Genomic DNA, 57,671 nt, shown 5'->3' on the forward strand with positions numbered 1-57,671 from the left:
GTCACCGTACGACGATGAACATCCAAACCTAAGTACCACATCGAGCAGCCTCCTTGAATGAAGTGGTTTTACCTTTACAATAAACACTTCGCTTCCCCGCTGCTCTCGTGGGGCTTATAGTATCAGTCCCTATTTTTCTGCACGTCGAAAACTTACCCTTGTAACTTAATATAATGCACGACATAAAAATTGCCCCGCCGTTGCGGCGGGGTGATAGAGGGGGGGGGTATTGAAACATAAGGAGTGAATGAGACATAGTTTAAAACATGATCCTGCGTCTCATTATTCCCATTCAGCCACCCTTGACGTTTCTGATCGCACAACCCTACAATGAAGGCACAAGCGCTGATGGAGGTGATTCTGATGGAACGATTTAATCGAAACGGCATGATGATCTTTCCCGATCCCGACAGGCAAATGTATCGACAACCCGAGAAAGTTCTTATCGTAACCGCATGTACCTGCCATAATGGGCATTCCCTCCTATCCAGACGGGTATCCTTCCAGGGACACCCCGGTATCCTCTTCCATGTCAGCGGGAAAACAGGTTCCGGGCTGGTGGCTCTGAGCCCCGTGTACGGCCAGAAAATACGAGTCTCCCTGGAACTTGACCTGGTTACGGATGAACTGATGGTGTTCTCCTGCCCCAAATGCAGCGAACCCCTCCCGGTCTACGGCCCCTGTCCCTGCGGGGGTGAACTCATCGCCTTTTTCACTGGAGATCCTGGGGATTACTCGTCCTGTCTCGGCATCTGTAACCGGGTTGGATGCATCCACGCCGTAGTGAAATCAGGCGGCGAGCTCGTTTCCCTGGCCTCGCTGGAACCAAACAGCCCGTGATAGCATAGGAAGGTATGGTCGCCCGCCGCTATTCCTCCCCTCTCCTCATTCTCGCTGCATTCTTCCCTTTATTCTTGATTTGCTGTTCACGGAATTCCACGGAAACCTATTCCGCGTTTACTTTTTTCACGATGGATACAATGGTTGAAGTCACGTACCGGGGGCAATCCAATTCCCTGGAGCAGTCCATCCAGAGTGAATTCGAGCGGATCTATCAGGCCTATACCCCTTCCTCCAAAGATAATCTCCTCTCGGAGATCAATGCATCGGACGGACAGCCGGTCCCGGTCGATCCCGAGACCGTTCACCTGATCCATGAAGCCATCCAAATTTCCATGTGGACTCAGGGAACCTTTGACATTTCCGTTCAACCTCTCCTCCGGCTATGGGGATTTAATTTTGATCAGAAAAAGGTAACGATTCCAGGGGAAGATGAGCTTCTCAAAGCTCTTTCCTCTGTGGGGTATCAAAAAATCCAACTTTCTGAACATTCCGTCACCCTTCCTGTCGGGGGAGGCATCGATCTGGGAGGGATAGCCAAAGGATATGCCGTAGACCGGGCGGCCGATATTTTTTTTCGCCATGGCGTCGAAGATTTTTTAATCAACGCCGGGGGCGACCTGAGAGCCGGCGGCCTCAATTCCCGGGGAACCGAGTGGGTGATCGGGATTCAGCACCCCCGTTCGGAAGGCCTGATTACGACCACAACTTTGAAAAACCGGGCCCTGGTGACCTCGGGAGATTACCAGCGCTTCGTCGATATCGATGGAGTCCGCTATCATCACATCCTCGATCCACAGACCGGGCTCCCCTTTCGCATCTGGACTTCCATGACCGTGACGGCACCGTCCTGCATGACGGCGGACGCGCTGGCCACGGGACTTTTCGGCATGACGGAAGAAGAGATTCGAAATGTGATCAAAGAACACCATGCCGATGTTACCTTTCTGGGTGTGACACAATCCCTGAATCTGATCTCCGGACCGTGAATATTTCCTTCCGAACCCGCGTAATTCGGCCATGGGGAACGATGCTATAATCCACACAAGTATTGAATGGAGGTTGCCATGGGTACGGTTCTTCTGATTGTCCTCGTTCTTGTCATTGTGATCGTTGGAGGCGGAATGGTGGGCCTCGTAGTCGGAATGTACAACAGCCTGATCCAGGTCCGAAACAATGTTCAAAAGGCATGGAACAATATCGACGTACTCCTCCAGCAGCGTCATGACGAATTGACAAAGCTGATCGATACGGCCATCGCGTACGTTGAGCACGAGCGGGAAACGTTTGACCACATTGTCAAACTCCGAACCGATTACGATGAAGTTCGGACCATCGCCGAAAAGGTTGGGATTGAAAATACGCTTAACGACCGTTTAAAAAAGATTCAAATGGTCTGGGAACAGTACCCTCAGCTTCGCGCCGTGGAAAGCTTTCTCCAGGTCCAGGATAGAGTTTCCTCACTGGAATCTCAGATCTCGGACCGGCGCGAGTTCTTTAATGACAGCGTCAATATCTACAATATCCAGATCGAACGCCTTCCCGAGGTCCTCCTTGCGAAGCTGTTGGGATATCAGCGCTTTGACTACCTCAGGATCCCCACGGAAAAGAAAGAGGACGTGGAAATGAAATTTGAAAAACCGGAGGAAGCATAAGCCTCTGATTTCAGAGGCCTCGCCCCGTCATGACTGAGTGGACCCATACGAGGCGGGACCAGTACATCCGGAACCATATTGATTCCTGGATCAGGGATCAATTATCGGTTGAAGGTACGATAACTCCCCGGATTTCCAGATTACGGCCGGAAGGAGACCGGGTTCATGTCAAAGGACGGGCCGACATTCGGGATGCCGGCACCATACGAAAGATTGAATTTGCATTTGTAATCAAATTTTCAGAAAGCCTGCCTCCCATGGTCCAGGGATCCATGAAACGAAGTCCGCAATCCAGAGAGTGGACTCTCGTCGATGGAGATCGCCCTTTCCTCTTTCGCTCGGCTAAACCCTCAACCACTCTTCTCAGTAACAGAAAAAGGGCCTTTATCCTGGCTGCGTTCCTTACCCTGGTTTCCGTCCCGCTTGCAACACCTCTTGTTCCCCGAATTGCGGAAGGTCTATGGTCCCTCACATGGAAAACCACCACGGGGACATGGAATGACCAGGGCTCCGGGTATATCTTTCCCGGTCCCGACGGGACACCGGTTGCCGGACAGAGATACACCGCCTGGAAGCCTTCCCCTTCGTTTGGCGATTACGATGATCTCTTCAAGGAAGCCGTACCGCCGTTCCACCTCAAAGGGAAGTCGATTCTCATCCATATCCATCCGACGCGACCCGATCAGTCTCTTCTGCATGCCGGCGTTCCCATCCAGGCTGTCCATCTTCTCTTTCTTCTATCGGCTCTTCTTTTTCCTGCTTTTTTCCTCTGGATTCGGGTGTTGAGACGCGACAAGACCGCGGCGCTTTCACAGGAGCAGCCCCGAAATCTCTGGATTGCATTTTCCCTCTTTCTTGGCAGTTTCATCCTTCTTTTCCCGCTTCTGAGCCTGTGGTCTATCGGGTTCCATACCCTCCCGCCCTCCTGGCCCTTTCTGACTCTCTGGCTCTGCCTTTCCTCAGGGATTCTCTATCCCAAACCATGGCTCCGGCTCTATCGAATCCCATTGGTTCAGAGAATCTTATTCTGGACCCTTGTCTGGGCTTTAACACCTCTTCTTCTTGCCGTTATAGGGTTCACCTTTCCCGCGATCGCCATCGCAGTAATGGGAACCCTTCTCGTACTGCTGTTCCTCTATCCCTTTCTCCGCCCGGAGGCCACGACGCCCTTCTCCCTGCTCTTTCTTTCGATCTGGATTCCGACATACATCGCGGGATTAATTTCTCCCTCGCGAGCCTTTTTCTTCTTTCTCTACCAGCACTTTCCCGACATCTCCTATTACTGGTTCCTGCCCGGGACCGATGCTCCCCGGTTCGGGGCCATGGTGGATCTCTACATTGCGATATCCGGGATCGTCTTCTGCATGGTCACAACGATTCTGGACACGATCTGGCGGGCCCGGCAGGCCATGCAGGTTGAGAATCTGCCCACGGCACGGTCCCGTTCCGCCGCACCCGGAATTGCTGAGTTCAAAGGAACCGCCCGCTCCCTGCCCGAGAACAGGGGAAACTCCATCCTCTACTATAATTCCAGCACTCCTTCCGAAGCCAGGATACGGTCCTTCTATCTTGAAGACGAATCGGGCCAAATCCTTGTGGATCCCCGGGGCGCGTATTTTAGGATCGGCCGTGCTTCCAGCCTGGCCGGAAGGGTATGCGAAATCGTTCTCACCCGCAGGGTTCAAAAATCCGATCTTACCCATCCCCATATAATGGAACTCAGGGATGGGGATCCCGTCTACGTCGTTGGAAATGTCCAGGAAAATCCTGATGCAGGAGAGGAGGCCACGGATTCGGATCGGCTGGTCGTGAAACCCCTTGTGGAGCCGGTCCATGTCAATCCTTTGTGGCAGCTGTTGTTTGCAAAGCTTCACACTCCACCCCGCCGGGATATTCAGCATGTCTTCTTCCTTTCCGATACGACGGAAAATCGAGCCGAACGATTAATCCGCAGAGGTATTCTTCATGTTTGGCTTACCTCTCTCTTCTGGATCCTCCCCTGCCTGTGGATGATCGGAGCCCAGGTTCCCAGAGTGGGACAGGATCGATCAGCCTGGACGATAGAAGAAATCATTCAGTTCGCTCCGGAATCGGAACGGATCCCGCTGGTTCGGGAAAGGCTGATCCACCCCGAACCGCGTCAGAGGCGGAAGGCAGTGGAGTACCTTGCCGATACGGCGGGAAGAGAGGATCCTTCGTTTGCTCCAGCACTCATTCCTCTCCTTCTCGATCCTGATCGGGGTGTGCGAAGGACGACAGCCGATGTCCTCTACCGTATCAAGGTGGACCATTCTGCTTCGTTTCGGGTGCCGTTCATTCTGAAGACCCTTCGGACCGGGAGCGTTGAATTGAAACGCCTGGCAGCCTTCCTCCTGCGAAAGACCGGAGGGGACCCCGGCGCCGTGGTACCGGCACTTGCCCGAGCGCTTTCGGATGAAAACCATAATGTCCGGGCCAATGCTGCATGGTCGATCTCCTATATCGGCTGGTACGATAAACCGTCCCTTGAAAAGCTTGTCCAATGCCTCGAGGATCCCGATTCGGAGGTTCGGGAAGCAGCGACCCACGCCATTGTCCAGCTCCCTCTTCCTCCTGATCAGGGTCTTCCCATTGCAAGACAGATGTTTCATTCAGGAGACCCGATCCTTCTCAAAGGAGCCGCCCGATCCATCAAACGTTACGGGGAGGATGGCTCTACATTCCTTCCTGAACTGGCTGATCTTTTGAATCATGATGATTCGGGAGTCCGTCTTCAGGCCGTCGTTGCGATGGGCGCAATCCATAACGTACCCCCCTCTATCGTCCAGAACCTCCTGCCGCTGTTGAACGATCCCGAGACGGGTGTCCGGCAGTTCACCGTTGAGACTCTGGGAAAAATCGGCGTCAAAAGCCGTGAAGTCCTTGATGCCCTGCTGGATACCCTGAATGACAGGGCCACCTGGGTCAGACGCGAAGCCGTCGGGGTTCTCGGCAAACTTGGAACCGGGGATCCAGAAGTCATCCGGAGAATGGGTGATCTTCTGAGGGATTCCGATGAACGTGTACGAATGGATGCCGTGCATAACCTTTCAGGAATCGGGAAGGATGCTTTACCCGCGATGAACGGGCTGACGGCCGCTCTTACCGGCAGTGATGACAGGGTCCGGGAGGAAGCCGCATCGGTCCTGGGTGATATCGGGCCTGCGGCAAGCGAGGCGGCCCCGGTTCTTCTCGCCTGTCTGAAAGATGAAAACACACGGATCCGACAAGCAGCAATTCGAGCCCTTGGAAGGATCCAGCCCAACAATCCCTTAATCCTCAATGAGCTGAAGACGATGCTGGATTCGGCCACCGATCCTTCGATGAAAAATGAGATTCGAATGACCCTTCAGCAGGTTCTGAACACTCCGCAGCGGAGGGCCGCCCTGGCCGTCCTTGCGCGGAAAGGAGTCCATCAACCGGAGGATCTGCCTTCGTTGCTCTTTTTGTTGAGCGATTACGAGGAATCGGTACGGGCCGCATCCGTTTCCGCGATTGGAGATATGGAAGCGATGGGTGCTCCAGCCTATCACGAACTCCGTACCCATCTGAACGATCCCAGCCCGCCGGTACGGGCCAGAACCTGTATTGCCCTTGGTAAAATACCTTCGTTCGCAGGGGATTCTATTGGCGACATAGCAGATCTTCTTTCCGACCCGGACAGTTATGTCCGGCTCTGCGCGGCTCAATCTCTGGCTGCGTTCGGACCGGAGCTTCTCCCTGTCAGGGACAAGATTGCAAAGGCTCTTCGGGATCCGGATCACAGTGTTCATGCCCTCGCGGCTCGAGCCCTCGCATCATCCGGATCGCCGGAAAAATCCTCCCTTTCTTCCATCACCAGGCTGATGAAGGATCAGAATCCTGAATGCCGCCGAAACGCACTTAAGGTCGCAACTTCCATGGGGATCGAAGCCGTGTCTCTGATTCCTGCCATTATCGCCCTTCTGCAGGATCCCGACTACCATGTCCGCCGATACGCTGCGGAAGCCCTGGGCTCGATGGGACCTTCCGGATCTCCAGCCGTTCCCAATCTGATTTTAGCAATAGAGGACAAAGAAATTCAGATCTATGCCATACGGGCACTCGGATCGATCGGCCCTCCCGCCGTGGAGGCAATACCCGTGCTTGAGAACCTAATGAGTACCCATCCCCCACCCTATCTCCAGAACGAAATCCGGGATGCCCTTATTAAAATCAGGCCATAATTCTCACATCCCGTTTATGTGAAATTTAGAACATAAGTCTTGACACTTCCTTTGTAAGGATTATAATAAACGGCTATTCATCTGTCGTACATTCGGGGGCTATATGCGTTCTAAATCGTTTCGAAAGGGAATTCACCCTCCCGATCGCAAAGGTGCATCCAATGCCCTTTCTACCGAGGTATTTCCCCCGGTTGAGCGGGTGGTCATCCCCCTCCATCAGCACACGGGGGCCCCGGCTGAACCTCTTGTGAAAAAAGGTGACAATGTAGCTCGCGGGCAAAAGATCGGAGAGGCCCGGGGTCTCATTTCCGCCTGCATACATGCCTCGATCTCCGGAACCGTGAAGGCCGTCGATCCCATGCTCAGCCCTTCGGGAAAGTCGGTTCTCTCTATTCAGATTGACTCCGACGGAGAGGACACCCTTCACGAATCCGTCTGTCCCCTGAAAGAAGACCTTTCCTCTTACACCCCCGATGAAGTCCGTCAGGTGATCCGGGAAGCCGGGATCGTAGGTTTAGGCGGTGCCGCCTTTCCTACGGCGGTAAAGCTGACTCCTCCCCGTGAGTACCCTGTGGACACGGTGATTCTGAATGGTGCCGAATGCGAGCCCTTCCTGACCACGGACCATCGGGTGATGCTGGAGCGGGCCGACGATCTGATCGCGGGAGCGGACATCCTGAGAACCACGGTCGGCGCCGCAAAGGTCGTGCTGGGAGTCGAAACCAACAAGATGGATGTCATTACCCTCTACGAGTCAAAGCTCCGCGGCCGCCTTGATTTCACCGTTGTACCATTACGAACCAAATATCCCCAGGGCGGGGAAAAGATGCTGATCAAGGCCATCCTTGGCCGCGAAGTCCCTCGCGGAGGACTTCCCTTTCATTGCGGGGTCCTTGTCCAGAATGTGGGTACGACCGTGGCGGTCCTGGATGCCCTCAAAACGGGAATGCCATTGATCGAGCGGGGACTCACCGTCTCAGGAGACGCTGTAACCACGCCGAAAAACCTCCAGGTTCGCATCGGTACCTCCTTTCACGACATCCTCACCCATTGCGGCGGATCGATGGAGGAAATCGGATCTCTGATCATGGGAGGCCCCATGATGGGAGTCTCCCAGTGGACGGACGAAATTCCCGTTGTAAAGGCCACCTCGGGGATTCTGGCTTTCCGGAGACCCGGAGCGGGTCCGGAAAAAGAATATCCCTGCATCCGGTGTAATTCGTGCGCCACCCATTGCCCGATGAACCTGATTCCAACCCGGATCGTCACCTTCGCGAAGCACGGCCGAATCGATGAGGCTCAAAAGTGGGGCCTCATGGATTGCATGGAGTGCGGCACCTGTGCCTATGCATGCCCCGCCCGAATTCCCCTCGTTCAGTGGGTTCGGGTAGGGAAATACGATGTCTTCCAGAGCCGAAAAAGGGCGGAGGCAAGATCATGAGTGAGCCCAACTACCTTTCCCGTACCCTTCTCCTCTCCTCACCCCACGCACGAAGGAAGGACTCCGTTCCCGTCATCATGTACTGGGTCGTCGGAGCCCTTCTTTTTCCCGTTGCCGGTTCGATCTATTACTTCGGGTGGAACGCTACTCGACTTCTGGCGGCCTGCATCCTGGGCTGCGTCATCACTGAAGTTCTCTTTCTTCTGGGCAGGAAAAAGGATCTTTCGGCCTGTTACGACGGTTCGGCCCTGATCACCGGGATCCTCCTTGCCCTTACCCTTCCTCCGGGCCTGAAAACCTCGTATGCTGTCATCGGCGGTATTGTCGCCGTCGGTCTCGGAAAGCAGGTCTTCGGAGGGCTGGGCTTCAATATCTTTAATCCCGCCCTTGTGGGCCGCGCCTTTCTCCAGGCGGCCTTCCCCGTTGCTATGACTACATGGACACCTCCCCGAACCCTTGAGGTTGTGGATGCCGTCTCCTTTGCCACGCCTCTTGGAGGATTCAAGTTTTCGGGCATTCTCACCGATCCCAATTCTCTGCTTTTCGGTTCCATCGGAGGTTCTCTGGGTGAAACCTCCGCCCTCCTGCTCCTGATCGGAGGATTGATTCTCCTCATGAAGGGATATATCGACTGGAAGATTCCTGCAGGTATCTTCGTCACCGTAGCCATATTCACCGGGATTCTGCATTCCGTGAATCCGGATCGCTACGCCGATCCCATATTCCATCTCCTCGCCGGCGGACTCATGCTTGGTGCGATCTTCATGGCCACCGACATGGTGACCTCCCCCCTGACTCCCCGCGGAACCTGGATCTACGCGGTTGGGATCGGGATCCTGATCGTTGTGATTCGAGTTTTCGGCGGTCTGCCGGAGGGTGTCATGTACTCCATCCTGATCATGAACGGGTTCGTTCCCCTGCTGAACAAGCTGACAAGGTCCCGAATTCTCGGGGAAGGAGGAGCGCGATGATCGGCAAACAGGTCCGGATTGTCCTGATCCTCGTGATCGTGTGCCTCGTGATCGGAGGGTCGGTCTCCTACTTTGCCGCCTATACCCAGCCCATGATTGAACGGAATGCCCGGGAAGCGCTCAAGAAGGCCGTCAACGAAGTCCTTCCCGGCGTCGACTCCTTCGAGGAGATTGTACCGGGAGATTCCTTTCGGGTTTACAAAGGAAAAGATGCGGGGGGAAATACCATCGGATATGCGATCTACCGGGTAGGAGTTGGATTTCAGGATAAGATCGCCCTGATCTTCGGCGTGGATCCCGACATGACCAAAATCTTTGCCCTGAACATCCTGGATCAGAAGGAGACCCCCGGCCTGGGTGCCAAGATCACTGACGACAAGGCCTTCCTGGGATTCTGGAAGGAGAAGAGCCTGACGTCCCCGATATCCTATGCCAAACCGCCCCGCCCCGCTGACGCCCTGAGTGACAGCCAGATCAACGCCATTTCCGGAGCGACCATCTCCTCAGATGCCGTGGTGAAGATTGTGAATGCCGCCGTGGAAGAGGCGCGGGGGCGGATTGGAGGTGAATCGTGAGTAAGCAGAACACCCTGAGCCAGGAGTTTCTCAAGGGCCTCTGGAAGGAGAATCCCAACCTTGTCCAGCTCCTCGGCATGTGCCCGATGCTTGCGGTAACCAACGAGGTCGTGAACGCCATCGGAATGGCGGGTGCAGTCACCTTCGTTCTCCTGGCCTCCGCCCTGATCATCTCCCTGATCCGTTCGTGGATCCCGGCCCAGGTCCGGATCCCGACCTTCATCGTCATCATCGCCGGTTTTGTTACGATGGCGGATCGCTATCTTGCTGCCTTCTACCCCGACCTCTCCAAGGCCCTGGGCCCCTTCGTTCCCCTGATCGTCGTCAACTGCGTCATCCTGGGCCGGATGGAGGCCTTTGCCTCCAAGAACAAACCCGGCCGTTCGGTCATCGACGCGCTGGGAATGAGCGTAGGGTTCGGGATTGTCCTTCTGATCATGGGGGCCGTGCGGGAACTGCTCGGGAACGGGACCATTCTCGGTGCCCAGATCCTGAGCCCCAACTGGTACGATCCCATGATGGTCTTTATCCTTCCCGCCGGGGCCTTCCTGACACTGGGCCTCCTGATCGGCGTATCGAACCTCGTCCAGAAAAAGCTGGCGGGCCGCTGAGGAGGGGACATGGAATACATCATTATTCTCGTATCGGCAATCCTGATCAACAACTTCGTTCTGGCCCAGTTCCTGGGAATCTGTCCCTTCCTGGGCGTTTCCAACCGCCTCTCCAGCGCCATCTCGATGGGCGCCGCAGTCACCTTTGTCATGACACTGACCGCCATCGTCACCTGGCCCCTCTTTTACCTCGTCCTTGCTCCGTACAAGCTCGACTTCCTCCAGATCATCACCTTCATCCTCGTCATTGCGAGCCTGGTCCAGTTCGTGGAGATGTTTATCAAGAAATCCTCCCCTCCCCTCTACGACGCGCTGGGTATCTTCCTTCCCCTGATCACAACAAACTGCGCCATCCTGGGGTTTGCTCTTTTTGCGGTGTTAAAAAATTACTCCTACCTGGAGACGATCGTCTTCGGCGTGGGAGCCGGTCTTGGATTCACGCTGGCTCTCGTCATCATGGCCGGAATCCGGGAAGAACTTCAATTTGCTGATGTTCCACAGTCGCTTCGCGGCGCGGGCATCACCCTTCTTGTTGCCGGCATTCTGGCCCTGGCCTTCATGGGCTTTGCCGGTCTCATTCGCTGAGGTGCCGTCATGATCCTGATTGCCATCCTCACACTGGGTTCGGTTGCCCTGGTATTCGGAACCATTCTGGCCATCGCCGACGTCAAGCTTCAGGTCATCGAAAATCCGAAGATTTCCGAAATCAATGAAATCCTGCCCCAGGCCAACTGTGGAGCCTGCGGACTTCCTGGCTGCAAGGGATACGCGGCGGCCATCGTCCATGACGATGTCCCCATTAACAAGTGCGCTCCTGGCGGACAGGACGTGATTGACGCGATCGCCTCGATCATGGGGCTTGAAGCCGTAGAGGCCGTTCGAAACGTGGCCCGGGTCCACTGCCGTGGTGATGAAGAAGCCTCCAGGCGCCGGGCTCAATACACCGGCATTGAAACATGCAAGGCAGCCGCCCTGGTTGGAGGCGGAGACAAGCACTGTGAATGGGGCTGTCTCGGGTATGGAGACTGCGTCACCGTCTGTACTTTCGACGCCATAGCCATGGGGCCCAACGGTCTTCCCACCGTGGATGAAGATGCATGCACAGGCTGTAAGGCCTGTGTCGACGCCTGCCCGAGGGGAATCCTGGAGCTTCATCCCATCACAGAGGATATTCTCGTATTCTGTCGGTCCCACGACGGGCCCAAACAGTCACGATCGGTCTGCTCCAACGCCTGTATCGCCTGCTGGCAGTGTGTGAGAAAATCGCCCCAGGGAGCCGTGGACATGGATGACAACCTGGCCCGCGTTCTCCATGCGGAAGCCGCGGCTGAAGCCTGTGCCCGCGGGGATTTCAAATGTCCAACGAAGGCGATCGGCCTGATGCGGGCCGTGGATGTTCCGCCTCCTCCGCCCCAGCCTCCCGTACAGGAAGCCGTTCAGCCGTGATCGAGCGCGAGGAAGGAACCGTGATGCGGATTGACGGCCCCCATGCATGGGTGGTCCCGGATACGGTATCAGCCTGTGATGAATGCTCCCTCTGCGCGAGGACTTCTACCAACGAAATCCGAATGGCCAATCCTGTCCGTGCCGCGGCAGGAGACCGAGTACGTTTTGCCCTCGATATCGACGCACTGAACCGGCGTTTTATCTTTATTCTTCTTTTTGCCCTCTGCCTGGTAATCGCGGGAGCCTTTGGCGGCCATGCAGCCGCTCCTTCCCTTGGACTCACCCCCGAGATTGCTACGCTGGCGGGTGCAGCATTTGCAGTGATTGCCGCGGTGTTCCTTACCCGTATGTTTCAGCCCGGACCATCCAAAGCTCTTGAGCCCACGATTGTAGAGATCGTGAAGGAGGAACCATGAAACCGACTCGACGTGATCTGTTCACCTTCCTGGGATTAACCGCCCTGGGCGCCGCCCTCCCCCTGAAGGCCGCAGGACGGGGCACATCGGAAGAATTCCTGATCCATACCGGGCAGCCCCTGGATACGGTGCGGACGATCCTGAAACATCTGAATCGGACCCTTTCCACCACTCCGGTTCTGGTGGGTCTTACCCCCAGGGCGGAGCCGATCTCCCGGGCGCTGATCCGGGAAGGGGTGGCCATGGCTCCCGGAACCGATCCGATCTGGCAACGCTGGGGGCTCAGCATCCTGGTTCAGCTCCAGGTCCGTGAAGTAACTCCTGTGAAACCCGGTTTCACACTACTGCGCAAGGGGACAATCGTTGATCCGAGATCCGGAAGCTTCGCCTCTCTGGCCTCGCAGATTTACCGTGAGGAAAGCGCGGGATATGAGGTCATCGTCTCCCTTGACCCTTCTTACATGCCTTCGGGTACGGGAAAAGAACACGAAGCAAAAATTACCGTCGACGGAGCCACCCGGGCCACCCTGGATCTTCGTAAATCCAGTGAAATCCGGGTAGCCGGTCTCATCGGAACAACCCATCTTCGAGCAGAAGGTGGACAGATCTTCGTGGAGAACGCCCCCTGCCGGCACCATATATGCCGCCATCGAGGCCCCATCGCGATGCCGGGACAGAGAATCATCTGCGCTCCTCAGAGAATGGTGATAGAATTGACCGGATTTTCCGGTATCGATGCGATCGCCGGGTAAGGAGAACGACATGGCACCCAATCTGTCCACGACCTACCTCGGTCTTCCCCTCGCCAACCCCCTAATCGTCGGATCCTGCAGCCTGACCGGAAACCTTGACTGGATCCGGAGATTTTCTGATGGCGGAGCGGGTGCCATCGTCCTGAAATCCCTCTTTGAAGAGCAAATCGACACCGACGTCCAGGTTATCGAGAACCATCTCTGGATGCAGGGCCACGCGGAGTCCCACCAGTACGTCCGGAGTATGGGAATGGAACTGGGGGCCAATAGCTACATTCATCTTCTGGAAGAGGCAAAAAAAATAGCCTCCTGTCCGATTATCGCTTCGATCAACTGCGTTACACCAAAATGGTGGTCGGCTTATGCCCGGAAGCTGGCTGATGCCGGAGCCGACGCACTCGAGCTGAACATCTCCATGCTTCCCACCGACCCCGACCGCACCTCTCAGGATGTGGAAGAACGGATCATGGACATCGTCGAATCGGTTAACAGGGATGTATCGATCCCCCTTGCCGTAAAGGTTGGGCCCTTCTTTACGGCTTTCTCACGGATAGCAAATGAACTCGTTCTGAGGGGAGCCTCCGGACTGGTTCTCTTTAACCGCTTTTACCACATGGATCTCGATCCCGATTCCCTTAAGATCCGGGCCCGTAATCCCTTGAGCTCTCCAGAGGAAAGCCATCTTCCTCTCCGCTGGATCGCTCTGCTCTATGATCATATCGAGGCCGATCTCTGCGCGTCGACAGGGATTCATGACGCCATGGCCGCGATCAAGATGATACTGGCCGGTGCCAGCGCGGTCCAGATGTGCTCCGTTCTCTACCATCGCGAGGAGGGGGTACTGCGAGAAATTCAGGAAGGGATGGAAACCTGGATGAAGGAAAAGGGGTATTCTTCTCTTGAAGATTTTCAGGGTCTGGCCTGTCAGTCCCGAAGCCGTCACCCGGAAGCCTATGAACGGCTGCAGTACATCCGGGCCCTCACGGGGATCGAATAATCAGCCTGCGGATTCGTAGTATTCTTGTCCATCAAATTTTGAAAGGAGGCATATCCCATGGGTGAACGGAACAAGAAAGGATGCGGCTGCTGCGGAGGCGGGATTTTTGGAAGTATTGGGTCTGTCCTGGCCGCCCTGCTGAGCTGGAAGGTAAACCACTCGATCCTCTGGGCCCTGCTCCATGCCTTCTTCAGCTGGTTTTACGTGATCTATCACTTCCTGAAGTACGGCGAAATTCTCCCCTGATCACGTCTTCCTTTCATTCACGGCTTCCGAGGCAGGTCTGCGGCCAAACTGCAGATCGTGGTGCAGGTCGGCCCAATGGCGAAGAACCACAAGGGGGGCCAGAAGAACCCAGCCTGAGGGAGAGAGCCCTGCAGCCTGCCGGATGATAACCACCACACCGGCCATGAGGCTGGCACATCCCAGGATCCAGGTTTCCTGGTTGTTGTAGCCCATGTTGACTTCAATAGAAGCTTTAAAATCGATGACGATGGAGCGGGAGAAGAGATCCTGGATGAGGTAGACGACGGCCAGGATCATCGCCCAGGCTATTTCGTCTCCGAAGACTTTCCATGAAAAATCCAGCTCACGCTGCGGGTTGACGTGTGTGAAAACCAGGGCCAGGAAAGAAATCCCTGCGATGAGCACGAGATAGCCTCCAAGGCCCAGGGGAGTCGTAGATCCCTCCGCCTTTAAGACATTGGACTTCTCCCCATGCCAGGGACGGCGGGAGAGGCGCTCCATCAAAAGAGCCATGGGGCCTCCACGGGATACGACATGGACAGCCATCATCAGGTGAACGAGAATCAACTGGCCGAGAAAAGCCAGGATAAAGGCGTAAATCAGGGTCCGGGGATGGACATCGGAAAGGAGAATCGCGCCGACGGTCAGGACCAGCGTGATCAGATTAACTGTGATCACGAAAAGTCTGGAAGGTTTTTTCTGAGGAGCCACGGTCACCGATCGATCATAGCACGACTGAAAATGGGGTACACTACCTGTAGAAGGGTTATGACTATGGAGAGATATCTCAGGTGAACCTGATTCCGACCATTGTCCTCATTGTTGTCATCGGCCTGATCTGGCTGATTACCGGGAGCGTGCGCCGCGCAAAGCAGCAAAAGAAGCGCCGTATCGAGTTCCTTCGAAATCTGGGATTTTATTCGGTCCCGGAGGACGAACCGATGCTGGTCCAGAAAATTGCGAGTCTGAATCCGAAAAAAACCGGTCCCTTTTCCACAAAAAACCTCCAGGTTCGGAAAGAGTATTCATATTCCCTCTACCTCTATGACCTTCATGACAGCTCGGGCGACGGAACGACCATCAATCATGATCAAGTCTCCCTTGTTGCGGGCGAATGGAGTCTTCCCAGGTTTTCGATCCTTCCAAAGATCGAATCGAAGGGTTTTCTGGCTCAAATGGCGAACCAGGCCATGACCTGGGCCGCGGGTCTTGCTTTCGTCCGTGTCGATTTCCCTGAAGATCCGCCGTTCCAGGACCATTTCATCCTTGCGGGAGACGACGAATCGGCGTTGCGTGCTTTCTTTACCCCTGCACGCCGTCAACAGCTTCTGGAACACCATTCCTGGTGCCTGGAAGGGTATCACGACATTCTGAACCTCTCGAAAATGGATTTTTCCAGAAAAAACAAAGAAGAATGGGAGCAACAAATCCTGTCCACCCTCGACACCGCATCCGCCCTCGCCCGAATCTTTACTGAGTCTGAATAAAAAAGGTACCCGGCACAAATTGTCACCAAACCATTGCTTTCTTCAATAATCTTCTTTTACGATTATTTTCCTGTCATCATCAGCCAGAGGAGAAATCCAAGGCAATAGAGGCATGGCGAAAAGGCCAGGATCGTGGCCAGCAGAGGGCCGGTCACCTTCTCCCCTCTATTTCTGGCCATGGCTGTCACGCCAATGGCTGAGAATCCTACAAACAGACTCAAGGGAACAAGAAAGAGGATCGTTGCGGCTAGTCCCAGAACAACTCCCAGTCCTTTCATATCCGACGACCGTCTGTCCGCATCGATGAGGATGAACCAGACAAAGGCAAACGCTGCCGGAGGTAGAATTGAGAATGAGTAGAAGAGCCATCGGGGAAATTTCCTGACAGGAATCACGATAACCTTACCTTACGAAATTCAAAATTTGATATCCGACCTGCTCCCATTATTTCAGATTATACCTGCCCGGATAAAAACATGTCCATTGAGAGTTGACCAGCCGATTCGCAATCCTGGCTGTGGAACCTAAGATTGGGTTTGTGCGTACTGTTCTTTGATGACATTTTTAAGAGCACGCATTTACCCCATTCGGAGGAGCACCCCATGAAAACCTTGTTTCGAGTCTTTTTCGGCCTGATCGCGCTTGGTGCGATTTCCGGCATTTTCTTTTTCGTTACAAACAATGCCGGAGCAAAGCAGACCCCCTACACCCTTCAGGAAATCCAGAGAGGAACGATCGTGGACAAGGCCCTTGCCGTGGGGCAGATCGTTCCGGACCAGGAGGTCCAGGTGAAATCGCAGATCTCCGGAATCGTGAAGCGGTGCTACGTGGAGGTGGGCGATACGGTTCGTACCGGGGATCCTCTCTTTGAAATCACTCCGGATCCGACTCCCCTTCAGCTAACCGAAGCCGAGAGGAATGTCGAGATTGCCGATGTTTCCTTCAACAAGGCCAGGGCTGACTTCCTGCGCAAGCAGAAGCTCCTGGATAACGGCATCCTTTCCAGGGAGGAATACGATGTTGCGAAGGAGACCTACGATCAGGCCGAGATCCAGCTGAGCCTGGCCAGGGAACGTTTTCAGCTGATCAAGGAAGGCAAGATCAAGAAGGCCAGCGGCGGGGTGGATTCGGTCATCCGGGCTCCGGCTTCGGGTACGGTCCTTCAGCGGCCTGTAAATCCCGGCGACCCGGTCGTTCCCCTGACCTCCTATCAGGCCGGGACCGTCATGATGACGATCGCAGACATGGGTTCCCTTCTCTTTAAGGGTACGGTGGACGAAATCGATGTGGGCAAACTCCGTGAATCCCTTCCAGTACGGATCCGTGTAGGAGCCCTTCCCAATGCAACAATCACGGGACAGCTGGCAAAGATTGCCCCGAAGGCCACCGAGGACGAAGGGACTACGGTCTTTGACGTGGAGGCTTCGATTCAGGACCGCGGGGATGCCTACCTTCGTGCGGGCTATTCCGCTAACGCGGAGATCATCATCCAGGAAAAGGCCGATGTCCTGATCCTGCCGGAACGGCTTCTCCTCTTTGAGGATGACGCGACCTTTGTGGAAGTTCCTTCCGAGGATCCGGAAGCGGAACCGGTCAAGAAAAAGGTGACCCTCGGCTTGAGCGACGGATTGAACGTGGAAGTCGTCGAGGGGCTGAACGAGGGCGACCAGGTAGTACAGCGTCCGCCCCGCGAGATCGAGTAATCCATGGCCCTGAGAAATTACCTGAAGCAGTTTCTTGCCGATGTACGCGGGCAGAAATTGCGGACCTTCCTTACCCTCTTCGGGATCGTCTGGGGAACGACGGCCGTATCCCTTCTCCTGGCCTTCGGTGCCGGCCTGCACCACATGATGCTGGTCAGCCAGAAGGGCCTGGGGGAGAACATCATCATCTGCTGGCCTTCCAAGACCAGCCTTCCCTGGGAGGGACTTCCCCGCGGACGCCAGGTTCGAACAGCACCGGAGGACATGGATCTCCTCCGGGCGGAAGTTACCGACATTTCCCGGCTCAGCGGTGAATTCTCCATGTGGGACCGGAAGTTCAAAGCGGGCCGTAAGGTGATTGTTCCCAACATGGTCGGCGTGAACGACGAATATGCCACGATGCGGAACATGATTCCCCAGGAGGGAGGAAGATTCATCGATCCCCTCGATCTCGGGAGCAAGAAACGGGTCGTCTTCCTGGGAAACGACCTGGCCCAGGATCTCTTCGGCTCGCAGGACGTCGTGGGTCAGTACGTCGCGATTACCGGCATGCCCTTCATGGTCGTGGGAATCCTGCAGGACAAGGAACAGGACTCCAACTATTCCGGTAGAGACGTAGACAAGGCTGTGATCCCGGAGAGCACCTTCGCGGCCATGTACGGGAGGAATTACTACAACAACTTTGTCGTCCAGGCGGAGGAAGGCGCCGATGTGGAAAAGGTGAAGGACGGAATTATCGGCGCTCTGGCCCGCAAGTACCGCTTCGACCCAAAGGACAAGGAAGCGGTGCGGATGTGGGACACGACGGAGAATTTCAAGTTCTTTAACACCTTCTTTATGGCCTTCCGGGTCTTTCTCGGAATCCTTGGAGCCCTCACCCTCATCGTAGGGGGGATCGGGGTTTCCAACATCATGTACGTTGTCGCAGAGGAGAGGACAAAGGAAATTGGCGTCAAGATGGCCCTGGGGGCGAAAAAGCGTTACATCATCGGCCAGATTCTCTTTGAGACCCTGATGCTCGTCTTTATCGGCGGTATCCTGGGCTTCGGAATTTCCTGGGGAATCTGCACCCTTGTGCCCCTCACCGGCGTCCAGGAGTTTGTCGGAACTCCGGATCTCTCGATGACGGCAACGGCAATCACGGCGGTCATTCTCGGACTGGTCGGGCTCGTGGCCGGGTTCTTCCCGGCGAGAACCGCAGCGAGCCTGAACCCCGTGGAAGCGTTGAGGATCTGACCATGCCCCGCCCATCTCTGATCGTTCAACTCTTTTTCCGAACCGCCCGTCTCCAGAAAAAGCGCATGATGCTGACGATCATGGCCATAACCTGGGGTACGATTTCGATCCTTCTTCTTCTTTCCTTCGGAGAAGGCCTGAAACGGAACATGATGAAGGGACGTGCCGGCCTGGGAGAGGACATCGTTATCATCTGGCCGGGTGAAACGGAAAAGCCCTACCAGGGTTTTCCCCCCGGCCGCGATGTCCGGCTCGTGCCCGAGGATGTCGATCTCGTCCTTCGCGAGATCCCTGAAATCTATAACGCCCATGGGGAGATGACGGACTGGAACGCCCAGATTGCCTTCGGCGAAAAGATCATCAACCAGCGGGTCATCGGAACCAACACGGCCTACGGCGAGCTCCGGAACCATGTGGCGGAAGCCGGGGGCCGATTCATCAACATTCTGGACGAAGAGCGGAAGCGCAGGGTCATCTTCCTGGGAGACGAATTGAAACAAGACCTCATGGGTGACGCCGATGCCATTGGGAAGACGGTGACCGTGAATCGCGTCCCCTTTACCGTCATCGGCGTCATGAAGAAAAAGCTCCAGATGGGGATGTACGGCGGACCCGATTCCCGGCATGCCGTGATTCCCCTTTCCACCTTCCAGGCGATCTATGGACGGCACTACCTGAACAATTTCGTCTTCAAACCTGCCTCTCCCGAACTTATGAAGGTCGCCAGGCGTCGCCTGAATGAGGTCCTGGGCGGCAAGCACGGCTACGATCCCGATGACAAGCGGGCCCTGTACGTCTGGGACACCCAGGAAGGCGCCAAGATCATGGGAAACATCATGTTCGGGCTGGAGATCTTTCTGGGGATCATCGGAGGCCTGACGCTCCTGATCGGCGGTATCGGCGTCGCCAACATCATGTTTGCCGTCGTGAAGCGGCGGACCAAGGAGATCGGCCTGGTCATGGCCCTGGGGGCTCGAAAGTCCATCGTGATGGGCCAGCTGGTCCTGGAGGCTCTCCTCCTCACCTTCGTGGGCGGCCTGGCCGGCATCGGGATCGGCACCGCCATCATTCAGCTCCTTGCCCACCTGCAGGCTCAATCCAACAACGAGGCACTCCAGTTCCTCGGTCAGCCCACCATCTCCCTCCCCATCGCCCTGACCACGGTCGGGCTCCTGGGAGGGATCGGCTTTCTCGCCGGCTATATGCCCTCTCGCCGGGCCGTCACAATTCAGCCCGCCGAAGCACTCCGGTACGAATAAAGGGGGACCCATGTTTTTTGACGGAATCTTCAAACGGAAACAGAACGGAAACGGCTCCAACGGAAATCTCATTGAAATGAAGGGGATCCGAAAGGTCTACTCCATGGGCGGAAAGGTGGAAGTGGAAGCCCTGCGCGGCATCGACCTGTCAATTAAACCCAACGAGTTCATTTCCGTTGTCGGTCCCTCGGGTTCGGGCAAGTCGACGCTCATGAACATTCTCGGCTTCCTCGATACGCCTTCGGAGGGCTCTTACCGCCTGAAGGGAGACGAAGTCGCGGATTTCAACGTCGACCGGCTGGCCGACATCCGGAACCGAACCATAGGCTTCGTCTTCCAGAACTTCAACCTTCTCCCCCACCTGACGGCTTACGAGAACATCGAGCTCCCCCTGCTCTTCAAGGGGCTTTCTTCCCGCAAGAGAAAAGAGCGTGTCGAAGAACTCCTGGAACAGGTCGATCTGGCGGACCGGGGCACCCACAAGCCCACGGAGCTCTCCGGCGGCCAGATGCAGAGGGTGGCGATCGCCCGGGCCCTGGCCTGCGAACCGGACATCATCCTGGCCGATGAGCCCACGGGCAACCTCGATTCCATCGCCGGGAAGGATGTCATATCGATCTTCGAACAGCTCTGGACCCGGGGCCATACCGTGGTGCTGATCACCCACGATCTTTCCATTGCCCGGAGAACTCCAAGGATGATCAGGATTCACGACGGAAAGGTCGTGGAGGACGCCCGGACTTCAAGCGAAGCCGCTTCGTAATCAGGCCAGCTTAAAAATGGGTTCGATGGTACCGATCGCCTTTCCGACATCGTTGCGGTTGGCCATGGTGCGGAACGACTGCAGGGCTTGGCTCTCTTCTTCGCTTAACACTCCCAGCTGATCGAGGCAGGCCACGGCCGCTGGCCAGACAGCCCGGAAGGCGCCGTCGGAGATCTTCAGTGCGATTCCAAGGTTCTTTTCCCGCAGGCCGATGCAGTAGATTCCCTCTGCCCCAAGCTTTCCCACGAGATGATGGCCCGCCACCGAAAGAAGGGCCGTACAGAACCCGCCCGTTCCCGCAATCATCTCGGGATAGGTGGTCATGGCACGCACGATCCGTTCCGCCGCCTGCCTGTCCCGCTCTTCCAGGGAGTCCGGGGAGGCAAGCCTGGCATAGGCACGAGCCATGGAGGAAAGAGGGAGGGCGAAGACCGGGACAGAGCACCCGTCGATTCCAATGGCTATCGAAGCTGGAGGTAGGCAGGCCATCCGTGCCAGGGTTTCCAGGATCGTCTTTTGAGCCGGATGCTCAGGTTCCAGGTAGGTTTCCAGGGGCCAGTCCATGCGGGTGCAAAGGGCAAGGATTCCGGCGTGCTTTCCCGAACAGTCATTGAAGAGGGCTGCAGGCTCTACACCCTCCCGTGCCATCTTCATGGCATAGGTCGGGTTCAGGGAGGTGGCGGCACCGCACTGCAGGTCGTCGGGCGTGCAGCCGATGCGCGCCAGAATTGTCAGAACCGTCTCCAAATGGATGGGCTCCCCATAGTGGGAAGCGCACATGACCGCGATTTCCGAGTCGGAAAAACCAAATTGGTCCGCCGCACCACTCTCCAGCACGGCCATCGCCTGGATCGGCTTGGCCGCGGACCTCATATAGGTCACCATGTCCGGAGTGCCGACAGAGGCAAGAAGCTCTCCATTGTCCCTCACGACAGCGACGTGACCGTAGTGGATGCACTCCGTCACCTCTCCCCGTGTCACCCGGACCAGGGGGGCGACAAATGAATTGTCGGGATCACGAAATCGAATTTTTTCTTTCAAAGACAGTTTCCATGGTCTTCGCACGAGGGAGCAAAGGCAAAGGGAAGTCCACCGCAGTCGCCAACAGTGCACATTAGCGAAAATGCGGCGTCCAGGGACGTGACAGAATCGGATGCATTCACATCCGCACGGCACATCTGTTCTGAATCGAGCACTATCAGCCCCACCACTTCCTGAAGGATTATGGCTGCATCCACACCGGTAATAGAAGAACTAAAATTCAGATCCCCCAGATCTGACACGCATGCCGGGTAACAGCCCATGGGATCCAGGATGCTGAAACCTGAGATCGTATGGGGGACAAACAGGTAGGAATGATCCTGTTTAATCTGTGAAATGAAGCCATTGAAGTAGTGCCCCAGTAGTTGAGGGGCCGTCAGGTCCCTTATATTATGGGCCCAAACCGGGCCTGTGTTTGTAGAAAACAGCAAATCCCCCATCCCGAGGACTTCAGCCCCTACCTCGGGAGCCAGATTCAGGTTTGCCTGAACCAGTACGGGGTGAGCAGGATCGGTGATATCAAAGACGTGGATGTATTCCGTTGGAGGCCAGCCAGCCGTAAATCCCACAAAGAGCCTTGCCCCATCAATTCGGGCAAGGTTGGCGTAGTCTCCGGTGACGTAAGAATCGACTTCCTGGATGTTGAGCGGATCCGAAATATCGAGGACTCGGAGTCCCTGGTTTCCCGCGGTGACGTAGGCGATCGATCCCAACATGTCGAATTTCACCCCCCTCTCGCCACCGGGAAGGTAGCAATTGGCCTCGAATGGATTGGTCGGATTACTCACATCGACGACCACAAGCCCTCGGATATAATCTGTCACCAGTACATAGGGACCGTACATACGGCTCTCGACCGGAATATCAAGAATCGGAGCAGAACCTTCCAGGAAGGGAGAGAATGGGTCGGTCACGTTGAGGACATAGAAATTTTTGTCGTAATCCGACACATAGAGATACCCGTTATCCGCTGTAAGAGAGGCCGCCCTGGCATTGTACGGGTAAATGCTCAGGGGGACGGGAGCGGAAGGAGTCGAAATATCGAAAGCATAGATCCCTTCTGTTCTCGCCGCTGTATAGAGATAGGGAAAGGCAGGTTCCACTCTCTCTATGGGTCCCGGGAGAAGTATGGATGTGCTCAGAGTTATGGTGGACGGATCCGACACGGTAAATAGACGAATTCCCCGGGAGGGTTCTATGAGAAAATCCGTATCCCCCGAGGTAGCAATATCCAGCGCATAACAGGTACTGTCCTGACCCATAAACGTTGGATTTCCGGGATCGGAGACATCCACGATGAAAAATCCACGTGACCCGGTAAAGGAGACATGAAGTCGGTTTCCCCACTTTTCGAATCGAGAATAGGATTGGGGAACCAGGTCGAAAGCCCCAAGCTCAATGGGAGCAAGTGGATTGGAAATATCCAGAATTCGAAGACCCTCATTGCGGTCCAGCAGGTAGAGCAGGGTTCCGGTCAGCTCCAGGTCAATGACGAAAGGTGTTTGTGTCCAGGATGCAGCTTCGAAGGGAGATGAGGGATCGGATATGTCAATGATTCGCAAGCCGTTCGCTTCATCTGCGATAAAGGCGTACCCGGGGATAACCTGCACATCTCTGGCAACACCCGCGGTATCCAGAACACCGGCCTGAACAGGCAGATACGGGTCAGAGAGGTCCAGGATACGGAGACCGGAAAGTTCCTCGGCGATGTAGAGAAAGCTACCTTCTCGATCGCAATTATCCATGGAGTTGACCAGATCGAAGGTTCCCAATTCCACCGGTTCGTCGGGCACTGAAATGTCGTGGATAACAAGATAACCGCCTCGACTGGAGTAAAGCAGACCAGATTCGGCTGCCAGGCAATGGATCAGTGCGGTTTCCCTGTGCTCATAGGTTTTCACCGGCTGGGATGGGTCGGAGATGTCATAGACTATTAAATATTTTCCAGCGCCGAAATAGAGATAACTTCCATTTAAAACCAGCCGTTCAGCGGGTCCGTATGCCCACTCCGCAACCAGCTGAGGACAAGTCTGGGAAAAACCGGTGAATGCTGTAAGAATGAATAGCAGATATAGCAGGGAGATACGCCCTGGATTCATTCATTCCCCCCAAATAGGTTTATCTCATTATAGCGCAAATCTTGAGACTTCAAAGGAGAATTCAGGGGGCAGATTCTCTTCCTTTCAACGTTCAATACATCGAACTTATCCCTGTACTACACCTTTAACAGATCTTTTTCGATCCAGGAGATCGTGGATCGTGATGTAGGCGGCGGGAATCAGAAGCAGTGTAATCAGTGTGGAAACCGTCAGTCCACCGATGACGGCCCGGGCCAGGGAGGCCTGAATCTCACCCCCCGCTCCGGTTCCGAAGGCCAGGGGAAGCATGCCCAGAACCGTGGTACAGGTCGTCATGAGGATCGGGCGCAGGCGGCGTCTTCCCGATTGGACGACGGCATCGTAGATGGACATATTGCGTTCCCGGCGGAGCAGGTTGATGTAATCCACCAGGACGATGGCGTTATTGACGACGATCCCGATGAGCATGACGATTCCCATCAGGCTCTGGATGTTCAGCGTTGTTCCCGTGATCAGGAGTGTCGGCACAACGCCGATGATCGCCAGGGGTACGGAGACCATGACGATCAGGGGGTCCAGGAAGCGTTCAAACTGGGCGGCCATGACCATGTAGATCAAGATGAGGGCCATCAGGATCGAGAGGATAAAGTCGGTCTGTGCTTTCTGCTGCTCTTCGTACTCACCGGAGAAGACAAGGGTATAGCCCCTGGGCATCGTGAAGGATCGAAGCTCCTTTCGTAGCCTGGAAACCACATCTCCCAGGGCCGCCCCCTTCGTAAGGTTGGCGGTGATGTAGGTAACCCGCTGTCCGTCCACCCGCTCAATTTCCGTAGGAGCCCTTCGAGCCTCGGTTTTCACTACCGCGGAAATGGGAAGGATCTCTCCCGAACCGGTCCGAACCGTAACATTTTCCAGGTCAAGCGTACTCAGGCGATCCCGGGGCTGGAGCCTGACCGTGATTGGGAATTCTTCGCCGCCCTCCCGGAAGACCCCGGCCTGGGTTCCGCCGATATTGGTCTGAATGACCTGGGCAATCCGGTTCACGGAAAGGCCCAGATCTGCAATCTTTTCGCGGTCCACAATCAGGTTCTGCTCCGGCCGTCCTTCACGCCTGCTGACGCGGGCATCGCTGATCTCGGGAATTGTCTCCATGATCTGAAGGATTCCGTGAGCCAGCTGATCCGCAAGAGTGAGGTCATAGCCGAAAAGCTGGATTTCCACGGCCTGCCCGCTTCCCGAACCGAAGAGCCTCCGAAGGATCCACAAACCCGACTGGGCCTCGACTCGCATCTCCGCGCCGGGGATTTTCCCGGAAACCCTGCTGCGAATCTCATCGGCAAGGGCGAAGCTGTTGATCGTCCGTTCATCAGCTCCTTTCAGAGCCAGTTCCACCTCTGCATCCCCGGGCCGGATGTCGATGCTGATGTGGTCCACCTGGTCCATGGGGGTCGCTTCCCGGACGAGTTCCTGAAGCTCGTTCAGATATCGATGTACAACCGCGATGTTCGTCCCCTGGGCCATTTCCATTTCCACGCTGATCTCGTCGGCATCGGTCTGGGGCGCCAGTTCCATCGGGATCAGAGGCCACAGGAGAACCGTGATCAGAAGGAGAACGGCAGTGGAAATAAAGATGACCTTCTTGTGGCGGAGTGCAAGGATGAGCCAGTGTTCATAGGACTCTTCCAGTTTCCGCAGCCACCGCAGTTTCCGCGATCCTCCTCCCTCCCCATTTCGATCCGATTCCCTGAACCGCAGAAAGCGGCTTCCCAGCATTGGAACCAGGGTCAGGGCCACGGCCAAAGAGCAGAGCAGGGAAAAGACGACGACCAGGGCAAGTTCCTTGAAGAGCATTCCTGACACTGTCTGCATGAAGATGACCGGAAGAAAGATGACGATCGTAGTCAGAGTGGATGCAATGATGGCCCCGGCGACCTGGCGGGTGCCCGTCAGTGCGGCATCAATATCATCCCTTCCCTTTTCACGGAGGCGCACGATGTTTTCCAGAACGACAATTGCATTGTCGACAATCAACCCTATTCCCAGGGCCATGCCTCCAAAGCTCATCTGGTTCATCGTCAGTTTGTTGAAGAAGAGAAGGCCGAAGGTGGCGATAATCGAAATCGGTATGGAAAGGGCGATGATAAAGGTGGTCGAACCGTTCCGCAGGAAAAGATAGAGGATAAAGATCGCAAGAATCCCCCCCCACAGGGCGGAATTTTTCACATTATCGATAGAGTTCCGGATGAACTCACTCTGATCGATGATCATGATCAGTTCAAGGTCATCCCGCTCCAGGTTGATCTTGTCCATTACGGCTCGCGCTTCCCGGGCCACCTTTACCGTGTTGGCCCCGGACTGCTTTCGAATCCCCAGACGAACCATGGGAAGCCCGTCCACCTGGACCAGCCGGTTGATGTCTTCGTACCCGTCCACCACCTCGGCCACATCCCGGATCCGGATGGGACTTCCGTCCACCATGGTAATGATCGTATCGGCAATTTCTTCAATCGACTGGTACTCTCCCAGGGTCCGGATATACATATCACTGACCCCTTCCCGCATGTCTCCGGCCGGGAGGGTGATGTTTTCTCTCTGCAGAGCCTGCTGAACATCGGCGGACGAGAGTTGGCTGGATGCCAGCCGATCCAGCTTCAAACGGATCTGTATTTCCCGGTACACACCGCCCCAGACATCCACCGATCCTGCACCGGGAATCTGCTCAAACTGCTGGGAGATTTCCCGTTCGAGGATCCGGGTCAGCTCGGCCATGCCTCGTGGAGACCGGGCACCCAGAATGACAACGGGAAAGTTATCGGGATCAAATTTCCACACGCGGGGCGATTCAACCTCGGGGGGAAGATCGTCCCGAATGCGGTCCAGGGCCGCCCGGACATCGTTGGCGGCTTCGTCAATGCTGGTTCCCTGGGTAAATTGAAGCGTGACCCGGCTTTGTCCTTCCTCGGATCGGGAGGTAATCTTGTCCAGGTTTGGAACCCCGGACACCGCGTTCTCAATGCGGTCTGTGATGATCTTTTCGATCTCCTCCGGTCCCACGTTTGGATAGAGCGTTCGGATGGACAGCATGGGATATTCGATCTGGGGAAGGAGGTCAACGGGAAGGAAGCGGAATCCCATTATACCCAGGACAATAATGATCAGAAAAACCATTGTCGTCGCTACGGGCCGGCTGACGGAGAGCTGGGTGATTGTCACAGTCGCATCACTTTCGTCTTACTGGCTGATTCCGGTTGGGGACTGTCTGGCGACCAGGGGTTCCATGAGGTCTTCCCGCTGAACTTTCTGCAGGGACTCCACCCAGTTCCAGGTTACCTTTCGAACACGGGCCATCCCCTCTTTTCCCCCAAGCAGATTCTGACCCAGAGTTATGACCCATTGGCCGCTCTCCACACCCCGGATTCCCGCTTCCAGGCGTCCCTTCGCAACCACATTGACTGTTTGAAACTTAAAGTTCACAGGTTCCGAAAGGTCCCTGGACATTAATTCCGATGTATCTGTTTTTTGCACACCATCTGGAACTGAATCGGCCACGTAGACTCCCAGGAGGCCGTCTTCCGGGTTTTCATAGAGCGCGCTTAAGGGCACCAGAGTTGCCTGTTCACTCTCCCCGTAGTAGATATCCACAGTGACGAACATCCCAGACCGTAGCGTCCCCCCCGGGTTACCCAGGTCGATTTCCGCTTCGGTCGTATGGGTGACAGGATTCAGAAAGGGAGAAATCCGTGAAAGCTTTGCTTCAATCACCTGATCCGGTGTATGGTCACTTGCGATCTCAACGCGCTGGCCTACATGGATACTCTGAAGCATGCGGTCGGTCAGGATAACGTTGACTCGCACCTTATCCATCTGGCCCAGTGTGAAGAGCCGGGTACTCCCCGTGACCAGCATTCCAACTTCCGCGTTCCGGTTTCCGACCACACCTCGGATCGGTGAACGGATCAGGGCCTGCGACAGGGCTTCATCGCGTTCCTCTGCCGTTGCCTTTGCCTGTTCCACACGAGCCTGAGCCAATGCCACATCGGCCTCCGCAGAAATCGCATCAAGCTGGGCCGTTTCCAGATCCGTAGAACTGGCCAGACCCTCACGGGCCAGAGAATCCCGGCGTTTCAGCTCGGACCGGGCCTCTTTCAGACGGGCTTCCGCCTGTTTCAACTGCGCCACGGCAATCTGATATCCGGCTTCCGCCTGTTTCAGGCGCTCCAGAAATTCGCGGTCCCGCAACCGGATCAAGGGGTCGCCCTCTTTGACAACATCACCGTTTTTGACGAACACTTCGACAATGACGGCGGACAGTTCCGGATAGACATTGATCTGGTTTTTTGCTTCCACGACTCCGCTTACCCGCTGTTTTAGGGGAAGGTTTCCGAATCGGGCCTGTACCGCTTCCACAGCCGGAACGACGCCTCCTGGACCCGGGGACGATGCGCCGGAATCCCCGGCGCATGCGGAGAGGAACATCAGTCCGCACAGTGTAATAATCTGAGTAAATTGCAATCGAACCTGTCTTGAGAAATTCATGAATTGGATGGTCCTCGTCTTCTAGTATTCATCGGGTTTGTCACCCTGTCCTAATCAGGCAGGGTTTCACTTCTGGCGCTGTTTTCGTCCTATTTTACACCAAGATAAGTAAATATTCGCTAAAGATATTCCGTCAATCTCCGCTGAGAATGCTAATTTTAGTTTTATGATGACAGCCGGACCTGTACGTGTTCATTCATCGAAATAGACTGGACAGAGGACACCGGTGAACGATGGGAAATTCCCTCCCGGACGGAATTCCTCGTGAGACTGAGTCGTAGTGTATAATGATACGACTTTACCTCCGGAGGCGCGCTGTGTCACCCACCACGTGGATTCTCGATCTTTTCTCGGCAATTGATCGAAAGGACATGGACGGTTTTGTCCAATTTCTATCGGAAGATGCAATCTTTCGGTATGGCAGTCAGCCTGCTGCTGTGGGAAGAGCCCAGATCCGTGATGCTCTGAAAGGCTTTTTCTCCATGATTCATTCTCTTTCGCACAGCCTCCATCGAATCTGGGCCAACGGTGAATGGATCACCGTTCAGGGTGAAGTCACCTACACCCTCTCCAGTGGTGCATCGATCACTCTTCCCTTTGTGGATCTCTTTCTCATGACGGGCCCCAAGGTCCGGGAATACCTGATCTACATCGATCCGGCACCCCTGTTTGATGCGATGAAGGCCTAGCCCCTCTTTATTTTCCGAAGCCTCGGATCGGTCCGCAATCCCCAGAATGTAAGCCAAATACCCAGGCATTCCCCCAGGGTCTTCAGGATGACAATCGCGATAAGTCCACCCATCGTATTGGGGCTCTGGTCCGCGATAAAGGGTCCAAGCATAACCAGGAAAAAGAGAAGAAACATCCATCCCCCTCCGCTAAAATAAAGAGGCCGAATCCTCTGACGGGTAAACAGACCGGCCGAGACGAGGTCCTGGATAAGCCTCTGCAGACGGAACAAGGCAATACCCAGGATTGGCCACGCAAGTGTTGTCGTGAGGATTTCCCTGATATTCAGGAAGGTGGCAATGAAATTATCGGGATCCTCCCTGCTGGGGCTGTAGAGGAGAAGGGCGAAGATCCCGAAGAAACCGATGAAGAGGCATTCAAAGAAAAAAAGCTGGCCGGCCGACTTTTCCATCTGCTTTCCGATCCAGAGAGTGGATTTCGGTATAACCCATTTAATGGCATCGATACAAAGAACCACAACCCCTTCCAGAATAAAAAGAAGCAGGAGGGCGAAGGGAGACCAGTGAAGCTGGATGACCCCGACCATAGGAATTGCGTTCGTGGCCAGTACAATGATGGTTTCAAAGACACTCCTCGGAATCGAGGGTGTTCCGAGAACTTTCAGTTCCTCAAGGGGAAGCTCTTCCTCCTTTTCAGGATGATAAACCTCACTTTCCTCCTCTCCGTTTGATCCGGACTCAGTTTTCAAACGTGTTCCTTCGTTCGCAACAGCCTGAAGATCGTGTAGATCAAACCTACGGCGGCAGCCAGAAGCGCAGCAATAAAGAGAATTCTTGAAACAAGCTCCTTATTCCGGCCCTTCTCCGTTCTGGAAAGGGTTCCCACCATCACGGCAGGAAGCACATCCGGGAATCGTTCTGAATCCAGATAACGTTCCACGGGGTGTGCGGTGTCTCCTCTCCCCTTTTGTGAAGTGAGATTCCAGGATGCATTCGGATTCGAGAGAGGAAAAACAATACGATGGCGGGCCCGCCAGATCATCAATTCGATCGAATCCGGGGATGGAAAGTCTCCCATTGGCGATAGCGTTACACGGAGCGGGCAATCCGGTAAATCGGGCAGAGGCGCCCTGAAAACGCAGCTGTCAGACCATGGGTCACAGAATAGCCTCATGGCGGTCACATCACGCCATTGAACTTTTTCCTCCTGACCGGTTCCCGAATTTTTTCGCATTTCCATTTCCCTCTGCAGCCGAAGGGTATGGTTCAAGGGTCCCTCGGTCCGAAGAACCCAGAAAGTGAGAGGCAGAAAGACATCTTTCATATCGAAATTACTACCTCGAACGGGATCTTTTTCATCTATAAGGGAGGTAAGGAAAAGTGTCTTTCTCAAAACCAGGAGCGGTACTGGATCGGTCAGGATCAGGCTCGGCACAATCTTACCATCCGCCTCAATGTACAAACCTGTAATCCGGCGCTTTGCTTCTCTGTATATCCCTTCTGTTAGTTCCATTTCCACCCACTGCCCTTTGCTGACCGATTGTGGAACCTGTAACTTCCAGATACCATCAGCCTCTCCTGACTCCTTTTCATTTCCTGCCACGAGTCTGGTCAGTTCTTCCGAAAGAGCGAGGGGCTTCTCCACAGGGGGAGAAAGATCATAAACCGGCCGGTTCGAATCCGGAGGAATCTGGAGGGTTCGATCAGGACTCTTTTCCACACCCCCATAGGAAACAGAAAGTGCGCCCGGGTGTTCTGCATAGACGGCCAAAACCTTCGGATACCTCTTCACTGTGACCTCTTTCATCTCTCCGATCTTCTGATCCCAGCTCACCAGCATGGGAGAATGCAGGGTGCCGCCGGGAACCGGAACAGTCGTGACCCCGGGTCGAAGGACACAGGCATATCCCCGATTCAAGCTTCCATTCACCAGGTTCCAGAAAGTGACTGTAAAGGGTGGATGATTCTTTTCCAGCGGAAGCTCCAGGGTTCTTGCCTCCAGAGGCCATGGCGGAAGGTCCGGGCGCCCTGCTGAAATGGACGGTTCTCCCATGGCTTCCACCATCTCCGAGTCGACGGGGAGAAGAGGCACCACCTCGGCATCCCACGGGTCAGCCTCTCTGTGAGCCAGGACCTGAATCTGCCGGATCGCGGGGAGATTCCGATCCTCCCCATGGAGAATCAGTCGAAGATACCGGGCATCGGTCGGAGGGTAATCCAGGGCGGATTGAGTCAGTGAATCCCTGAGGTTCAGGGTGAAGAGCTTCCCTCTGGCCAGTTCCTTCCAGTTTCGCCGATCGGGGGAAGCCTCCAGTATGGCCCAGGGCACATAGGAGGGTCGATCGAATTGGACAATCAGCCGATGGTGGTTGACGGTGGCGCCCTGGAGCGTGAGGGAAAGGATGGCCCGGTCATTCTGGATCTCCAGATCGTGAAGAACGGGCAGGAGAGATGGGGTAACCGGAGGACGATCCTCCGGGAAGACAATCTTTCTTGAAAGATGAGTACCTGCTGAGTCCACAATGTCAAGAGTCGAACCCGCGTACCGCCACATATGTCCATCGACAGGAATTGAAATCCATCCAGGTCCGGGAATGCCAAGGGTCCGGGTAAATCTCTGACCGGTTCCGTTCCCCGCAATCAGGAAGGATGAGAGGATGAGGAGAATCAATCTTGCTTTATTCTTCATCTTCGAACTCCACCTCCCGGCGAAAGACAAAGCGCTGGTAGATGATGGAAATCAGGAAAAGGCTGATCCCCAGGCACAGGAAGGAAAAAAATCTGTGAATCAATGACAGTGCCGGCATATCGACAATAAAAACTTTAATCACCGCCAATAACATCACGGCAAGGGAAACGTAACGGAGGATTTTCGATTTCCTCACAATGCCGGCCGCAAGGGTCCCTACAGCGATCAGGATCCACGCCGCAGAATAGGTATACATTTCCATATCCTCGATCGATCCTCTATTGAGCTGATACGGGTGAAAGAGGTGACGTACCTCCAGGGTGACAAGAAGAAACATGAGTCCGTAGGCAAAGGTACGGTAGAAATTCTGCAGGACGGGTTCGGCATTAAACACCCTCCAGACCGCAATCATACAGAGGAGGATGGGAAGTCCGTAGAAATAAAGAAGTCCATTCAGGAAAGGAGTGTCTCCCAATGTAGCGGGATTCCAGAGTGGATTAAACACGAGGACTGTCCCGAAGAGCATGAAGGCAAGGGTCCCGAGGCCCCAGATCTTCATGGCCAGTGCATCTTGCAAAGAATACCAGCGTACATTAATGAACCGGAAGAGATAGGTCAGAAGAAAACCCAGGACAACATACGTCGTCAATTCATAGAGGTCGGTGACGGGTCCGGTCAGCTTTCCATCCTGGAAGACGTGACGGATCTCGAGAACACAGAGAACCGTGAGCAGGATTCGAGCTCCCCAGAAATAGGCATGCGAAATTAGTCTTTGTTCCATCTTTCTCAGCTTAATTCCCGCGATGAAGAAGGCGGCCAGGCTTATTCCAAAGCCATAAAGGAGCCAGTTCAACACGGGTATATCCCCGAGAGGATAGGAAACAATCGCCGGATTGAGAACAAGACGGACCATGACGGCAATCCCCAGGATATGGGCCATCATACGTAGCAGGGGTACGCGAAGCCGGGAATCGAGATAGATGAGAATCGGTATTTCTATGGCCCACGCCACGGTAATCCAGGCTCGCTCAAGTTCCATGGGTACGGCAGCACTGACAAGAAAGGTTGCTCCTCCCAGCAATGCAGCCAGACGCCGGGCAGACAGGCTTAATTCTCCCTTGCGAAGGACGGGCAGGGCCAGAATAATCAGGAAAACTCCCCATCCCAGTGAGAGGGCTCCGGACGGCATGGGCAAGGGTACGGTTTTGCCGAGCCAGTAGATCAATCCGACAGCCCCCAGGGATGCCACCGCTGCGGCCGCGAGGTTGTCGACGGGGATCTCGGACCACCAGTGACGCAGGTAGCACCCCAGGGTCCAGAGAAGACCGGCTGTGATCAGAATGGGAAATACATAGGGAGATTTTGGGGACTCACCTACGAAGATGGCAAGGCGTAAGATCGTGATGACCAGTCCTGCAAAGAGCACGATATGAAAGGGCTTTCTCATCGACAGATAGATCACGGCAAGAGAGAGAAGTCCCATCATGACCCAGCCTTCAAGCCGTTGCGGCTTGACACCAAAAGAGAGAATGATAAAGAAGAGGGCAAGGGTCGTCGCCTGGACTTCGACGATACTTTCCTTTCCCTTGAATTTCAACTGCGGAACAAAGAGGGATCCTCCAGTGAAGAGGAGAAGAACCCCCAGGGCAAGAGGATGAAGGTCCATAAACTGGTTCACGAAAATGAAACCCCAGATCACCATGGCCAAGGTGGATAGACCCGTAACCCATCCCCATCCCCGGCGTGCTGCGGCAAAGGATGTTGCCAGGTGCAGCAGGACCAGGTATCCGAGGAGGGACCAGACGTGAGGCTCGGTTGTTCGGAGAAGAATCGGGAGAGAAAAACCTCCCAGAAGGCCGACAACGGCGACCATGACACCGGCCCGGAGAGAGAGCAGAACCCCTGCCATGGAGATCAGAAAGAGCAGGACAAAGGCTATGGTGGATGAGATGAACCCATACAGGGTCGAGGCTCCTATGGTCGCCGCAAAGAGCATGGCAATCCCGCCCGCACTTGAGCCCTGGGCTGCGTAATAGGAATTGTCCCTCAACTTCTCTCCCCACCCTATGAGGAAGATTCCTCCGAGGTAAGCAAAAGTCACCCTGAGCAGGGGACCAAACCATCCCTGTTCGAATCCGATTTTCACGAGAAAGACTGCGGCCAGCAGAAGCGCGATGGCACCAAGCCAGGTAGTCCATTGCGTCGCCAGTTTTTGTTCGAAGGTCTTGCTCTCCTCTCTCAGAATAGGATGGTACGGGATCCCATCTCCCGGTGGTGTTGGACGTGTGGGCGGTCGAACCGGCGGCATCTCCTTCACAGGTAGGGGAGGTTTTTTTGTTTCGGATAATGGTTTCTCAGGGGGCATGGGTGGAAGATCGGGGGGCCGGACAACAGGCTGAGATTCCGGGGATGGCTCAGCCGGAATTTCCGTCATGGGTTTTTCGAATGTAAACGTAGGGGTTTCGGGAGGAGGTGTAACCAGAGTTTTCGCCTTTTCGGCTCTGGCAGCGGCATCGGCACGCAGGAGCCTTCCCAGGCTGAGCTCCAGGGAGTCCACCCTTGCCTGGAGCCTCTGGCGATGGCCGCGTTCGATCAAGAAAAAGATAAGGGCCGGTAGAACGAGGAGCAGCAGGATGAAGCCGAGAACAGCCATAATGGCGATAGCTTCCATGGAATCCCCCAATCGTCGGAATGACTTATCTTACCACGGCGAATTGACGATCAGCCGTCATGGTATACTTTTGGGCATATGGCAGAATCCGGGATTTTGAGCAACATCGATCGGCAGATGTTTCTTTCCATGATTGAATCCGCTATCTCTCCCTATATTGGAGCCAACATGGCCAGGGCCTCCCTGAAGATGCACTGTGATCGGCTGAATCTTTTTAACCCTGTTTTCACGGCAGAAGAGTGTGAAATATTGCTGGAGAAACTCGCCAAGGGCCTCCATGTCTTCATCGGCGAGCATTCCACCCTGGCCATCATTCAAGAAATCCATCAGAAGATGGAGGAAAAGGGAATCCATGTCGCCTGAACGACTCGGTATCAACGCCCTCTTCATGGCCGCTCTTCTTGCTATCCTGGCCGCCTTCCTCCCGCAGGCCATCTGGCCGGACTCACCCATCTATACAGAGGTTCTCACACCGACGGCTCTTCTCTTTTTAAGTTCTCCCGTGAAACTGTTCTTTCTCTTTCTCGCAGCTTCCTTTGCCTTTCTGACCTATCGCGGATTTGCTCCCAACAATCCTGTGCGCCCCGCCTGGCTCTCCCTTTCCTCGGGCTTTTTTCTTTTCTTCCTTGGGCAGGCCATTCTGGGGTGGTACCAGCTGATCCGGTTCATCCCTTCTCCCTTCCCCTCCCCCGCCGACTTTTTCTTCTTCTCGGGTACCGTGTTGCTGATCCTTTCCATGTGGCTCTTTGTGGCGGCGTACGGGAAATCCGGTCTTTCGGTCGGATCCCGTGCCAGCTTTCTTCTTTCAGGAATCATCTATGCAGGGTTGGCCTCATTTCTGATTTACAAGGTCATCGCTCCCCTTCTCAGTGTTCCCCAGACCCGGATGGAACTCCTGCTCAACCTGGGATATCCCATCCTGGATCTCGTTCTGATCTTTCCCGTCTTTCTTCTTTTTCGGTCAGCTCTGACCATGCGGGGGGGCGTATTATGGAAAGTGTGGTCCTTTATCCTCGCAGGGATACTTGCCTTCACCGCAGGGGATATTCTTTACTCCCACTTTTCTGTCTTTGAGTACAAAAACCTCGATCCTCTCCTGGACGTGCTGTATGCTTCTTCGTACATCCTGATTGCCCGGGGCACGCTGGTCCAGGCTGACCTTGTAAGAAGAACCTGACCCAAACTATCCTGAAGATGAGGAAGGTCTGGGATTATGGCCGAAACCACTTTTCATTCTCCCGACATTATAAAAAATATTTCCGATCGTTATTTCTGAGTTTGACCCGAATCAACCACGGTATTGCATTTAACCAGCAAACAGGAGATTATCTTATTGAAGTGGAGGAATAATGAAAACTCTATATCTTGTTTTTATCATGTGGTTAGCTTCTTTAGGACTAAATGCAGATCAAACAATTCCTGTTGCTGCAAATACTCCTGGTGCGCAAGGAAGCACATGGAAAACAGATGTGCAAGCAAAAAACCTTGGTGCTGAAGATAATTTAATTACATTTGATTATAATGGAAACACATTAACAAAACTAATTCCTGCAAATGGCGTTGTTTTTACAGAAGTTCTAGATGAAATGGGGCAAGAAAATGTTTTTGGTCCTGTTAAAGTTATTGGAGATAATGTTTATGTTTTGTCAAAAATTTATAACTTGATTGATGGAATACAATTAGCACAATCCTCAAGAGCATATGATGAAAATGAATTTTTGAAATTAGGTGAAGAGGCATTTATCATTGCAGCAAAGCACGCAACAGACTATAGAACAAATATTGGCGGCACTGCAGGAAGCCAAGGAGCAACTATTACAATAGAACAATATAATTCTCTTGGAAATTTGAAAAATACCACAGTAAAAACATTGGGAGCCATGCAGAATTTTCAGGATTCTGTAGTAAATTTATTCGGCTCTGTTGAAGCAAATGATTATTTCAAGTTTAAGATGGACCAAGGCTCTGGGTTTTTGTATGGAAGTGTTGTACAAAACCAAAAAGGCGATGTTCCTGGCGGAGACGGCAACATGATTGCTTTCCAAAAATACAAAAAAATAATTGAACCTCCTATTGGATTTAAAACAATAAACAGGCCTTTTTTTTATGAAGATGTTGCTGAATATGTAAGAAGCAAAAAAAACGAGATTGCAGATATATTAGCAAATCATATTCATTATGGTTTTTCTCCAGGAGCATCATATCCTTATGATTATCCTGATCACATATATACTAAAGCAGATTGGGCTAATTTTATAGAGTTATGCACAAATAATGATGTTTCTGATAAAAAACAAATAGAACAAATATTTGTTATGTATGACTTTGATGATAGATTGAACAGAGAAAATTTTATTGCGTGGGCAGATTATGGAGAAGACACAGATGTAAATAACTATGAAGCAAGAGCAGGTTATGACATGATTGTTGAGCTTGAACAAGAAGATCTTGACGCATTTCTTGACATCATGGAGCAAGGAGGATTTAGCTTAAGAAATCAAGAAACTTGTGAAAAGTTGTTTCCTATAGTTGCAAAAACTCCAGGAGCACAAGGAAGCTATTGGAGAACAGATGTGCAAATATTAAATCCAACAGATGAAGAGATTCAATTGACATTCAATTATAATGGACTAACTAAAACTCAATCACTAGGAGCTAAAAAAGTTTTCAGCGTTGAGAACATTGTTGATTTTATGGGCGCTCAAGAAGGGGCGGGAACTTTGAATGTTTCTGCAAATGGAGAATTTTTAGGGCAAGCCCGCACTCTTAATGATGTTGAAGGAATGGAATATTCACAATCAATGAGAGCTTTTGGTGTTGAAGAAAGATTAAGTGCTGGCGAGAAAGCTTATTTGATTTCTGTCAAGGATTCTGATTTATTTAGATTCAACCTTGGAAGACAAAGCATTAATGGAGCATCAATGACTTTCAGATTGCTTGATGCAGCAGGACAAGTTGTCAGCGAAAAAACAGAAACACTTGAAGCAAATGGATTAAGGCAAGACAATATTGCACAATATTTTGGAATTGCCATTCCTAATAATGCTTCAATTGAAGCAATAGTGAATTCAGGAGATGTGTTTGTTTATGGAAGTCAAGTAGAGAATCCAAAAATTGTTGAAGGTGTAGAGAAAGGCGGAGATGGTAATTTCATTGAAGCTTACAAACAAGCTTCTGTACTAAGGCAAGATGATGAAGTGCTTTATGATTTGCTTTTTACACATGAACAAGCAGCACCAATCCTAAATGCACATGCAGAAGAATTTGCAGAAATTGTGTATAGGAATGGATATTATACTTATCCTGACGGAGTTTCAAAGAAAGGAACCAAAGAGCAGTGGCAATCTTACATAGAAGCAGCCTCAGATTATAACAACAATCCTAATGAACCAAGAACTGTTGAACTAAATTATTTAGCATTGGATTTTACAAGAAATATAATTTATTTTATTGATGCTGCAGGAGGCTTGGAATTTGGTTGGGACTCGCCAATTACAGGATTAACAGATCAAGAATTCCTGGACTTCAGAAACTTGTTTTTGAGTTATTATCAAAATAAGTAATTTTTTTTCTTTTGAGCATATGAAGTGGATTACTGTCTATTTATCTACAGGATATTCTTCACTTCCTTCAGCCGGAAATAGTGATGATAGAGCTTTTTGTGCTCCCGGATTGAATCAAAGAGAAGGTGATGAAATCGGTCCAGATCGGACTTTGCGATCAGGCAGTTGACATTAAAGAGAAAGGCAGCATTCCCATCGTTGGATTTTACATTATCCGCCATGATCGCTGTGAAGATTTTCCGTCTCGCGTCGGCGGAAACAATCAGGAGCTCCTTAACAAGGGAGGACGGCGGACCATCAATTTCAGGGATCACAATAAACAGCAGGTCCGGGGTCTCTTTTCGGATAAACTCGGCTGCCTTTTCCGTATCCTCGAAGAGTTCTTCCACGTGAAAACCAAGCTCTTCCAGACCCGCGGTAATCAGGGGCGCAATCTTTCCATCCTTGAAGAGAATGCACGCAACAGGCCCCTCTCCCCGTGTTGAGGTGCCGAGGATATTCATTTCTGAGAGCTTCTCTTTATCCATCGGTTTCAGCGTGACGTTACTGATCGTCATCCTGTGCCCTTTGGGTCGATTATCATAGGTTATCTTGGCTTTGCAGGAGGGACAGGAAAAGGACACAACCTGCTGGGGAAGCCGGGTCTCATCAAACTTCACATCCTGTTCGCAGGTTTTGCAAATTACGGTTGCCATCTTATGCCTCCAGGGTCAGGCGGACTTCCATGTTCGCCGGGTTGGTCGCAAAGGCCAGAGCCGATTCCTTTGTAATCACACCTTCATGGTATAAACGTTCAAGTTCCTCGTCGAACACCTGCATACCGTCTGTCTTTCCGTCACGCATTGCATCGATGAGGCTTCGGCCCTCCGATTCCCCTTTTACGATGTATTCACGGGTACGCTGATTGGCCTTCAGTATCTCCAGAACCGCAATTCGCCCCTTGTCTTTTCGCGGAACCAGGCGCTGGGAAATGACATATCGAAAACTCTGAGAAAATCGAGTACGAATCTGCTGTTCCTGCGATTTCGGAAAGATTCCGATGATTCGATCGATCGTCTTGGCAGCATCGATCGTATGGAGTGTTGAAAGGACCAGATGTCCCGTTTCCGACGCTTCCAGGGCAGCTTCAACGGTTTCCAGATCCCGCATTTCTCCAATGAGAATCACCTTGGGAGCCTGTCGGAGAGCAGCCCGCAGGGCCAGAGCAAAGGAGGGGACATCGGTTCCAAGCTCTCTCTGGTTGATCGTGGAACTGGCATGTTTGTGCATGTATTCGACGGGGTCTTCCACCGTAACGATGTGGTAGGCCTTTTCATGATTGATTTTGTTGATCACTGCGGCCAGCGTCGTGGATTTCCCGCTTCCCGTCGGACCGGTTACGAGGACGATTCCATTACGGTATTCGGCGATTTTATGCATTTCCTCCGGCAGCCCCAGATCTTCGATACTGGGAACACCCTCGGGGATCACGCGAAGAACCGTAGCGTAAGAGCCCCGCTGGGAAAAGACGTTGACCCGGAATCGCGTCTTTCCCGGAATCGAGTAGGAAAAATCGGCCGACCCCTGGGTAAAGAGCTTTTCGAGCAGCTCCGGGTTTCCCTTCATCAGATGCATGGCCACAATCTCCGTCTGAAAGGGAGTCAGGGATTCCAGACCCTTGAATTTCACCGGGTGAAGGACACCATCCACTTCGACCTGAGGAGGCCGCGCGATGGAAAAGTTCAAGTCCGATACCCGCTCGGACACTTTCAGCATCGCTTCCAGAATGGCATCAAGTTGAAAATTTTTCATGTCTGCCTCCGCATTACCGAATCAAGAATCTGAAGTAGGGCCTTCTGCTGATTCGGATCATCCTTGTTAATCACCGCAAGGCACCTGCCGTGGGGAAAGATATCGTGCAGATGGTCAGCTTCCCTCGCGGACATGATGATAGCACGACTGCGCCGTACACCTTTTCCCGCAGCATATTCCAAGAGCTTCACCCCGTCAATGCCCGGCATTTCCAAATCCATCAGTACTAGGTGAATCTCCGGCGTAAAAAAGGGCAGTGCTTCCATTGGACTTTGAAAGGTCAGGATTTCGAGATCCTGATAACGTTCCTCAAGAAACGCTGACCACCGGGTTAAAACGGCGCGATTGTCATCAATGATCAGGATCTTACGCAAGTGCTCCGTCTCGGTATACAACGCGGCCGTTTACCAGTGTCGCGATTACCGCACAGCTGACCTTCCAGCCCTTGAATGGAGTATTCCTTCCCCTGGAGAGAAAGTGGTCCGGATTGATGGCCCGGACATCCTTCGTCGAGAAGATCGTCACATCCGCAGGGCTTCCCTTTGCGAGCGTACCTCCCGGCAGACCAAAGATCTTTGCGGGCCGGGTCGAAAGAAGATCAACCGCTCGGGCCAGGGTCAACGTCCCGGGCTTCACAAACTTTTCTATGATAAGGGGGAGCGTGGTCTCCAATCCGACAATCCCGAACGCAGCATCGGCAAAAGGACAATCCTTTTCATCCACGTGATGAGGCGCATGGTCGGAAGCGATACAGTCGATCAATCCGCTCTTCAGGGCCTCAACAAGAGCCGTCTGATCCTCCCGGGCCCTGAGTGGAGGTTTCATCTTCGCCTGAGTATTGTAATTTCCGACATCCTCGTCGGTGAGAAGAAGATGATGAGGCGTAACCTCGGTTGTCACCTTAACCTTTTTTGATTTTGCCCACTCGATAGCCCAGAGAGATTCCTTTGTGGATACGTGGGCGACGTGGAGATGTCCTCCCGTGAGGCGGGCCAGGGATATATCCCGAAACACCATGGCACTTTCTGCAGTCCCGGGATGTCCTGCGAGACCCAGCCGCGCGGAAACGACACCTTCGTTCATCTGTCCACCCGCCGCAATTTCAAGGTCTTCCGCATGTTGTACGACCGGCATCTGCAAAGCCCGGGAATATTCCAGAGACCTTCGCATAACCTGACCGTTAAAGATCGGACGGCCATCGTCGGAAAAGGCAACCGCTCCCGCATCCTTGAGAAGTCCCATTTCCGTGAGCTCCTCCCCTTTCAATTCTTTTGTCGCTGCAGCCACGGGGTAGACTTTTGCAAGTTGAGCATCTCTTGCAAGGTCCAGAATGTGGCGGGTCACCGACGGAGAATCATTGGGAGGATCCGTATTGGGCATGCACGCGACGGCAGTAAAACCGCCGGCAACAGCAGAACGGCATCCGGTCAGGACGGTCTCCTTGTACTCATAACCCGGCTCCCGGAGATGGACATGAATATCGATCAGGCCGGGGGCGACAACGAGCCCGTTGGCATCCAGCTCTTCATCGACTTCTCCGGTATAGCGTTCGGATAGTTCGGCGATCTTACCTTCGACAATCAGAAGATCCAGGGTTTCATCCAGAGACTGTGAAGGATCGATAACCCTTCCGTTCTTAATGAGCAGTTTCATCTTTTCCTCTCCCTACGGTCACAAGATAGAGAACAGCCATTCGAACAGCCACACCGTTGGTCACCTGCTCCAGAATGACCGATTCAGGACCGTCCGCCACATCGGACGCAATTTCAACCCCCCGGTTCATGGGGCCTGGATGCATGATGAGAACATCTTTTGCCGCGCGTGTCAGGCGTTCCCTGGTAAGTCCATATCGAGTAAAGTACTCCCTGAGGGAGGGAACGGTCAGTTTTCCCTGACGTTCACGCTGAATCCGAAGCATCATGATTACATCTTTTCCCTCGACGGCTTCTTCCATGGAATGCGTGACTTTGACATTCCACGAATCGACCCGATTGGGCAACAGAGTCGGCGAACCGCAGAGAGTGACCTCCGCGCCCATTTTTGGAAGGAGAAGCACATTGGAGCGGGCAACCCGGCTATATTCGATATCACCAATAATGGCCACCTTGAGCCCTTTAAGCCCGCCTTTCTTCTGCCTCATCGTATACCCGTCGAGAAGAGCCTGCGTCGGATGTTCATGCCTTCCATCGCCCGCATTAATTACAGAACAGCCCAGTCTGTCGGCCAGGTAATGGGGCGTTCCGGATCTGGAATCTCGAACAATCAGGACATCCGGCGCCATGGCCTCCAGGTTCCGGGCCGTGTCCAGGAGTGTTTCTCCCTTGCTGATGCTTGATCCGCCTGTGGCAAAATTGATAGAATCCGCTCCCAGCCGTTTGGCGGCCAGTTCGAAAGACATCCGTGTCCGGGTTGAGGCTTCAAAAAAACAGTTCATGACGGTCCATCCCCGGAGGGTGGGAACCCGTTTCACAGGTCGCCGGGCGATTTCCAGAAAATTATCCGCAACCTTGAATATCGCATCAATATCGGAACTGCTTAACTGGTCGATACCCAGAAGGTGTTTATGGTCCATGATCGTTACTCCCTCTCCATGATAAGGACACCGTCTTCTCCGTCGACTTCTCGAACTCTCACTTCCACGACTTCCTTAAAGGCTGTTGGGATGTTTCGACCCACAAAGTCTGCCTGGATCGGGAGTTCCCGGTGCCCCCGGTCCACCAGCACCGCCAGGCGAATAAAGGCAGGACGTCCGTAGTCCAGGAGGTTATCGATGGCGGCCCGAATCGTACGTCCGGTGAAAAGGACATCGTCAATCAGAATGACCTTCTTCCCGTCCAGGCTTCCGTTAATTTCCGTCCGGTGAACCACGGGACTGGGAGCAATAATCGTAAGGTCATCCCGGTAGAAGGTGATGTCCAGAATTCCAAGATCGGCCCCCGGTATCAACGATTGCAGCCGCTTGGCCAGGGGTACACCCCGGGTTTGTATACCCACCAGTACCAGATTTTCCTGATCCGGCATTCGTTCAACCATTTCAGTTGCCATTCGCTTGAGGGTCCGATTCATCTCCTCCGCATCCATAATGGTCCGCTTGGGGATTAGTGTCAAAGCTGGCCTCCAATATCGAGACTTAAGACTGCTTCTCCCTGAGGCGAGGCACACAGGACTTCATGAAACATATCCCCGTAGAGAGGCAGTATCGGCTCATTCTGGGCAAGGATAATGGGAGGTTCCAACTCCCAGACCTCTCCCATCTGCTGGGCGTAGGTCAGGAAGTTACCTACCGCTATATTCAGAATCTCCTCCAGCACGGCACAGAGCATGTCCGGGTCACTTTTTCTCTTCCCATTGCCCACATATCCCCGGATCAGGTAAGGCCCCAGACCGGCATCGGATGTAAGGATGACGCGGAAAGTCTGGTCCCTCTGGATACACCGCACCGCGGCCGTCGGCAGAGGATAGACCAGGCTTTCCTTCATTCCGCCGTCCACCAGTTTTACGGGACCTCCCAGGATTCGGCCAATGAGGATGGAAAATATTTGAAAGAGCCTGTGAAAGAGCGGGTTATAGGGGAGCTCTTCGGGAAGCCCCATGGACTGAAGCTCTTTCATCTCCCTGTGAAATTCATCCAGATAGCGATAGAGCTCTTCCCGTGACATTACACCCGAAGAAACAAGGATTTCCCCCAGAAAAATATGGTCGTTTTTTTGTTTGGTCAGAATTTCTTCCACCTGTTTACGGGAAAGCAGACCCTGCTCGACCGCAAGCTCCCCCACCCTCTGACCGGTTCTCTTTTGAGCCCGCAACAGTTCGTTGAGTTCAGCCACTTCCAGATATCCCAACCGCAGAGCATAGGCCCCAAAAAATTGTTTTTTATTGGATTGAATCTTGAGGGCATCCTTGAGATCAGCGGCTCGTATCAGCCCTTTCTCTAAGAGGAATTGCCCGAAAAACCTGACTCTCATGAACCAATCAAACGCCGGATATTCTCCATGAGGGCATCCTCGTCAAAGGGTTTGGCCAGTATGCCCGAGGCTCCGGCCTCGAGAAAAGATTCGACGGTTTTCACTGAACCACCCAGGGCCGAGATGATCAGGACTTTCGCTTCAGGCGCCAGCGTCCGAATCGTCCGGAGAACCTCGAGTCCCCCCAGACCGGGCATCAGCACGTCGAGGCAAACGAGGTCAGGCATCTCCAGCTTGAAGAGCTTGATGCCTTCCTCTCCCGACTGGGCAGGACCGATGAGATCGTATTCTGGATGGTCCCCGAGAATACCCTCGAAGAGCATGAGAGTTGCCTTTGAATCATCGATTACAAGGACTTTTTTCTTCATTGCGTCCATTGTACACCATCCTGTATTGACAGGGGAAGGGGTTCCCCCTACAATGCTCATGGTGTCCAAAAAGATCGGTAGATACGAGATCGTCGAAGAGCTTGGCCGCGGAGCCATGGGAGTTGTTTATCTTGGCAGAGACCCCGTCATCGACAGAAAGCTCGCCATTAAAACGATCCGGATCATGGGGCTGCTGCAGGACGACACTTCCGGTGAATATCTGGCTCGCTTTTACCAGGAAGCCCGGGCTGCAGGGAAGTTATCGCATCCAGGTATCGTAACGATCTTTGACGTTGGCCAGGATCCGGAGACCGGCATGCATTTCATCGTCATGGAATACGTTCCCGGACCCAATCTTAAATCCATTCTTACCGATCCTTCCAGGACCATTTCCTTTGATCTTGTCGCACGTATTGGCGCCAACGTGGCTGATGCATTAGCTTACGCGCACAGACACCAGGTAATCCACAGGGATATTAAGCCGGCCAACATCATCCTCTCCTCCCACGATGTAATTAAGATCACCGATTTTGGTATCGCAAAACTGCCCCAATCCGAGTTGACATCGGATGGGCAATTTGTGGGAACGCCGAGCTACATGAGCCCGGAGCAGATCCGTGGTCTGAAGGTGGACAATCGCAGTGATATTTTCAGCCTGGGGATCGTCCTTTATGAAATGGTCGCTCGTGCCAAACCTTTTCCTGGAGACGACCTGGCCACGGTGAGTCACAAAATCGCCTACGAGCCTCACCAGCCTCTCAAGGAAGTCTCCCCGGATATCCCTCCAGAACTCTCATACGGGATTGATCGAGCCCTTTCAAAGGAACCGGAGCGAAGATTCCAGGATGCCATGGAAATGGCCGAGCTCTTTCGAAGCTACCTTCTCAAGACGAAAGCCGGACAGATTGAAAAAACCCAGGTCCTGCAGACGGAAGCGACTGTGGTACGCAAGTCAGCACCGACACCTCCCGGACCCACCGCACCAACGGCCCCTCCATCCATGAAGCAGGAACAAGCAAAGAGACCCCCTGCCGGCCCGGTTTCCTCGCCTGCCCGTCAACCCGGAAGAAAAACCCTCTTTCTTACACGATATCGGAATTTCAAATCCCGTATCGCTGACCATCCGACCCTGTACTTCCTGGCACTCCCCATTTACTGGCACTGGGTCGCACTGATCCTTGCGGGAACGCTTCTGGTCACCGCAGTACCGATTGCACTCATCGCATCAAAGATCAATTCCCAGACCGATATTTCGATTTCCCAACCGTCCATGGAGCGCGTGGCCCTGAGAAAAGCCCTGCTCAAGGAAGCGGAAGCAGCTCTGGCTGAGGGTAAACCCGAGCTGACACTCCAGGCAGCCACGACCATCCTTGCCGACACCCCTCTTGCCCCCTACCCCGCCCTCCTGTACAAGAAGGCGCTGGATGCGATGAATAACCCTGACAATACTGTCGAATCTCAAGAGGATGCTTCCGGACCCATCGATGTGTCCAGCCAGATTGCCCGTGCAAGAGTTCTTTACGATCAGGGCGAATATTCCGACGCCGAACGCGTCGTCAATGAAGCACTCGCCCAGGACCCCGCCAATCGAGAGGCACGACAGATTCTGGCCATGATCTCCGTAAAAAAGGAGATGCTCAAACAGAAATACCAGACACCCGTATCCATTCAACCGGAATCGAAACCCAAATCCTCCACCCCTGCGTCCTCTCAGGCAGCGGCACGGCTCTCCACGATCCAATTCAACTACGACTCGCCAATCGGAGAGGGCTTTCTCATGATTAACGCCAATGGAAAGCAGGTTTTTCGCGAAGAGTTTGACTTTGTAAAAAAATCAGGCCTGTTCAAAACAAAAACCGAATTCCTCGGAGGCTCACTCAAAGGGAGTTTTGCATTGTCCCAGGGAGAGCACAGCGTACAGATCTGGGTCGTCAGCCGAGGGAAGGATAAAGTGAACACCTATACCAGCGAGAAGGTGCGTATCAATTCACGATTCGACTACAGCTGGAATATCATTCTGGATGCTGAAGCCAATAAAGTTCGTGTCGAGATTGCGGAGGAAGCCCATGCCGACTCAACCCAGTGAATCGATGGAGGCCGTTCCCAACCCCCATACTGATATCTCTTACGAGGTAACAATGGTTTGCCCGGAATTCACATGTCTCTGCCCCCGCACAGGTCAGCCGGACTTTGCGACCATTACCGTCACCTACATTCCGGGACCATCAATCGTCGAATTGAAATCATTTAAACAGTACCTTTGGACCTATCGGGAGCAGGGATTGTTCCACGAGGATGTGACCAATCGCATTCTCAAAGACCTTGTGGCGACCCTGCATCCGCGATTCATGGAGGTAGAAGGGGATTTTTATGTGAGGGGCGGGATCCACACAACCGTACGCTCCACATTTGCGGAAGATGATGATGTCTGAAGTTCCATCCCGCGAGGAAGCTCTCTCTCTCCTGAAGGAATATACGACCAGCGACCGGTTGATAATTCACGCTCTGGCCGTGGAATCCGCCATGCGAGCCTACGCGAAGAAATTTGGGGAAGATGAAGAATACTGGGGTATCATCGGACTGATCCACGACTTTGACTATGAACGATTTCCCACACCGGAAACCCATGTTCATGAGGGTATGAAGATTTTACAGGAGAGGAATTACCCTGAAGAGATGATCAGGGCCATTGCCTCTCATGCGGATTACATGGGAATTCCGAGAGCCACCTCTCTTCAAAAGACACTTTATGCCGTCGATGAGCTCTCCGGCTTTATTCTGGCAGCCGCCCTCGTGCGTCCCTCTAAAAAACTGGCTGATCTATCCGTAAAATCCGTAAAGAAACGCTTTAAGGACAAGGCATTTGCAAGGAGCGTCGATCGTGATGCGATCTTTCGGGGCGCCGAGGAACTCGGAATTCCCATTGAGGATCATATTGCCTATGTCATTGAAGCGATGCTCCCTATTTCCGACGAGCTGGGTGTCTGATTTATTTTCGCCATTCCAATTTTGTCCGTGATATGATGTATTCATATCTTTTCAGGGAGGACCCTATGCTCTTTAGACGACTTTTATTGCTGGCTCTCATTTTGATGATCCCTCTAGCTCTCACAGCCCAGGATTATGCAACCCCCGAGTCACCGAGTCGCCAGGGGATCTCAACGATCCTTGGAGCAGGCGCCAGGGCACTCGGTATGGGAGGAGCCTTTACCGCTGTGGCCGATGATGCGACCGCTGCTTCCTGGAATCCCGCCGGGTTAGCGCAGCTAACCAAGCCCGAAGCCTCCTTTGTTTTCGACCACTTTTCCGGATCGATCGATACAGAGTGGCTCTATACGAGGACGTACGACGAGGGATTCATGTTTGAAGGCACACAACAGTTCCAGGAAGGGTCCCTTACCTACAATGGGGTGAGCTTCCTCAGCGCCACGTATCCCTTTTCTATCAAAGAGCATCCCTTTGTCACCCAGATCAGCTTCCATCGGCTCTCCACATTTCCGGCGTTTCGATCTACCTGGCTGGAACGATGGTCGCTCCTTGATACGGATAACATCCTCTATACCACGGAAGTCTATGATTACAAGACAACAGCGGACTATACCGGAGGAATCAACGCGACCACACTCAGCCTTGCCACAGAACTTGGATCAGGATTTCGTCTCGGAATCAGCTTGAACTATATGGACGCCGATATTACCAATAAGAATTATTCAAGTTACCGGGCGACCTACCAGGGCTACTATTCCGGGGATGTTTACCTTTGGGATTTCTGGCGCAAGGACTCATTTCAGTACACCTTTTCGGACCTTAACTTTGACTTTGGTCTCCACTGGAAATTATCAGACTTCGTAACCGTTGGAGCCGTATATCACAGCGCCTTTGAGACCGATCTCGATTACAGTTCCACCAGCGAGCTTTTCGATTCCTCCATAAATTACCTCTACTCACCGGTCAGGGATAATGGGAAAAGCCAGATATCCTGGCCAGACGGTTACGCGGTGGGCATTGCCATTCATCCAACGAATCTCTTTACGATCGCGCTGGATTACTCGGTTACGAACTGGTCCGAAGCCAAGCTGGATTCCATTTCCGCAGCCGGGTTCTACTATGATTCCAGCACCGGCCTCTGGGTTCCGGCCATCTTTAGCGGTGAAGATGTACCCTACCCGTACTTCTCTTACTCACAGCAGGAGGATACATCCAGCTGGCGAATCGGGATGGAATATGTCTATATTCTGGGAAAGGCAGCCATTCCGTTCCGCCTCGGGTTTTTCAGGGAAGACCAGATCGTCAATTACTGGGATGCCGGAGAAATCCCCACCTATGACGGAATCACAATGGGAACGGGAATCACCTACAACCGTGTTCAGTTCGATATCGCCTGGGTTCATACCACAGGAGACGAAAAAGGATATTACGGGGAAACCTTCGCTGGCGTCCTTGATGAGCAGGTTTCATCCACCAGTATTTCCAATGATCGTGTTTTAGCGTCACTGATCGTACGCTTTGATTGAAACCCCTTTCGAGGGCAGGGTGTACTGGTTCGGCACCCTGCCCCCGTCCGAATCGGGGATTGCAGAATATAGTTCACGTCTGGTCCCTCTTCTGAAGAACCATCTTACGCTCATTGCCATCGACCCGAAGCATTCGCGAAGTGTCCCCTCGCAATTGGAACCCTCGTCGAGAAAGATCTATCACCTGGGCAACCATTCAATCAATCGGGAAGTGTACGACCTTGCGAGTCTCCATCCCGATATCGTCGTCATGCATGACACATCCTGTTTCAATGCTATTCCCCTGCCGAAAAAAGCAGAACATTGGCAGAATCTGGGAGTCTGGATGCCCCGGGTGGAAGATCTGGTTCCCTGGCTCAAATCGTTCCTGGAAAAACAGAACCTGATTCTGGTCCACGATGATGATGCCGCCTGCCGTCTTCGAATGATGGGCGTTCAGACACCCGTTGCAGTCGTTCCTATGCCCGTGGCTCTTCCATCTTCTCACAGGCCTGCGGATCCGGAGGGATCTTTTTGCGCCGGGGTCTTTGGATTTATGGGTTCCAACCGAAACCTTTCTCTCATTGATTCCATCTGCTCCGAACTCGCAGTCCCGCTCTATCTTGTCGGACAGCCCGAATCGGAATTCACATCTTCTCAGCAGGGTACAATCACTACCGGCTGGGTATCGACCCAGGAGTGGTGGAAGTACATGAAGAAGGTGCATTTCACCTTCAATCTTCGATACCCGTTGATGGGAGAAGTCTCACTGACCACACTGGAATCCCTTGCGTCAGCCCGCCCTGTCATCGTTTTCGATGCCGGTTCCTATGCCTCCCTGCCCGATTCGGCAGTCATTAAAATTCCGCCTGTAGGTAAAATCCGGGATTTGTTGTATGACGCGATCATGAACCTCCGGGACCATCCCAGACAGTGCCGGGAGATGGGCTGGGCCGGGTACCACTTTATTGAATCTCACCACACTCCGAACCGAACGGTAAAGGCCTACCTGCGAGTTCTAGGTACGAATGCCTCCTGAATTGAGCAGAGAAACCAGGTCCTGTTTCGTTTTCCGGAAGAACTTCGCCTTCCAACTTGTTTTCCGGAAAGAATGAATACGGATTCCGAGAAAGCGGTTTCGATGTTTGATTCAAGTAATATTGAATCTCTTCATAACAGGATGCGTTCTTACCGCCCCACAGAACTTCCCCGGGGATTACTCACTCCCGCATCCGTCATGATTCCCCTGTCGATTGAGGACTCGGACATATGGATCACCTTTGTCCAGAGGACCAACCATGTGAACCATCCCGGACAGATCTCCTTCCCGGGAGGCCATGTGGAGAAGAGCGATTCTGACTATTGTTATGCAGCCCTGAGGGAGGCCAGGGAAGAAATAGGCATTCCTCCGGAAAATATTTCAGTGATAGGCTGCCTGAGTGACCAGATCACTCCTTCCGGGTTCTGGATCCGGCCCTTTGTGGGATTGATGGACCGCGGCACTCCCTCCATCTCCGATCCCGGAGAGATTGCAGAGATTCTACAGTTGCGGCTGCAAGACCTCCACATTCATCACCTTAACCCGACGATGTATCGCTGGAAATCGACCGTAATCTGGGGAGTGACGGCACGAATGGTCGACGAGTTATTGTCAATCCTTCCTGCTGGAAAGCAGATCAGGGACTAGCATTGGGTCTCCTCTATCTTCCAGCGTTCCTGAATGACACGAAGAAAACGCGGCCTGTATATGAGATCGAATGTGGATTCCTTACCCGGGAAAAGCTTCATTGCATGCATGCGAACGTGCTCCATAACAGAAATAGCCTCCCCGGGTGACAAGGCCGGATCCGTAGCGATCAGCTGCAGCCCGAGATCCACAATTCGTCTCAATGTCCTTATCCGGCGGTCTTCTTCCTCTTTTTCCACGATATAATAATAATCGATGAAAGAAATCCTTGCCGTTGCCCGTCGCGCCGCCCTTGCCGCAGGGGATCTGCTTCGATCCAGATGGGAGTGTCACGAAGCCCCCCGGGGTGAAGCCAAAGCGCCCTATGATCTCGTGTCAGAAGCGGATCGTGCCAGCGAGGAGATCATTCGCTCGATTATCCACAGGGCATTTCCGGACCATGCCATTCTCGGTGAGGAAGACGGCCTTCAGGGAAGCGGGGACACTCAGTGGATCGTTGATCCCCTTGATGGAACAGCGAATTTCCTCCATAGATACCCCTGGTGGAGTGTTTCTATTGGAGTAAGAGCAGGAGATCGCGAACTTGCGGCCGTAGTTCACAATCCCCTCACAGGAGATCTCTTTACTGCAATCAAAGGGCACGGAACCATGATGAATGATCGCCAGGTCCGTGTTTCTACACCTTCCCCCCTGTCCATGGGCTTTATTGCCACGGGATTTCCCTTCAGGCACCGCGAAAAGCTTGATCGCTATCTCTCGATCTTCCATTCGGTTTTCTTACAGTCCCGGGAACTTCGCCGGACGGGTTCCGCAGCCCTGGACCTGGCTCTTGTGGCATCAGGAGTTTTTCATGGATTTTTTGAATTTTCACTTTCTCCCTGGGACATCGCGGCAGGTACTCTCCTCGTCAGGGAAGCCGGCGGTATCGTAACAGATTTTGAAGGAGGACCTGACTTTATGGAATCTGGAGATATCGTTGCCGCATCTCCGGATATCCACCAGCTCCTGCTTCGAATCATCAACGAAATTTAGGACCTGGTGGTATAATAGGCGGCTATGGACGAAAATCGTTGTCAGATATGCAAGAAAGAAGCTGAACTCTTCTCGTTAAAAAAATGCCCCATGTGTCATCGCCATTTCTGCGAAGCGTGTGAGGTCAAGCACGGAGGACTGGGGTTCTGCAGCAGAGATTGCGGGTTCATGTTCTATGACCCCGGTGAAGACGGGGAAGGAGATTATTAGGAGGCACCATGAGCGTCTATCCCATACTTCGTATGCGCAGGCTTCGCCAGAATGATACCTTCCGACGGATGGTCCGGGAAACCGGTTTAAGCGTAAATGACTTAATCTATCCACTTTTCGTAATTCCCGGCGAGAACCTTTCCCGTGAAATCCCTTCCATGCCCGGAGTATTCCAGTATTCTGTGGATCGGCTCGAGGAAGAAGCCAGAGAACTAACCCGACTGAAGATCCCCGCCGTGATCCTTTTCGGAGTACCTCCTGAAAAAGACAGCGTGGGATCCGGAGCCTACGATCCTGATGGCATCATCCCCGGGGCGATCCGGGCAATCAAGGCCGCTTCTCCCGAATTGATGGTAATTACCGATATCTGTCTTTGCGAGTACACGGACCACGGTCACTGTGGCATCATCAAGGACGGCCCCTACGGGAAGGACATCGACAACGATTCCACCCTTGAACTGCTCGTAAGAGAAGCTCTGGCTCACGTACACGCAGGGGCTGACATGGTTGCCCCATCCGACATGATGGATGGCAGAGTGGACGCCATCCGCACAGCCCTGGATGAAAACGGGTTCGACCACGTTCCGATCATGGCCTATTCCGCAAAATTTGCATCTGCATTCTATGGCCCGTTTCGTGACGCTGCCTATTCAGCCCCTTCGTTCGGCGACCGTAAATCCTATCAGATGGACCCTCCCAACGCACGGGAAGCTCTCCGTGAAGTGGCGCTGGATATTGAGGAAGGTGCAGACATTGTCATGGTCAAACCGGCCCTTGCCTATCTGGATTTGGTACGGCTCATCCGGGAGTCCTACAACATTCCACTGGCCTGCTACAATGTGAGCGGTGAATACAGTATGGTAAAGGCAGCGGCTCGTATGGGCTGGCTGGATGAAAAGAAAATCGCGCTGGAAATGCTTCTCGGGATGAAACGTGCGGGGGCTGATTTGATTTTAACTTACTGGGCGAAAGATGCGGCCCGATGGCTGGAGGAAGTGAATGGGTAAACTATCGGAGGATCTCTTTTCCAAAGCGACACAGCTGATTCCCGGAGGAGTAAACAGCCCCGTTCGGGCGTTCGGTTCCGTATCGGGAAAACCGGTTTTTATACAGAGTGCCCATGGGGCCAGGATGGTGGATGTTGACAACGTAACTTATATCGATTACATGATGTCCTGGGGGCCGATGATCCTTGGCCATGCACACCCGTTTGTCATTGATGCCGTCAAAAAAGTACTGGCTCGCGGGACGAGTTATGGAGCCCCATCCCCCCTCGAGGTGGAGATGGCGGAGATGATCTGCGAAGCGATTCCTTCAGTGGAAATGGTCCGCATGGTATCGAGCGGAACAGAAGCCGTCATGTCTGCCATTCGACTGGCACGGGCCTCGACAAAACGTGATCGTATCGTCAAATTTGATGGCTGTTACCATGGACACAGTGACTCACTCCTCGTTCGCGGTGGATCTGGAATCCTGACGCTTGGGATCCCGGGAACACCCGGTGTTCCGAATGATGTGGTCAAAGACACCCTGGTTGCGCCTTTTAATGATCGTGAAGCTCTGACAAATTTGTTGTCCGAACAGGGTAGTACGGTCGCCTGCGTGATTGTGGAGCCCGTTGTTGGAAATTCGGGCGTACTTCCTCCCGACGAAGGGTATCTCCAATTTTTAAGGGACATTACCCGCCAGCATGGGATTCTGCTGATTTTTGACGAAGTCATGACCGGCTTTCGGGTGGCCTACGGCGGAGCCCAGGAACTCTATGACATCCGACCGGATCTGACGACACTTGGAAAGATCATAGGTGGAGGGTTTCCTGTCGGCGCCTACGGCGGTTCAAAGGAGATCATGAGATTGATCGCTCCCTCCGGTCCCGTCTATCAGGCAGGGACTCTGTCCGGAAATCCTGTCGCCATGGCCGCTGGGCTGGCCACGTTGAAAGTTCTCCGGAATCAGCAGACCTATTCCGACCTGGAGGAAAAATCTGCGACCTTACAGAGTTCTTTTGAATCACTTGCGGAAGAGTATGGGATTCCTCTGACGGTAAACCGGGTAGGAAGCATGCTTACAGCCTTTTTCACGGAAGGTCCGGTTCGAAACCACCAGAATGCTGCCGCTTCGGACACGGCGATGTTCAAGCGATTCCATCAGCTCATGTTTGAAGAAGGCATTTACCTGCCTCCATCCGCCTTTGAAGCTCTCTTCCTCTCCCTGGCACATTCCACCAAGGATCTTTCCCTGACCGCCGAAGCGGCCGAAAAGTCCATGAAAATCATCGCCAAGGAATTTGAGCTGGGACCTTATCGGTAAAAGAGAAGACGAACCGTAAATTCTGACTCTTTCGATTCTGTCCAGAACCGGTCGGCAAGGAAAGCGATCTGGGTCGGCGTAAGGATCTGCGGCCGACCTTCCCACTTTTCCAGTATTTCTCTGGGATCACCCGCAACGGTGACCGCTGCGATCAGTGCATCCCTCTGGTCGAGGTGGACAAGTGAAATCCCGACTCTGGATCTGTCTTCCTCAAGGTCCAGACCTTTGATGATCGAGTCCAGAGTAAGCCTGAAGAGCTGGCTCTTGAGCACAGGCATGCCCAGTCGATGAATTATTTTCTTCATGGCATCGGGAGTCATTGCTTCCATATCTCCATTTTACACGAAATCCTCGAAATAGGACCGGGCCTTAACGATATCCTCGTGAATCTGGGCCTTGAGAGCTTCTGCATCTGAAAATCTCTTTTCACCTCGAAGATATTTGAAAAACCTCAATTCTACATATTCCCCGTAGAGATCGCCAAAATAGTCGAGAATATGTGTCTCGATCAATCTCGCGCTACCCTCAAAGGTTGGACGGATTCCAATATTGGACACGGAAGGAAGAAATTTCCCATTCCCTCTCACCCTGACCGCAGACAGATAGACCCCATCACCGGGCCAGAGCTCGTTTTCTGGTTCAAGGTTGACCGTGGGGATCCCCATAGTCCTGCCCCGGCGGACACCTCTCACGACCGTTCCCGTCATGGAAAAGGGTCGATCCAGCATTTTCCCGGCTGCTTCCACGCGCCCCTCCTGAAGAGCCGCACGGATTCGTGAGGAGGATATCGGGACATTCTCCATGACGACGGGGGGAATGGCTTCAAAGAAGAACCCACAGGATTTCCCCATGGATGCAAGCAGGGAAAGGTCACCCCGTTTCCTGTGGCCGAAACGGAAATTCTGGCCAACGATCAAACCCCGAATTGCAAGTGCGTGCACAAGGATTTCGGAAACAAATGCTTCAGGTTCCATAATGGAAAGAGTCCGGTTGAAGGGCAAGGTGATCAAGCCCTGCAACCCGATATCCTTTGCGAATTCTACTTTTTGCTGCGGAGTGTTGATAAGAGGAGGGGCCTTGGAAGGAATGAGCACACGGGACGGATGAGGCTCAAAGGTCATCATGATTCCCGGGCAATTCATGAGCCTGGCTTCCTCCAGGACTCTGGAAAGAATCGCTCTGTGACCCAGATGAAATCCGTCGTAGTTTCCGATAGTCAAAATGCCTTCCCGAAGAGGGGCAGGATCATGGAGGGAATCCAGATGGATCATACCGGGCGCGCCCTCAGGTGGTAAGGACCGGCAGACATAATTTTGACAGAGACGAAATCTCCCGGGACAAGCTCACCGCCGGCCGGCAATGTAACCTCACCATCGATATCCGGTGCCTGTCCTTTATGTCGGGCAACGACTTTTTTCGTCGTCACCTCATCTACGAGGACATCCAATGTCTTGTCAACAAGATCCTGATTGTACGCTCGGGAGATTTCAGACTGGATCGCAGCCAAATCTCGAATCCGCCTTCTTGCCACCGAGCGTTTCACTTTGTTTTCCAGCTGAGACGAAGACAGGGCGGCGTCATCATCGTACGCAAAAAATCCCGCATGATGAAATCGGGCTTGTTCCAGAAATAACCGGAGAGTTTCAAACTCCCTGTCACTTTCTCCCGGAAACCCGACGATGAAGGTCGTTCGAAGAACGATGTCCGGAAGAATGGTTCGAATCCGTTCAAGCATCTTCAGAAAGTGAACGGCAGATCCTCCCCTGTTCATCCTGCGCAGGATTGAGGTATCCGCATGTTGCAGGGGTATATCCAGGTAGGGAACGAGCCTTGGTTCTCTTGCCATCAGCTTGACCACATTGATGTCAAGCGTTTCCGGGTACGCATACATGATACGGATCCAGCGGAAACTGCATGAATGGAGGAGACTCTCCAGCAAATGGAGAAGTGTTCGTCCCTTTCCCAGGTCTTTTCCGTATGCGGTTGTATCCTGAGCGACCAGGATCAATTCACTCACGCCTGCCTGTTCCAGGTTTTTTGCCTCATCGAGGATTTCCGTCAGACCTCGCGATCGAAAGGGTCCGGTAAGCCGTGGGATCAGGCAGAAAGAACACTGATGGTCACACCCCTCAGCAACGTTGAGATAGGCATGGGAAAGGGTTGTAAGACATCGGCGAACACTATAAGGATCGTTCTTCAAATCCAGATAGGGAACGATATCTTTGACCCGGTCCAGCGGAAATACTTCATCTATTTCCGGAATTTCTGCTTTCAATTCACTCCCAAATTCAGCCCCCATGCATCCAGTCACGATCAACTTTTGCAGTTTCCCCGAGCGTTTCAATTGAGCCGATTCCAGAATCCTGTCAATGGATTCCTGCCTGGCTGGATTGATGAAACCGCAGGTGTTGACGATGACGATATCTGCGTCCTCGGGGACGGAAAGGCTCACCCCGGCCGAAACCATCATTCCGGCCAGACGCTCACTGAGTGTCTGGTTTTTGGGACAACCGAGGTGAATTATGCTTGCGTTCATCTTACGAGTATTCCACCCGTCAGGTGCACCCTTTATGGGCATGGCCTGATAGAGAATTCATCATGGTGTAACCAATGGAGGTTTCGGAATAATCCCTTACCAGGTAAAACTCATTGACCAGTAATTATCTCCCTCGTTGAGCTCATCCACCGTTCCATTGATATCTGCACGTAATCCCAGTTCGTGCTGTCCGGGTGTAAAGGTATAGGAGAAGTCATCCACGGAAAAAATCTCTCCGTCATTAAGATCGGTCACCGTCCAGGTCTGCACGATGACGTTATCGACAGACAGTGCGACGTCAAAAGGAGTGGTGATCTCTTTTGTACCATCATTCTTGATGGCGATGTCGATGTACGTAGGACTATTCTTAGGGAGAAATCCTCCAACCTTGTGAGTGTTTTTCTGTGAAGAAGGAATAATCGGATAATCCCAGCCTTCCGGGATATAGGGAATGAGATTGGTGTGCTTGAAGAAGCTAGCTCCCACAAACACATTGTTTGTGAACAGGTTATCGGAAGTGTGACTTTCCCACAGGCGCTTGTAGGGATCGATATTTACAGAGAAAACCTGTGTCCCGCCCTCCAATGAGAGAGGAACATTGTCCATCATCCAGAGACCTCCCCCGCCAAGAGTTTCATCCGATACCCACTCCCCGATCATGGTTCCATTCAGGAAAAGCTGAACTTCAAAGGGAATCGTCACTTCCTGATTGAGATAATTTTTAATTACCCAGTGGACATAGGCAACCGTATTCCCTGTAAGCGTGGCGAGGTTATGATCATCGAGAGCGTAATTTACAATCAACGGTGCGACCCATCCTGGTGGAGTAACATGACCCATGTCGACTTTTGCAACGGAAGGAACCCATGTCTCCGAAGAAGTATATATATTGTTGGATTCATTATTTTCAGGAACAGTTCCATTTGGATCCAGAACCAGCGAAAGCTGGTGCAGACCATTGGAGATGTCCAGGTTTGCATCCCTGAAAAGATAAATTTCTCCAGGATTCAGGGCTGCGCCGGATGAGAGAGAAGAAACCACGTTTCCATCAATCAGAACATTCACATCAACAGCGGCGGCCAGAAGACCATTGTTGATCACCCCAAAGGAAAGGTAAGTGGGCTGACCACTGACCAGCATGGTGTTAAGAACGCTCTTGTCCCTGTATGCCAGAATTACTCGATCTTCCCATCCCTCAGGCTTCGTAAAGGCAAAATCGGCGAGTTCACCGGTCGTCTCCTGAATCGGTTCCTGTACCGGGATAAAGATGGCGTCGCCGGTCCCGTTGTCGACAATGGAAATGAAGGCAGTGTAAGGGGCACCATCACTTTCCAGCTTCAGGGCGCCGGCAAGAATCCCCGTCAGGCCAAAATAGCCGGGAAGATCGGTGA

The 57,671-nt window shown here is 53.2% G+C and carries 53 protein-coding genes (1 of these 53 running past the window's edge); 32 read left to right on the forward strand and 21 right to left on the reverse strand.

Features of this window, described 5'->3' with window-relative positions; genetic code table 11:
* Positions 1 to 363 precede the first annotated feature (363 nt).
* From PLD04_01970 to PLD04_02035, 14 genes are all read left to right on the forward strand, one after another.
* A complete protein-coding gene (locus PLD04_01970; GenBank protein HXK67084.1) occupies positions 364 to 840 on the forward strand; it encodes a hypothetical protein in 477 nt (158 codons plus the stop codon).
* A gap of 140 nt (positions 841 to 980) precedes the next feature.
* A complete protein-coding gene (locus PLD04_01975) occupies positions 981 to 1,829 on the forward strand; it encodes an FAD:protein FMN transferase (GenBank protein HXK67085.1) in 849 nt (282 codons plus the stop codon).
* 78 nt (positions 1,830 to 1,907) lie between these two features.
* The gene (locus tag PLD04_01980) at positions 1,908 to 2,495 is read left to right on the forward strand and encodes a LemA family protein (GenBank protein HXK67086.1); all 588 of its coding nucleotides are present in this window, start codon (positions 1,908 to 1,910) and stop codon (positions 2,493 to 2,495) included.
* A gap of 29 nt (positions 2,496 to 2,524) precedes the next feature.
* Positions 2,525 to 6,718, forward strand: a complete 4,194-nt coding sequence (locus PLD04_01985; GenBank protein HXK67087.1) for a HEAT repeat domain-containing protein — start codon at positions 2,525 to 2,527, stop codon at positions 6,716 to 6,718.
* Positions 6,719 to 6,821: 103 nt separating this feature from the next.
* Entirely contained in the window at positions 6,822 to 8,159 is a 1,338-nt protein-coding gene (gene rsxC, locus PLD04_01990) for an electron transport complex subunit RsxC (GenBank protein HXK67088.1), read from the forward strand.
* Positions 8,156 to 9,130, forward strand: coding sequence for an RnfABCDGE type electron transport complex subunit D (locus tag PLD04_01995; GenBank protein ID HXK67089.1), 975 nt, complete (start codon positions 8,156 to 8,158; stop codon positions 9,128 to 9,130). The genes rsxC and PLD04_01995 overlap by 4 nt, the downstream gene beginning before the upstream one ends.
* A complete protein-coding gene (locus PLD04_02000; GenBank protein ID HXK67090.1) occupies positions 9,127 to 9,705 on the forward strand; it encodes an FMN-binding protein in 579 nt (192 codons plus the stop codon). The genes PLD04_01995 and PLD04_02000 overlap by 4 nt, the downstream gene beginning before the upstream one ends.
* Positions 9,702 to 10,316 (forward strand): electron transport complex subunit E, encoded by a 615-nt coding sequence (locus tag PLD04_02005; protein HXK67091.1) that lies wholly within the window; start codon positions 9,702 to 9,704, stop codon positions 10,314 to 10,316. The genes PLD04_02000 and PLD04_02005 overlap by 4 nt, the downstream gene beginning before the upstream one ends.
* A 9-nt stretch (positions 10,317 to 10,325) precedes the next feature.
* Positions 10,326 to 10,901 carry an electron transport complex subunit RsxA gene (gene rsxA, locus PLD04_02010; GenBank protein HXK67092.1) on the forward strand — a complete coding sequence of 192 codons (576 nt, stop codon included), beginning with the start codon at positions 10,326 to 10,328 and terminating at the stop codon, positions 10,899 to 10,901.
* Positions 10,902 to 10,910: 9 nt separating this feature from the next.
* Complete coding sequence (locus tag PLD04_02015) at positions 10,911 to 11,762, forward strand: RnfABCDGE type electron transport complex subunit B (GenBank protein HXK67093.1); 852 nt, start codon at positions 10,911 to 10,913, stop codon at positions 11,760 to 11,762.
* On the forward strand, positions 11,759 to 12,178 hold the full coding sequence (locus PLD04_02020) for a SoxR reducing system RseC family protein (GenBank protein HXK67094.1): 420 nt from the start codon (positions 11,759 to 11,761) through the stop codon (positions 12,176 to 12,178). The genes PLD04_02015 and PLD04_02020 overlap by 4 nt, the downstream gene beginning before the upstream one ends.
* Positions 12,175 to 12,930, forward strand: coding sequence for a NusG domain II-containing protein (locus tag PLD04_02025; protein ID HXK67095.1), 756 nt, complete (start codon positions 12,175 to 12,177; stop codon positions 12,928 to 12,930). Before PLD04_02020 ends, PLD04_02025 begins: the two co-directional genes overlap by 4 nt.
* Positions 12,931 to 12,940: 10 nt before the next feature.
* The gene (locus PLD04_02030) at positions 12,941 to 13,927 is read left to right on the forward strand and encodes a dihydroorotate dehydrogenase-like protein (GenBank protein HXK67096.1); all 987 of its coding nucleotides are present in this window, start codon (positions 12,941 to 12,943) and stop codon (positions 13,925 to 13,927) included.
* Between the two features lie 57 nt (positions 13,928 to 13,984).
* Positions 13,985 to 14,173 carry a hypothetical protein gene (locus PLD04_02035; protein ID HXK67097.1) on the forward strand — a complete coding sequence of 63 codons (189 nt, stop codon included), beginning with the start codon at positions 13,985 to 13,987 and terminating at the stop codon, positions 14,171 to 14,173.
* Here PLD04_02035 and PLD04_02040 read toward each other — a convergent pair whose 3' ends face one another.
* Positions 14,174 to 14,890 carry a hypothetical protein gene (locus PLD04_02040; protein ID HXK67098.1) on the reverse strand — a complete coding sequence of 239 codons (717 nt, stop codon included), beginning with the start codon at positions 14,888 to 14,890 and terminating at the stop codon, positions 14,174 to 14,176.
* A 74-nt stretch (positions 14,891 to 14,964) separates the two neighbouring features.
* Between PLD04_02040 and PLD04_02045 the strand changes: the two genes are divergently transcribed.
* The gene (locus tag PLD04_02045; protein ID HXK67099.1) at positions 14,965 to 15,660 is read left to right on the forward strand and encodes a hypothetical protein; all 696 of its coding nucleotides are present in this window, start codon (positions 14,965 to 14,967) and stop codon (positions 15,658 to 15,660) included.
* A 62-nt stretch (positions 15,661 to 15,722) separates the two neighbouring features.
* Here the strand turns inward: PLD04_02045 and PLD04_02050 are convergent, their stop codons facing one another.
* On the reverse strand, positions 15,723 to 16,055 hold the full coding sequence (locus PLD04_02050) for a hypothetical protein (GenBank protein ID HXK67100.1): 333 nt from the start codon (positions 16,053 to 16,055) through the stop codon (positions 15,723 to 15,725).
* Positions 16,056 to 16,262: 207 nt separating this feature from the next.
* Between PLD04_02050 and PLD04_02055 the strand changes: the two genes are divergently transcribed.
* The 4 genes from PLD04_02055 to PLD04_02070 are packed head-to-tail and all read left to right on the forward strand — an operon-like array spanning position 16,263 to position 20,621.
* Positions 16,263 to 17,363, forward strand: coding sequence for an efflux RND transporter periplasmic adaptor subunit (locus PLD04_02055; protein HXK67101.1), 1,101 nt, complete (start codon positions 16,263 to 16,265; stop codon positions 17,361 to 17,363).
* 3 nt (positions 17,364 to 17,366) lie between these two features.
* Entirely contained in the window at positions 17,367 to 18,599 is a 1,233-nt protein-coding gene (locus tag PLD04_02060; GenBank protein ID HXK67102.1) for an ABC transporter permease, read from the forward strand.
* Positions 18,600 to 18,601: 2 nt separating this feature from the next.
* The gene (locus tag PLD04_02065) at positions 18,602 to 19,858 is read left to right on the forward strand and encodes an ABC transporter permease (GenBank protein HXK67103.1); all 1,257 of its coding nucleotides are present in this window, start codon (positions 18,602 to 18,604) and stop codon (positions 19,856 to 19,858) included.
* A 10-nt stretch (positions 19,859 to 19,868) separates the two neighbouring features.
* Positions 19,869 to 20,621, forward strand: coding sequence for an ABC transporter ATP-binding protein (locus tag PLD04_02070; GenBank protein ID HXK67104.1), 753 nt, complete (start codon positions 19,869 to 19,871; stop codon positions 20,619 to 20,621).
* Here PLD04_02070 and PLD04_02075 read toward each other — a convergent pair whose 3' ends face one another.
* The 4 genes from PLD04_02075 to PLD04_02090 all read right to left on the reverse strand — a co-directional run bounded on the left by PLD04_02075 (position 20,622) and on the right by PLD04_02090 (position 28,276).
* Entirely contained in the window at positions 20,622 to 21,662 is a 1,041-nt protein-coding gene (locus tag PLD04_02075) for an asparaginase (protein ID HXK67105.1), read from the reverse strand. It abuts the gene before it with no gap.
* Complete coding sequence (locus PLD04_02080) at positions 21,659 to 23,761, reverse strand: hypothetical protein (protein HXK67106.1); 2,103 nt, start codon at positions 23,759 to 23,761, stop codon at positions 21,659 to 21,661. Before PLD04_02080 ends, PLD04_02075 begins: the two co-directional genes overlap by 4 nt.
* A 105-nt stretch (positions 23,762 to 23,866) precedes the next feature.
* On the reverse strand, positions 23,867 to 26,953 hold the full coding sequence (locus tag PLD04_02085) for an efflux RND transporter permease subunit (protein ID HXK67107.1): 3,087 nt from the start codon (positions 26,951 to 26,953) through the stop codon (positions 23,867 to 23,869).
* A gap of 18 nt (positions 26,954 to 26,971) precedes the next feature.
* Positions 26,972 to 28,276 carry an efflux RND transporter periplasmic adaptor subunit gene (locus PLD04_02090; GenBank protein ID HXK67108.1) on the reverse strand — a complete coding sequence of 435 codons (1,305 nt, stop codon included), beginning with the start codon at positions 28,274 to 28,276 and terminating at the stop codon, positions 26,972 to 26,974.
* A gap of 317 nt (positions 28,277 to 28,593) precedes the next feature.
* On the opposite strand from PLD04_02090, the gene PLD04_02095 reads away from it, so the two are divergent.
* Positions 28,594 to 28,965 carry a nuclear transport factor 2 family protein gene (locus PLD04_02095; protein HXK67109.1) on the forward strand — a complete coding sequence of 124 codons (372 nt, stop codon included), beginning with the start codon at positions 28,594 to 28,596 and terminating at the stop codon, positions 28,963 to 28,965.
* On the opposite strand, the gene PLD04_02100 is transcribed toward PLD04_02095, so the two are convergent.
* The 3 genes from PLD04_02100 to PLD04_02110 are packed head-to-tail and all read right to left on the reverse strand — an operon-like array spanning position 28,962 to position 34,325.
* A complete protein-coding gene (locus PLD04_02100; GenBank protein ID HXK67110.1) occupies positions 28,962 to 29,714 on the reverse strand; it encodes a DUF6498-containing protein in 753 nt (250 codons plus the stop codon). The genes PLD04_02095 and PLD04_02100 overlap by 4 nt on opposite strands.
* Positions 29,711 to 31,654 carry a hypothetical protein gene (locus tag PLD04_02105; GenBank protein HXK67111.1) on the reverse strand — a complete coding sequence of 648 codons (1,944 nt, stop codon included), beginning with the start codon at positions 31,652 to 31,654 and terminating at the stop codon, positions 29,711 to 29,713. The genes PLD04_02100 and PLD04_02105 overlap by 4 nt, the downstream gene beginning before the upstream one ends.
* A complete protein-coding gene (locus PLD04_02110) occupies positions 31,644 to 34,325 on the reverse strand; it encodes a DUF2339 domain-containing protein (protein ID HXK67112.1) in 2,682 nt (893 codons plus the stop codon). Before PLD04_02110 ends, PLD04_02105 begins: the two co-directional genes overlap by 11 nt.
* A gap of 78 nt (positions 34,326 to 34,403) precedes the next feature.
* Between PLD04_02110 and PLD04_02115 the strand changes: the two genes are divergently transcribed.
* From PLD04_02115 to PLD04_02125, 3 genes are all read left to right on the forward strand, one after another.
* Positions 34,404 to 34,688, forward strand: coding sequence for a hypothetical protein (locus PLD04_02115; GenBank protein HXK67113.1), 285 nt, complete (start codon positions 34,404 to 34,406; stop codon positions 34,686 to 34,688).
* Positions 34,678 to 35,502, forward strand: a complete 825-nt coding sequence (locus PLD04_02120; protein ID HXK67114.1) for a hypothetical protein — start codon at positions 34,678 to 34,680, stop codon at positions 35,500 to 35,502. Before PLD04_02115 ends, PLD04_02120 begins: the two co-directional genes overlap by 11 nt.
* A gap of 172 nt (positions 35,503 to 35,674) precedes the next feature.
* Positions 35,675 to 37,888 carry a hypothetical protein gene (locus PLD04_02125; protein ID HXK67115.1) on the forward strand — a complete coding sequence of 738 codons (2,214 nt, stop codon included), beginning with the start codon at positions 35,675 to 35,677 and terminating at the stop codon, positions 37,886 to 37,888.
* A 44-nt stretch (positions 37,889 to 37,932) separates the two neighbouring features.
* On the opposite strand, the gene PLD04_02130 is transcribed toward PLD04_02125, so the two are convergent.
* Genes PLD04_02130 through PLD04_02165 form a run of 8 tightly spaced genes read right to left on the reverse strand, consistent with a single transcriptional unit; the run spans position 37,933 to position 44,012 of the window.
* Positions 37,933 to 38,583: a hypothetical protein gene (locus PLD04_02130; protein ID HXK67116.1), complete on the reverse strand. Its 651-nt coding sequence runs from the start codon at positions 38,581 to 38,583 to the stop codon at positions 37,933 to 37,935.
* 1 nt (position 38,584) lies between these two features.
* Complete coding sequence (locus tag PLD04_02135) at positions 38,585 to 39,679, reverse strand: PilT/PilU family type 4a pilus ATPase (protein ID HXK67117.1); 1,095 nt, start codon at positions 39,677 to 39,679, stop codon at positions 38,585 to 38,587.
* Complete coding sequence (locus PLD04_02140) at positions 39,676 to 40,053, reverse strand: response regulator (protein HXK67118.1); 378 nt, start codon at positions 40,051 to 40,053, stop codon at positions 39,676 to 39,678. The genes PLD04_02135 and PLD04_02140 overlap by 4 nt, the downstream gene beginning before the upstream one ends.
* Positions 40,046 to 41,332, reverse strand: coding sequence for a dihydroorotase (locus tag PLD04_02145; GenBank protein HXK67119.1), 1,287 nt, complete (start codon positions 41,330 to 41,332; stop codon positions 40,046 to 40,048). Before PLD04_02145 ends, PLD04_02140 begins: the two co-directional genes overlap by 8 nt.
* Positions 41,316 to 42,251: an aspartate carbamoyltransferase catalytic subunit gene (locus PLD04_02150; GenBank protein HXK67120.1), complete on the reverse strand. Its 936-nt coding sequence runs from the start codon at positions 42,249 to 42,251 to the stop codon at positions 41,316 to 41,318. The genes PLD04_02145 and PLD04_02150 overlap by 17 nt, the downstream gene beginning before the upstream one ends.
* A 5-nt stretch (positions 42,252 to 42,256) precedes the next feature.
* Positions 42,257 to 42,787: a bifunctional pyr operon transcriptional regulator/uracil phosphoribosyltransferase PyrR gene (gene pyrR, locus PLD04_02155; protein ID HXK67121.1), complete on the reverse strand. Its 531-nt coding sequence runs from the start codon at positions 42,785 to 42,787 to the stop codon at positions 42,257 to 42,259.
* On the reverse strand, positions 42,784 to 43,644 hold the full coding sequence (locus tag PLD04_02160; protein HXK67122.1) for a hypothetical protein: 861 nt from the start codon (positions 43,642 to 43,644) through the stop codon (positions 42,784 to 42,786). Before PLD04_02160 ends, pyrR begins: the two co-directional genes overlap by 4 nt.
* Positions 43,641 to 44,012 (reverse strand): response regulator, encoded by a 372-nt coding sequence (locus tag PLD04_02165; protein HXK67123.1) that lies wholly within the window; start codon positions 44,010 to 44,012, stop codon positions 43,641 to 43,643. Before PLD04_02165 ends, PLD04_02160 begins: the two co-directional genes overlap by 4 nt.
* 61 nt (positions 44,013 to 44,073) lie before the next feature.
* Between PLD04_02165 and PLD04_02170 the strand changes: the two genes are divergently transcribed.
* The 9 genes from PLD04_02170 to hemL all read left to right on the forward strand — a co-directional run bounded on the left by PLD04_02170 (position 44,074) and on the right by hemL (position 53,744).
* A complete protein-coding gene (locus PLD04_02170; GenBank protein ID HXK67124.1) occupies positions 44,074 to 46,098 on the forward strand; it encodes a protein kinase in 2,025 nt (674 codons plus the stop codon).
* The gene (queF, locus tag PLD04_02175; GenBank protein HXK67125.1) at positions 46,079 to 46,444 is read left to right on the forward strand and encodes a preQ(1) synthase; all 366 of its coding nucleotides are present in this window, start codon (positions 46,079 to 46,081) and stop codon (positions 46,442 to 46,444) included. The genes PLD04_02170 and queF overlap by 20 nt, the downstream gene beginning before the upstream one ends.
* Entirely contained in the window at positions 46,437 to 47,000 is a 564-nt protein-coding gene (locus PLD04_02180; protein HXK67126.1) for an HDIG domain-containing protein, read from the forward strand. Before queF ends, PLD04_02180 begins: the two co-directional genes overlap by 8 nt.
* A 65-nt stretch (positions 47,001 to 47,065) precedes the next feature.
* Positions 47,066 to 48,526, forward strand: a complete 1,461-nt coding sequence (locus PLD04_02185) for a hypothetical protein (protein HXK67127.1) — start codon at positions 47,066 to 47,068, stop codon at positions 48,524 to 48,526.
* Positions 48,527 to 48,545: 19 nt separating this feature from the next.
* On the forward strand, positions 48,546 to 49,544 hold the full coding sequence (locus tag PLD04_02190; GenBank protein HXK67128.1) for a hypothetical protein: 999 nt from the start codon (positions 48,546 to 48,548) through the stop codon (positions 49,542 to 49,544).
* A gap of 72 nt (positions 49,545 to 49,616) precedes the next feature.
* Entirely contained in the window at positions 49,617 to 50,192 is a 576-nt protein-coding gene (locus tag PLD04_02195) for a CoA pyrophosphatase (protein HXK67129.1), read from the forward strand.
* A gap of 255 nt (positions 50,193 to 50,447) precedes the next feature.
* Positions 50,448 to 51,224, forward strand: a complete 777-nt coding sequence (locus tag PLD04_02200; GenBank protein HXK67130.1) for an inositol monophosphatase family protein — start codon at positions 50,448 to 50,450, stop codon at positions 51,222 to 51,224.
* A 218-nt stretch (positions 51,225 to 51,442) separates the two neighbouring features.
* Positions 51,443 to 52,441, forward strand: a complete 999-nt coding sequence (gene hemB, locus PLD04_02205) for a porphobilinogen synthase (protein ID HXK67131.1) — start codon at positions 51,443 to 51,445, stop codon at positions 52,439 to 52,441.
* Positions 52,434 to 53,744, forward strand: coding sequence for a glutamate-1-semialdehyde 2,1-aminomutase (gene hemL, locus PLD04_02210; protein ID HXK67132.1), 1,311 nt, complete (start codon positions 52,434 to 52,436; stop codon positions 53,742 to 53,744). The genes hemB and hemL overlap by 8 nt, the downstream gene beginning before the upstream one ends.
* Here the strand turns inward: hemL and PLD04_02215 are convergent.
* The 4 genes from PLD04_02215 to PLD04_02230 all read right to left on the reverse strand — a co-directional run.
* On the reverse strand, positions 53,735 to 54,073 hold the full coding sequence (locus PLD04_02215) for a hypothetical protein (protein HXK67133.1): 339 nt from the start codon (positions 54,071 to 54,073) through the stop codon (positions 53,735 to 53,737). The two genes, hemL and PLD04_02215, sit on opposite strands and share 10 nt — an antisense overlap.
* 9 nt (positions 54,074 to 54,082) lie before the next feature.
* Positions 54,083 to 55,015, reverse strand: a complete 933-nt coding sequence (locus PLD04_02220) for a bifunctional riboflavin kinase/FAD synthetase (GenBank protein ID HXK67134.1) — start codon at positions 55,013 to 55,015, stop codon at positions 54,083 to 54,085.
* Entirely contained in the window at positions 55,012 to 56,280 is a 1,269-nt protein-coding gene (gene rimO, locus PLD04_02225; protein HXK67135.1) for a 30S ribosomal protein S12 methylthiotransferase RimO, read from the reverse strand. Before rimO ends, PLD04_02220 begins: the two co-directional genes overlap by 4 nt.
* A 96-nt stretch (positions 56,281 to 56,376) precedes the next feature.
* Positions 56,377 to 57,671: the 3' portion of a CARDB domain-containing protein gene (locus PLD04_02230; GenBank protein ID HXK67136.1), read on the reverse strand. 1,252 nt of this gene lie beyond the right edge of the window; 1,295 of the gene's 2,547 nt are visible here — the last part of the coding sequence; its start codon lies off the right edge, out of view — the gene reads right to left on this strand; it ends in the stop codon at positions 56,377 to 56,379.

The organism is Thermoanaerobaculia bacterium (genome assembly GCA_035593605.1).
Lineage (GTDB): Bacteria > Acidobacteriota > Thermoanaerobaculia > UBA2201 > DAOSWS01 > DAOSWS01.

Coding starts and splice junctions, on each gene's coding strand:
- PLD04_02150 (HXK67120.1), bottom strand. CDS start 42,251: ATGGACCATAAACACCTTCTGGGTATCGACCAGTTAAGCAGTTCCGAT.
- PLD04_02130 (HXK67116.1), bottom strand. CDS start 38,583: ATGGCAACCGTAATTTGCAAAACCTGCGAACAGGATGTGAAGTTTGAT.
- PLD04_02105 (HXK67111.1), bottom strand. CDS start 31,654: ATGAAGAATAAAGCAAGATTGATTCTCCTCATCCTCTCATCCTTCCTG.
- PLD04_02015 (HXK67093.1), top strand. CDS start 10,911: ATGATCCTGATTGCCATCCTCACACTGGGTTCGGTTGCCCTGGTATTC.
- PLD04_02115 (HXK67113.1), top strand. CDS start 34,404: ATGGCAGAATCCGGGATTTTGAGCAACATCGATCGGCAGATGTTTCTT.
- PLD04_02090 (HXK67108.1), bottom strand. CDS start 28,276: ATGAATTTCTCAAGACAGGTTCGATTGCAATTTACTCAGATTATTACA.
- PLD04_02070 (HXK67104.1), top strand. CDS start 19,869: ATGTTTTTTGACGGAATCTTCAAACGGAAACAGAACGGAAACGGCTCC.
- PLD04_02180 (HXK67126.1), top strand. CDS start 46,437: ATGTCTGAAGTTCCATCCCGCGAGGAAGCTCTCTCTCTCCTGAAGGAA.
- hemL (HXK67132.1), top strand. CDS start 52,434: ATGGGTAAACTATCGGAGGATCTCTTTTCCAAAGCGACACAGCTGATT.
- PLD04_02110 (HXK67112.1), bottom strand. CDS start 34,325: ATGGAAGCTATCGCCATTATGGCTGTTCTCGGCTTCATCCTGCTGCTC.
- hemB (HXK67131.1), top strand. CDS start 51,443: ATGAGCGTCTATCCCATACTTCGTATGCGCAGGCTTCGCCAGAATGAT.
- PLD04_02135 (HXK67117.1), bottom strand. CDS start 39,679: ATGAAAAATTTTCAACTTGATGCCATTCTGGAAGCGATGCTGAAAGTG.
- PLD04_02000 (HXK67090.1), top strand. CDS start 9,127: ATGATCGGCAAACAGGTCCGGATTGTCCTGATCCTCGTGATCGTGTGC.
- PLD04_01970 (HXK67084.1), top strand. CDS start 364: ATGGAACGATTTAATCGAAACGGCATGATGATCTTTCCCGATCCCGAC.
- PLD04_02185 (HXK67127.1), top strand. CDS start 47,066: ATGCTCTTTAGACGACTTTTATTGCTGGCTCTCATTTTGATGATCCCT.
- PLD04_02215 (HXK67133.1), bottom strand. CDS start 54,073: ATGGAAGCAATGACTCCCGATGCCATGAAGAAAATAATTCATCGACTG.
- PLD04_02145 (HXK67119.1), bottom strand. CDS start 41,332: ATGAAACTGCTCATTAAGAACGGAAGGGTTATCGATCCTTCACAGTCT.
- PLD04_01980 (HXK67086.1), top strand. CDS start 1,908: ATGGGTACGGTTCTTCTGATTGTCCTCGTTCTTGTCATTGTGATCGTT.
- PLD04_02030 (HXK67096.1), top strand. CDS start 12,941: ATGGCACCCAATCTGTCCACGACCTACCTCGGTCTTCCCCTCGCCAAC.
- PLD04_02165 (HXK67123.1), bottom strand. CDS start 44,012: ATGAAGAAAAAAGTCCTTGTAATCGATGATTCAAAGGCAACTCTCATG.
- PLD04_02060 (HXK67102.1), top strand. CDS start 17,367: ATGGCCCTGAGAAATTACCTGAAGCAGTTTCTTGCCGATGTACGCGGG.
- queF (HXK67125.1), top strand. CDS start 46,079: ATGCCGACTCAACCCAGTGAATCGATGGAGGCCGTTCCCAACCCCCAT.
- PLD04_02080 (HXK67106.1), bottom strand. CDS start 23,761: ATGAATCCAGGGCGTATCTCCCTGCTATATCTGCTATTCATTCTTACA.
- PLD04_01985 (HXK67087.1), top strand. CDS start 2,525: ATGACTGAGTGGACCCATACGAGGCGGGACCAGTACATCCGGAACCAT.
- PLD04_02220 (HXK67134.1), bottom strand. CDS start 55,015: ATGATCCATCTGGATTCCCTCCATGATCCTGCCCCTCTTCGGGAAGGC.
- PLD04_02055 (HXK67101.1), top strand. CDS start 16,263: ATGAAAACCTTGTTTCGAGTCTTTTTCGGCCTGATCGCGCTTGGTGCG.
- PLD04_02125 (HXK67115.1), top strand. CDS start 35,675: ATGAAAACTCTATATCTTGTTTTTATCATGTGGTTAGCTTCTTTAGGA.
- rsxC (HXK67088.1), top strand. CDS start 6,822: ATGCGTTCTAAATCGTTTCGAAAGGGAATTCACCCTCCCGATCGCAAA.
- PLD04_02035 (HXK67097.1), top strand. CDS start 13,985: ATGGGTGAACGGAACAAGAAAGGATGCGGCTGCTGCGGAGGCGGGATT.
- PLD04_01975 (HXK67085.1), top strand. CDS start 981: ATGGTTGAAGTCACGTACCGGGGGCAATCCAATTCCCTGGAGCAGTCC.
- PLD04_02200 (HXK67130.1), top strand. CDS start 50,448: ATGAAAGAAATCCTTGCCGTTGCCCGTCGCGCCGCCCTTGCCGCAGGG.
- PLD04_02120 (HXK67114.1), top strand. CDS start 34,678: ATGTCGCCTGAACGACTCGGTATCAACGCCCTCTTCATGGCCGCTCTT.
- PLD04_01995 (HXK67089.1), top strand. CDS start 8,156: ATGAGTGAGCCCAACTACCTTTCCCGTACCCTTCTCCTCTCCTCACCC.
- rimO (HXK67135.1), bottom strand. CDS start 56,280: ATGAACGCAAGCATAATTCACCTCGGTTGTCCCAAAAACCAGACACTC.
- rsxA (HXK67092.1), top strand. CDS start 10,326: ATGGAATACATCATTATTCTCGTATCGGCAATCCTGATCAACAACTTC.
- PLD04_02160 (HXK67122.1), bottom strand. CDS start 43,644: ATGAGAGTCAGGTTTTTCGGGCAATTCCTCTTAGAGAAAGGGCTGATA.
- PLD04_02025 (HXK67095.1), top strand. CDS start 12,175: ATGAAACCGACTCGACGTGATCTGTTCACCTTCCTGGGATTAACCGCC.
- PLD04_02065 (HXK67103.1), top strand. CDS start 18,602: ATGCCCCGCCCATCTCTGATCGTTCAACTCTTTTTCCGAACCGCCCGT.
- PLD04_02195 (HXK67129.1), top strand. CDS start 49,617: ATGAATACGGATTCCGAGAAAGCGGTTTCGATGTTTGATTCAAGTAAT.